This window comes from Arthrobacter sp. (assembly GCF_031179385.1).
In the GTDB taxonomy this organism is placed as follows: Bacteria; Actinomycetota; Actinomycetes; order Actinomycetales; family Micrococcaceae; genus Arthrobacter_D.
Window position 1 is genome coordinate 1 of record NZ_JAPSHV010000003.1, and the last position, 54,794, is coordinate 54,794.

The window sequence follows — 54,794 nt, forward strand, 5'->3', positions numbered from 1 at the left end:
AATGGGCCAGTTCCTCCTGATTGAGGGAGACTCCCATGGATCACAAGCTTCGTATTCTGGTTCGACTGGACATCGACCGCAATTCGGCAGTTCTTGCCGTCACCGGTTGCCTCACCACGGAAAGCTATCGGGCCTTGCTTCCCGTCATCCGACGTGCCAACGCACTGGTGGACGGCGTGGCCGTGATCGTGGATCTGCGCAATGCCATCCACGTTGACGCAGCAGCGGCAGAAGCACTCAACGACAGCATTCGGCTGGAACATCACCACCACGAACTTGGTGCTGTCACGTTGCAGCTTCCCGATATGTACCCAGCATGCGGGCTACTGGCGAGCCTGCCCCCCGTACCGCGTCTGATTGCTGCGTCATGACCCGCGCACAAGGCACCGGCGCCTTGGGCTTGACGGCCGATGACCTCCCACCAGCCAAGGCGGGGATAGCAGCTTTGAGCACGAGACAGCTCAAACGCATGTGCGACGAGTACTTCAGCTTGCTCGACCAGGTGAATCCTCCGGAATGCCTCCTGGCCGACTATGGAGACGCCTGTGATGAGCTGGCACAGCGGCTCACCCTGAAACGAAATGCCCGCACTACCCTCTAGATTCGCCGCCCCGCTGATCTTGACCCCTGTGGGTTATCCGTCTCGGCCCTGGAGCCATCACAATCGTCGCACCTGGAGACAACATGTTCATTGAGAATCGTCAATCAACGCACACGGGCCTGAGCCTTCCACACTACGACCAGGAGGGGTACGTCGCACGAGGCTGGCGCACACAACAGCTTGCCGGAATTTCAGAAGGCCTACTGGGGCTCAATATAGCCACCGGCCCAGCCGAGGAGCTCGACAGGGAAACAGAGGATGATCGTTGCCTAACCACCGATATCAGTCCCACCGACTAGCACGTGCCGTCGGAACCGACTGGTCCTTCTGGACAGCTTTCGGTGCAGGGCTCGGTCTGGGTACCTGCACATCAACGCGGATCGGAGCGATGACTTCGGTTCCAGGCACAAACGGAACGGGTTCGCTTCTGCCGCTCGAATGACACACAGTTCCGCCCGAGCACACGGGCGACGTGGCGTGATTCAAACTCAAACACGGCCCTACGCGGAAACGAAGAAACCCCGCAGTCCTAGTAAACACTGGGAACTGCGGGGTTCTAGCTGGTGGCTCCGACCGGCGTCGATCCGGTGACCTTTCGATTTTCAGTCGAACGCTCTACCAACTGAGCTACAGAGCCTTGCAACCACCTGACGATGATCACCGTCGACGTCCGGATTTCTCCGACCATCTCAGCGACCCTGACGGGACTTGAACCCGCGACCTCCGCCGTGACAGGGCGGCGCGCTAACCAACTGCGCTACAGGGCCTTGCGATTTTGCAAGAGTTTCATCCTACCAGCACCGTGACGGTGCTTAGGACCACTCCCTTGCGTACCCCCAACGGGATTCGAACCCGTGCCGCCGCCGTGAAAGGGCGGTGTCCTAGGCCGCTAGACGATGGGGGCCAGGACCACACAAGTGCTTTACTCCTCGTTGTGGACCTCTAAAACTATAGGGCCTCGATCTCGATTACACAAAACCGGCTCTCACGCGCCGGAAAGTAACGTCCGGGCTACGGCAGTAGAGTTTCCTGCGTGCCCATTGACATGAGCCTCGAGGACTTCGAATCAGCCGTCGACGACGCCATCGACCAGATCCCCGACAGGTTGGCGCGGGCCATGAATAACGTCGCGATCTTCGTCAAGGAGGAGTTTGAGCCGGGGCCCGGTGAAGAACCTGACCCTGACCTGCTCGGACTTTACGAGGGAACTCCATTGACCGAGCGGGACTCGTGGTGGGACGCCGGGTCCCTGCCGGACCGGATCAGCATCTTTCGTCAACCGCTCCTGCGCATGTGCGAAAGCCGGGAGGAGCTGGTGGAAGAAATCCTCGTTACGGTGATCCATGAGGTGGCGCACCACTTCGGAATCGACGACGAACGCCTTCACGAGCTCGGCTGGGGGTAACCTGACCCTGCGCCAGATGGGGCTTCATACTTGTCATATGGGCGCACATACTCACGGGCACGCCGTCACAGCGACCGGCAAGCACCGCAAATCGCTGGTCCTGGTTGTTGCGATCACGCTCGCCGTCGTCGTTATCCAGGTGATCGGTGCGGCACTGTCTGGCTCGCTGGCCCTCCTTGCCGATGCGGGCCACATGCTTTCCGACGCCGCCGGCGTCTTCATCGCGCTGCTGGCTTCGTGGATCGCGGCGCGTCCCGCCACTGCTCGAAGCACTTACGGATACCAGCGGGCGGAGGTCCTGGCCGCCCTGGCGAACGCCATCATCCTGGTGGTAATCGCCGTCGTTATCACCATTGAGGCGATTCGCAGGCTGGGTGACGTGACAGAGGTTCGGACGGACATCATGCTCGTCGCCGCGGTCCTGGGCGGGGCAGCGAACCTGGTATGCCTGCTGATACTCCATGGCGGCCACAAGGAAAGCCTCAACATTCGAGGTGCCTACCTGGAGGTGCTGGGCGACCTGCTCGGCTCCATCGCCGTGGTGGTCGCCGCCGTCGTGATTGCGATGACGGGATTTCAGCAGGCGGATGCCATCGCTTCGATCCTCATCGCGCTCATGATCCTGCCGCGGGCGTGGAGCTTGTTAAGCGACGTGATCAACGTCCTTCTGGAATCAGCACCGAAGGGCGTCGACCCGGCAACGATCCGCGAACACATCTTGAAGGTAGAGGGCGTGGTTGATGCCCATGACATCCACGCCTGGACCATCACTTCCGGCGTGCCGGTGTTTTCGGCGCATGTCGTCGTGGATTCGGAGAGCCTGAATGCGGAAGGGGTGGACCGAATGCTGGACCGCCTCGCGCATTGCCTGAGCAATCACTTCGACACTGAGCACTGCACGTTTCAGGTCGAACCGCTTGAGCATGCGGTCCATGAGAGTCATCAGCACGCCTGAATCCTCCCGATCCACCGGCGCGACACGCCATGCCAAGTTCTCGATAATGGTGCTGTTGTTACTTAAGCTACTCGTGTGCCTAATGTTGCCAATGTGACGATTGGGCCATACCCTCGGATGTGTTTGGATGTCGTCCGAGGATCGAGTCATGCTGCCAACCTTCCCTGCACGCAGGTTCCCCGTGCTCGCTGCCGTGCTTTCCGGAGCTCTACTCACCGTCGGGCTGACGCCGTCACCCGCGGTGGGCGCGCCGGACCTGCCCAGTGCCAGCGAGATCTCTGCGGCGAAGGACAACACTGCCCGGACCTCCCAGCTGGTCGACGAGATCGAGGCAATCCTTGAGACCGCTGCGACAGAACTGCAGGACGCGCAGGTTGAGGCGATGAAATCCCAGGGCGCGTACATCGACGCACTGGCCGAACTGGATGAACGCCGCGCCGCCGCAGAGCGACTCTCCGCGCAGACGCAGCAGGCAGAAGACGCGTACCGCGCGGCAACCACGGAGCTCGGGGAACTGGCGGCGGACATCTATCGCGCCGGGGGCATCATGCCGGACAGCAGCCTCCTCGCCTTCGCCCAGGATCCCCGAAACATCATGTACCAGGCATCAACGGTGGAAGGCATGGCGGCTTCGCAATCCCGAACTGTCAACCAGGCCGAAACCGCCGCGAGTTCGCTCGAGTCCCTGCGCGCCGACGCGAGAGAAGCCCAAACAGCCGCCGCCGACGCGGCCGAAGAGGCCACCCGCGCAGGTGCGGCTACCGAATCCGCCATGGCGGCAGCCGCCAGCCTGGTCGAACAAAAGCAGGCAGAGCGGGAAACCCTCGTTGCCCAGTTGGCACAGTTGCGCGACACCACTGCAGCCCTGGAGGAGCAGCGGATCGCGGGCCTCGAACAGGAACGCCGCGAAGCTGAACTTGCGCGTGTCCTCGCCGCATCCGCCGAGGTCACCCGGGCAGCTTCCACCGGGCAGTCAGCAACGCCTGCACAGTCTGCACAGACTACTCCGGAGACTCCCGCCGCACCGGCGCCGGCTCCCTCGCCACTTCCCGCACCGGCGCCAGAGCCCGTGCAGCCGCCCACCGCACAGCGCCCTGTTCCGGCCCCGCGCCCGACAACACCTGTACCCCCACCGGCACCTGCTCCGGTGGCGCCCGCACCTGCTCCGGTGGCTCCTCAGCCGACTCCGCCGCCCTCACCGGTTCCGGCACCTCCAGCGACCAATCCGGGCGGCGTGGCCGCAGCCGTCAATTACGCCCGTGCGCGAGTCGGTGCACCCTACTTCTATCAGTGGGGCGGGAACGGCCCCCGGGGCTACGACTGCTCCGGTCTGGTTCAGCAGGCCTTCGCCGCAGGCGGTATCTCGCTACCGCGGACAGCTTCTGCTCAGTTCTACGCTGCCCGCACCCACGTTCCGCTCTCCCAGGTGCAGTTCGGGGACCTGGTCTTCTGGGGGGAAGGTGCCGGAATCTGGCACGTTGCGATCTACGTCGGCAACAACACGGTCGTGAACGCCCTCAATCCCTCTCAGGGCATCCTCGAAGTGAACCTGGCGAACATGAGCGGAATGGGCGCGCTCAATCCGATGGCTGCCCGATTCTAGGCGCCACCCGGTCCTAGGCGGCCATTGGTCCGAACCTGGCGCGGTCCGCCAGCCGTGGGTCCTCGCGGTCAGGAACCACAAGCACCGGGCCCTTCGCATGATGCAGCACGCCCTGGCTGGTGGAGCCCAGCAACATGCCGGCGAATCCACCGCGCCCCCGGGTTCCCAGCACAACCAGCTCGGCCGTGCGTGACGCTTCGATCAGTATCTCAACGGGCGGACCGTCCAGCAGTTCGATCGAAATCTCCAACCGGGGAAAGTGGCTCTGCAGCCATGCCTTTCCGGCGTTCAGCTGAACCATGATCTCGCTATGGAGCGCGTCCCGGTCGACCGGAGTCGGCATCCATGCGAGCGAGCCGGTGAACGGCGGCAGCGAACACACCACTCGCAACGGCAGTCCGCGGGACTCCGCCTGCTCAGCCGCGAGCAGCGACGCCATCCGTGCCTGTTCCGAGCCGTCGACGCCCACCACGACGACCTTTTCGACGTCCTCCGCCTTGGGGCAGGGCTCTCCCTTCGTCCTCGGCGCCGACACCCCGGCCTCGTTCAAACGGGGAGCGCAAAAGAGCGGCACGACGACGGTCGGACACTTCGCGTGCGCGGGAAGCGCTGAGCTGACTGATCCAAGCAGCCGGCCCACGAAGCCTCCCCGTCCACGTGACCCGACCACCATCAGTTCGGCCTCCTCGGAGAGCTCAAGAAGCACCCCTGCGGCGTCCCCGCTCTCCACGCGCGGCACTATCTCAATGTCGTGGCGACTGGCGAGCCTGCCGATGGACTGGTCCAGAACCGACTGAGCACCCTCCCGGATAACCGTGTCGTCCACGGTTGCGTACCCTGCATCCATACTCGACGCCGCGAACACCGGTACCGTGTATGCCGTCACTACGTGCAGCGGCGACCGGCGGCGTTTGGCCTCGTGTGCTGCCCATACAAGGGCACACATGCTCTGGTCAGAACCGTCCACACCAACAACTATTCCGCGCCCCTGTGAATGCCTTGGCGCGCCCGGCTCGTGAGTCTCAAACATGTCCCGCCTCCTTGCGGTTGAACCGTTACTGACACCTTTGCTCAGCCGTCGAGTTATTTCTAGCCTACTCACCAGTAGGGGGTCTATTCAGCGCCCAAAAAGTTATATAGGCTTCGAGAATCGTTATCGGGCGGATGGTCTCCCTTGGGGTTCCCGCCCGCTTTAAGTGCGCTTGGTTGACCCGTTCGCAGCCAAGTGTCCGCACAGCCCGGAAGAGGCGCCGGGCTGTGCGGAGTTCTCCTTCCCCTCAGGAGGTTTTCATCGATGGTGCCGGAACCCGCCACCCGCGCGGCCGCAGAGTCTTCCGCGCCTGCCGCGGCAGAGATGACAACCACAGTGGTGATCGGTTCCGGACTGTCGGGTCTTGCCGTCGCCAGCGAGCTGAGTCGCCGCGGAGTCAAGTCCATCGTCGTTGAAAGCATGGAGTGCCTGAATTCGGGTGCCAATCGGACCGTCATGACGGACTCGGTGTCGCTCTCAGAGCGCACTGAGCTATTGCGCCTGCTGCGCTGTTATGCGTCCAGCCACTCGCTGGACATCCGGCAGGAGACGGTGGCGGAGGGCCTGTGCATGGTGGGCTATTCGCAACTGCTCCCGGCGCCCGTGCTCGGCTCCAAGAAGTGGGCTGTCCAGACCCGGAACGGCGTACTCCTCGCAGACCACGTGGTTCTGACGAAGTATCCCCAGAACCAGCTGCGGCGGTTCGTCCAGTCCCTCGGCCTGGCCGTGGGGATAGACATCAAGGCCGCCCTCCGCGCCATCGGGCTGTACCTTATCGGCGTAGGCGAGGTGCTAACGCCTACAACACGGGAGATAGTCCGGCAGGCCAAGGTCATCAGCGACTCGATCGTCTCGAAGGGCGCACTGGCCGCCCAGCTGGTCCAGCCCGTGAAGGCCTCTGTCCTGGCGGCCGGCCTTCCGCGCCCCGGACAGCCACCGGCCCTTAGCGCCTAAGCCCGTTATCCCGCGTCGTTATTGCCCTGCTTGAGGCGGCGCCGGGCTCCCAGCGCCAGAACTGTGGCGAGAGCAATCAACACCGCGATCATCAGGATGACGGCCCAGGACACGCCTGAGTCCGCTGCGGGCTCCTGATCGAGTGCGCCCGGCTCGGCGGTTTCGATGGGACCGGACGTACCTGCCGATGCCCCCGGCGTTACCGAAGTAGCAGGGGAATCAGCACTGCCGCCGCCTGCGGCCGTGAACTCGAACGTCCCCTCGATGGGGTGCGAGTCGGAAGAAACCACACGCCAGTTCACCGTGTACGTACCGGCCGGGGCTCCATCCCGCAGTGCCTGGGTGGCCACCGTGTCCGTAATGGACACCTCGCCCTCGGCCCAGTCCTCGCCTGCCTCGTCAAGCACCTGCACTTCTGAACCGATCGTCGCCGGCACGTTACTGAACGTGAGCTCGATCATCTCGGGAGCGGCATCGAGCGTCGCGCCCGCCTCCGGGTTCGATGAGCTCAACTCGTCATGGGCGGTTGCCCCGTTCGCGGTGCCAAGGACCAGTGCCAGCGCCATCATCAACGCGCTCACCAGCAGAACGGCTATGCGCTGGACGGAATGTGCCCCCGGGAGCGCCGACGGGCTTGCTGCAACTACTGAGGAATGCTGCTTCATACCCCCAGCGTACGGGAGGCGGCTGGCAGGATCCTGAGCCGCTCATTGGATAGACTTTCGAGCGAACTCCCCCACCAGCAGAGGAATACCCGTGCCTGCACTGCGTACCGCGATGGACAGCTACTTTCAGGTAACCGCCCGCGGATCAACCTATTCACGAGAGATCAGGGGCGGGCTCGCCACGTTCTTCGCCATGAGCTACATCGTGGTGCTCAATCCGCTGATCCTTGCCGGAGCTGATGCCAGCGGCGAGAGCCTTGGCATCGAGCGCGTCGCCGCAGTAACCGCTCTCATAGCGGGTGTGCTGACGATTCTCATGGGCGCCTGGGCAAAGTATCCCTTCGCGCTGGCCACAGGACTGGGCGTCAACGCATTTGTGGCAATTACTGTCGCGACCAACCCGGAGCTGACGTGGCCGGAGGTGATGGGACTGGTGATGCTCGCCGGCCTCACCATGCTGGTTCTGGTGCTCACCGGCTTCCGTACTGCGGTTTTCAACGCGGTTCCCGAAAGCCTCAAGACGGCCATCGTCGTCGGGATCGGGCTCTTCATCGCCCTCATCGGTCTGGTGAATGCCGGCTTCGTCCGACGAATTCCTGACGTTGCACAGACCACCGTCCCGGTCGGGCTGGGTTTCGATGGGGTACTCCTCGGTTGGCCTACGCTCGTCTTTGTTTTCGGCCTGATTCTCACCATCGCACTGGTAGTCCGGAAGGTCCGCGGCGGCATTTTGATCGGCGTCATCGCGTCCACCATCCTTGCCGTCATCATCGAGGCTGTGGCCAACGTTGGGCCAAGCGTAGGGCCGGAGGGCGCCAATCCGCAGGGCTGGTCGCTGGTGGTGCCTGAACTGCCCTCCGGATCCTGGGTAGGCATCCCCGACCTCAGCCTCGTGGGTAGCGTCAGCGTCTTCGGTGCGTTCGGCACCCTGGGAGCAACAGCTGCCCTGCTGCTGACGTTCACCATCCTGCTGAGCATCTTCTTCGACGCCATGGGCACGATGGTGGGTCTGGCCAACGAAGCGAAGCTCGTTGACAGGCAGGGCAACATTCCAGGCGTTGACCGCGTTCTAATCGTGGACGCACTTGGAGCCGTGGCCGGCGGCGCGGGCTCTGTGTCGTCGAATCAGATCTATGTTGAATCGGGCGCCGGCATCGGTGAAGGAGCACGTACCGGTATCGCCAACATCGTGACTGGGCTGCTGTTCCTGGTGGCGATGTTCTTCACACCGCTGATCTCGCTGGTCCCGTTCGAGGCCGTTGCTCCTGCCCTCGTCATCGTCGGTTTCATGATGGTGTCCCAGGTGGGCAGGATCGACTGGCAAGACTGGGGTATCGCCATCCCGGCGTTCCTCACCTTCACGTTGATGCCATTCACATACTCCATCGCCAACGGGCTCGGTGCAGGCTTCGTCGCTTATGTGCTGGTGCGCACATTCCAGGGCAGGGCGAAGGAAATCCACCCGCTCATGTGGGCCGTCGCTGGCGCGTTCGTCATCTTCTTCGGGATCGGACCCATCGAGCAACTGCTCGGCGTCGGCTAGCCAACACCGAATTGGCAGGACACGCCCCGAGTGCGGGAGCAAACGGGGTGTGTCCTGCCAACTCACGGCGAAGACCGGTCAGCGTGCCGACCACCCGCCGTCCATCGTGTAGGAGGCACCGGTCACCATCCCGGCGTGATCGGAGGCCAGCCAGGCCACAAGCGAGGCCACCTCAGTGGGCTCCACCAGACGTTTGACTGCGCTTTCGGTGAGCATGATCTGCTCGAGCACCTCGTCCTCGCTGATGCCGTGCAGGCGCGCCTGGTCCGCGATCTGGTTCTCGACCAACGGAGTCCGCACGTACCCGGGGTTGATGCAGTTGCTGGTGACTCCGTGCGGTCCGCCTTCCAAGGCCGCCACTTTCGACAGGCCTTCCAGCCCGTGCTTGGCAGACACATAGGCAGACTTGAAGGCTGATGCCCTCAACCCGTGCACTGAAGACACGTTGATGATTCGGCCGAACTTCTTGGCGTACATCGACGGCAGGGCGGCCCGCATCAGCAGGAACGGCACCTCGAGCATGAGCGTATGAATTCGCCGGAAGTCGGCAGGATCGAACTCCTCGATGGGTCGCACCACCTGGATGCCGGCGTTGTTGATCAGAATGTCGGCCTCGAGCGAGAGGGTCTCCAGCGCCTCGGTGTCGAGCAGATCAACCGCCCACGCCTCGCCTTTCACCTCCTTGGCGATGACGCCGGCTCCCTCCGCATCGCGATCGGCGACGACGACGGATGCCCCCTGCGTCGCCAGTTCACGGGCGCAGGCCGCTCCGATTCCGCTCGCGCCGCCGGTGACGACAGCGCGACGGCCGGCGAGCGCGAGGGGAAAAGGCGTGAGGGACGACGGCGGCTGTGCGGTGGGGCGCAAGCCGCCGTCGTCGTTCCGCGGTTCGGCAGGCATGGTTAGCGGTCCCTGCCGGCGACCGGGATTCCATGGCGCTCCGCGTCCGCCGCATCAATGTCCCGAAGCGAGGTTCCGCGTGTCTCGCGCAGGGTGATGACGGCGATGGCCGTCACCACGCTGGCGCCGAGGACGTAGAGCGCCACTCCCACCCAGGAGCCGGTTTCCTGCAGGATCGCCGTGGCGATGATCGGTGCGAGGGATCCCGCGAGGATGGAGGTCACCTGGTAGCCGAGCGAGACGCCGGAATAGCGCATGCGGGTGGGGAACATCTCGGCCATGATCGCCGGCTGGCCCGCATACATGAGTGCGTGGAAGCAGAGGCCGATGGTCACGGCGAGGATGATGATCACCGGGTTCAGGGTGTCGAACATCGGGAAGGCGAAGAATGCCCAGCTCGCGCCGAGGATGGCGCCGGCGAGGTACACGGGCTTGCGTCCGAAGCGGTCGGACAGCCGGCCGACCTGCGGGATCACCAGGAAGTGCACAACGTGTGCGATCAGCAGCGCAAGGAGCAGCGAGCTGGTGTTGTACTGGTGGACCTGCGAGAGGTACACGATCGAGAAGCTCACGATGATGTAGTACAGGATGTTCTCCGCGAACCGCAGACCCATGGCTCCGAGGATGCCGCGGGGGTACTTCTTCACAACCTCGAAGACGCCGTAGCTGATGGCCTTCTCGCGCTCCACCTGCTCACGGGCTTCGAGGAAGATCGGCGATTCACTGACGTGGGTGCGGATGTAGTAACCGATCACCACGATGATCGCGGACAGCCAGAACGCTACGCGCCAGCCCCAGCTGAGGAACTCGTCCTCGGGCAGGATGGAGGACATCGTCAGCAGCACAACGGTGGCGAGCAGGTTGCCGACCGGTACCGCAGACTGCGGCCAGCTCGACCAGAAGCCGCGCGACTTGTTGGGGCTATGCTCTGCAACCAGCAGGACCGCACCACCCCATTCGCCGCCCACTGCAAAGCCCTGGACGAAGCGGAGGATGACCAGTAGAGCCGGCGCCCAGTAGCCGATGGAATCGAATCCGGGCAGGCAGCCCATCAGGAACGTGGCCACGCCGACGAGGATGATGGTGACCTGCAGCGTGTGCTTACGGCCCAGTTTGTCGCCGATCTGGCCGAAGAAGATTCCGCCAAGGGGACGGGCAACAAAGCCGACGGCGTAGGTCAGGAACGCTGCGATGATTGCGTCCAGCGGGGTATCCGCGTTGGGGAAGAACACAATACCGAAGACCAGGGACGCCGCCGTGGCGTAGAGGAAGAACTCGTACCACTCGACGACGGTGCCCACCATCGAGGCTGCGACGATCTTCTTGAGGCCGTGGGGGGCTGCATCGGCCTCTCCTGCCGGACCCCTTCCCGGTTGGGCTGGGCGCGAACTGACGCTCATGGACTGCTCCTTCTGTGTCGGCTCTGACACTCTTTGCTCGGTGGGTGAATCCAGGGGTTTTTGATTCGGGTGGTGCGCGCTTGTGACGCCTGTCACCCAGGTGGGCCTCATTGAGTATGTGTGCACATGCCGGGGCACTTCAATGGCCAGTTACGCAGGAGCAATCTGCGAAAATGCAGATGTGCCCCTTCAGCCGGACGACCTGCTCATCCTCCTCGCCGTGTCCAACTCCGGCCGCTTCACCTCCGCCGCTGAGAGCCTCGGCCTGAACCACACCACGGTCTCGCGTCGGATTGCGGCACTGGAGCGAGCGCTCGGCGGGCACGTCCTGGTACGGGCGAGCGGTGGTTGGGAACTGACGGACCTCGGCCTGCGCGCGGTGGCCGCTGCCGAGGAGGTCCAGCGGGCACTTTCGGAGCTGGAAACCGACGACGACGGCGCGAGCCGCCTTTCCGGCGTCGTGCGCATGAGCGCCACGGACGGTTTCAGCGCGTACATCGCCGCTCCGGCGTTCGCAAGGCTGCGGCGCGAGCATCCACGGCTGAGCGTCGAGATTGTGGCAGCAACGCGGCGGGCGTCGCAGACGAGGAGCGGCCTCGACCTTGAGGTGGTCGTTGGCAGGCCGCAGGTGCATCGGGCGGAAGCCATCCGGTTGGGTGAATACGTGTTGGGGCTCTACGCCTCGCGGGAGTACCTGGCCGAGTTCGGCACCCCGTCCAGCATCAATGAAGTACTGAAGCACCCACTGGTGTACTTCATTGACTCGATGCTGCAGGTGGACAGCCTTGACGCGCCTCGGCGCTTGCTGCCAAGCATGAAGGACTCTTTGAGCTCGACGAATGTCTTCGTTCATGTGGAAGCCACCCGGGCGGGAGCGGGCATTGGCCTGCTCCCCTGCTTCATGGCGAACCTGCACAGCGACCTCGTGCGGCTGCTGCCTGAGGAGGTCGCGGAGCGGTTGGGTTATTGGCTCGTGGCACGCCCGGATTCGCTGCGGCAACCGGCTGTTGCCGCCGTCGTCGGCGCTCTGCGGAGGGCCACCGACGAGTATGAGGACCGGCTGCTCGGCAAGACCTGACCGCTTGAGTTGGCTCAGTCTGTGAGGACTCAGTCTGTGAGGACTCAGTCTGTGAGGATTCAGTCGGTGAGAACCGGGGCGCCGCTGATGAATCGGGTGAGCTGGTCGCCTTGCCACAGGTGCGCGGGCACACCGCCGCCCAGCAGTTCCCGGGCCAGGCCCGGATCCTCCCCGAGCGGTGCATCACTCGCGGCGATGATGACGTTTCCATAGCGCCGCCCCTTCAACATGGCCGGGTCCGCGATGATCACCGTGTGCGTGAAGGCCGAGGAGATGGTGGCCGCCTCCCGCCGCGCCATGGCGAGGTCCGGGGAGTCACCGCAGTTGACGATGTAAACACCGGCGGGATCCAGGACGCGTTTCGCGTGTTCCACGAATTCGAGGGTCGTCAGTGCGCTCGGAGTGCGGCTGCCGGCGAAGACGTCACGGATGATGACGTCGCGGCTGCTGGCGGAGAGAGACTCGGTGACTTCCCGCGCCTCTCCGACGCGGATCCGCAGCAGCGGCGCACGCGGTAGGTCGAACCACTCGCGCACCAGCACAGCGAGCGCACCGTCGAGTTCGACGACGACCTGCCGCGCGTCGGGGAAGGTTGCTGCGAAGCTTCGCGCCAGTGAACATGCGCCGCCGCCCAGGTGAAGTGCGCGGAGGCGGAACGTTGAGGGCCACTGCGAGGTCACCAGTGAATTGATCCATCGCATGTACTCGAAGTCGAGCCGCGCCGGGTCCGCGAGATCGATGTGCGAACTCGGGACCCCGTTGATGTGCAGCACCCAGCCGTTGGGGTTGAAGCGGTCGGGCACGAGCTCACAATTACCGGTGTCGATGGTGTGAATTCCGGGGGCCGGACCACCCTCGGCGGCAGCCGTTTCCTTGTTTTCCCGCTTCCGTCCCACGAATCCTTACTCTCTCGCCCGATGCCGGTCAGTAAGGACGGACAGCGCCCTGATGATGCAGATACCCGTTGACCTGCCGAACGCGGCCGGGGATGGTGAAGAGGTCGATGATCATGAGAATCCACAGCGGTATCAGGAAGAGGAAACCGAGCAGGAACCAGGCCGTGGCGTAACCGACCAGCCCGAGTGCCAGGTACAGAAAACCCATCCCGTTCTGGCGCAGATAGAACTTGTGTGCGCCGAAGTTTCCGAGGAGGAACCAGAGCAGGTACGCGAGCCAGCTTTCTTTCGCGGCATAGACCACCACGTGCTGTTGGGGCTGGTTCCCATAGTAGTTGGACATGTCATTTCCCTGTCTGTTGTAAGACTGATGCGGACCCGCCGGTCGCGGGCGGACGCGGTGTCTGCGCCGAACGTACCAACCGGATCTCGTAGAGCCCGTTCCACCGCTCGGAGAGCTGTTCCCTTTCGCCGTCCGGCGTGAATCCCAGTTTGCGGTAGAAAGCGATGGCGCGCTCGTTCCCCTCAAGAACCCAGACGCACGCCGCGGCATCACCGATGGCTGCATCGGCGAGCGCACGACCCAGGCCGGTGCCGTAGTACTGCTTCAGTACGTACAGCATGAAAAGTTCGACGGCGGCGGGCGGACTCTCGCCCCGGGCGTCACCGCCCGCCGCGATCCCGACAATCTTCCCCAGTTCATCCACTGCAACGAAGGGAACGCTGTCCTGGGTGTCGAACCCCATCCGCCAGGCTTCGGCCTGCGCCTCCACCGTGTCGTCCAGCCCTGCCAGGACCCCGGATTCGAGCCGACCTTCGTAGGCCTGGCGCCAACCCTCGTTCTTCATCCGCAGCGCAGCCTCAAGCTCGTCGATACGCAGCGGACGGATGGTGACCATGCCGTTCATGCTATCGTCCGGCAGCGACAACCCTGGGTCCTGCGCCCTGGAGAATGACGGCGGCTAGGTTCGGTGCATGCGGAACATGGGCCTGGAATGCCAGACCGGTCCGCAGAGGGCGGTCGTTCCATCGGGGACGAACCCGTTGCGAACGTAGAAACGCTCCGCCCTCGGGTTGTCATTGAGGATCCAGAGATAGGCCGAAGAATCACCGATTGATGCATCAAGCAGCTGCTGGCCCAGACCGCACCCGTGCGTCGAGGCCAGCGTATAGATGTGGTGCAACTCGAAATCGGGGCGATCGTCGTCCCTGCCCGGCCCCGAGGAAGCAATCCCTACCGCCCGACCCCGGCCGTCTAAGGCAATCCAGCCGGTGACGCCGTCGTCACGCGAAAGTGCGGCCCGACGTCGGCTGATGATGTTCGGCAGGTCCGCATCGTAGTGGTCGTGGAACTCGCGCGGCATGATGTTCGCGTAGGTTTCATGCAGCGCGGCGACATGCGTGCGCGCGTAGGCTTCCGCGTCGTCGACGGTGGCCGTACGGATCGAGAATTGAGTTCTAGTTGACGACGGCGACCGCAAACCCGTCCCAGTCCTTGGTTCCTACGGTTTGAAGCGCGGTTGCCTCCAGGCGAGGATGGCCGCCGAGAATCTCAAGGGCCGTCCGGGTGCCGCGCGTGTGCTCGTCGCCGTCCGCATCCAGGACCGTGCCGCCGCGCACCACATTGTCCAGCACAATCACCGCGCCCGGGCGGGACAACTTCACCGCCCATTCAAGGTAATGGGGATTATTGACCTTGTCTGCGTCGATGAAGAACAGGTCGTAGGGTCCGGCAAGAGTGGGGAGCGTCTCAAGAGCAGCGCCCACATGCACGGTGACTTTGTGCCCGACGCCGGCCGAATCCAGGTTGCGGCGCGCCACCTCCGCGTGTGCCGGCTCATACTCGCACGTGTCCACGGTGCCGTCCTCGGGAAGGCCCCGGGCCAGCCAGATGGTGCTGAAACCGCCCAGCGTGCCGATCTCCAACACACGACGCGCTCCGTGGATCCGGGCCAGCAGCATCAGGAATTTCCCCTGCCCAGCGGTCACCTCGATGGCGGGCATTCCGGCGCTGCGCGTGTTCTCCACAGCGGCGAGGAGTGCGTCATCGGGCCGGACGACCGTGCTGTTGAGGTACGCGTCCACCTCGGCCCAAGTGCTCATGAATGCCCCTGGTACTCGTCCATCTCGTCAATGGCGCGTTCCAGGCGTTCCACTTTCCCGGTCAGCTCACCGGTGCGTCCGGGACGGATGTCTGCCTTGAGTACGAGGGAGACGCGGCTGCCGTACTTCGCTACCGCCTCGGTGGCGCGTTTGACGACGTCCATTACCTCGTCCCACTCACCCTCGATCTCGGTGAACATGGAGCTGGTGGAGTTCGGAAGTCCTGAATCACGCACGATCTTCACGGCCTCAGCCACGGCGGCGTGAACAGACCCCTCAGCATTGCCGGAGGTGTCCTCGTGTGCGCCGCTGGGCCGGCCGGAAGGTGCAACTGAGAAGGCTACGAGCATGGGGACAGTCTGTCAGGTTTGGTCCCGCTGGTCACCCGTTTGTGCAGATGCCTCCGTGTCGAATGGATAGCCCGGAAGGTAAGGCAGCCAACACTGACGGACAGTGACTAAGCATCTGTGATCGTGCAGGATGAAGTAATGACCACCCGCGGAATTTACGTCAGCGCAATGGCTCCCGGCTCGGGAAAGTCCCTCATTTCACTGGGTCTTGCCAGCATGCTGCAGGGGCACGCTGACCGCATCGGATTCCTCCGGCCGATCTCCGAAGCGGAGGACGGCGCGGACGATCCGATGGTCCTCCTGATGCGCCGTGCGTTCGGGCTGGATGCGCGAACGGCCCGGAGCGGCATGACGCGCGCAGAAGCACGGGCGCTGCTCGTCGCAGGTGAGCGCGAGGAGATCGATGCCCGCTGCGTCGCGGTCTACAGCGAGATGGCGCAGTCCTGCGACGTCATCATCGTGGAGGGCACCGACCTGAGCGGGCAGGACGCCGCGGTTGAATTCGACCTCAACGCACGGTTGGCGAACAACCTGGGCGCCATGGTTCTCGCCGTCGTGAGCGCGAAGGACATGAGCGCGGCCGAGGCTGCCGACGCCGTCGACGTCGCCCGGCGGGAGCTGGACGCTGCGCAAGTGTCCCTGCTGGCCATGATGGTGAACCGCGCGGCGGAAGACGCCGTCGGCACCATCCGGGAACAGGTACGCCCCGGAAAGTCGGGCCGTCCGGTCTACGTCATCCCCGAGCTGAGCGAAATCTCGCAGCCCACCATGGCTGAGGTCGCGAGCGCCCTTGACGCCCGGCATATCGCCGGTGGGGCCACGCTTGAACGGGACGTCTCCTCCATCCGCGTCGCTGCCATGAATGTAGGGCACTTCCTCGAACTGCTCCGGGACGGCGCGCTCGTAATTGTGCCCGGTGACCGGGCGGACGTGCTGGTGGCCACGGTGGCGTCGTCGTTCTCGCCTGAGTTCCCCGTACCTTCCGGCATGATCCTCACCGGGGGCCTCACGCCCGATCCCAATATTCTTGCCCTGCTTGCCCACGCAACCTTCCCCGTGTTCGCGGTCGACGACGACACCTACACCGCCGCCAAACGCGTCAGTGAGGTGCGCGGCGAGATCGCGACCGGCCTGCGCCGGAAGGCAGCAGCGGCGCTGGGCGTATGGTCCAGGCAGGTGGACGCGGTGGAGCTGCTCGAACGGCTGGAGTTGCCGCGGCCGGTGAAGATGACCCCGCTGCGGTTTCTGCACGAGCTCATCGAGAAGGCGCGCAGCGACCGCAAGCACATTGTCCTTCCCGAGGGCACGGACGAGCGGATCCTGCGCGCAGCGGAGATCCTGCGCCGCAGGGATGTCTGCGACCTGACAATCCTCGGCTCGGAGTCACAGGTCCGGGAGATCGCGGCGAGTCAGGGCATCGACCTCGCAGGCCTGACCCTGCTCGATCCTGCCACCTCCGAGCTGCGTGAGGAGTTCGCTGCGGAATACGCGCGGCTGCGCTCACACAAGAACGTATCCCTCGAGGATGCCCGGGAACGCATGCTCGACGGCTCCTACTTCGGGACCATGATGGTACAGCTCGGCCATGTGGACGGCATGGTCTCGGGCGCCGCGCACACGACGGCCAACACCATCCGCCCGGCGCTGGAGTTCGTGAAGACCAAGGAGGGCGTGAAGATTGTGTCCTCAGTGTTCCTCATGCTCCTTCGGGATCGGGTTCTGGTGTACGGCGACTGCGCGGTCAATCCTGATCCCACCGAGGAACAGCTTGCTGACATCGCCGTTGCGTCGGCGGAGACCGCTGCCCAGTTCGGAGTTGAACCGCGCGTGGCCATGCTGTCCTACTCCACGGGAGAATCCGGATACGGCGGGGCCGTGGACGAGGTCCGGCGTGCAACTGAGTTGGTGCGGTCCATCCGGCCGGACCTTCCCGTTGAAGGACCCATCCAGTACGACGCCGCGGTGGACGCGTCGATTGCGCAGTCCAAGCTGCCCGGGTCCACGGTCGCCGGGCAGGCAACCGTCTTCATATTTCCCGATTTGAATACGGGCAACAACACGTACAAGGCGGTGCAGCAGTCGGCCGGTGCCGTCGCCGTCGGGCCGGTTCTGCAGGGCCTGCGCAAGCCGGTGAACGACCTCTCGCGGGGCTGCACCATCGAAGACATCGTGAACACCGTAGCCATAACGGCCGTCCAGGCACAGGGCACCACATCCCAGGAGGCGTAATGATCATCCTTGTCATCAACTCAGGCTCGTCCTCACTCAAGTACCAGGTGCGGGACTCCGCTACCGGGGAGCGTCTGGCCAACGGACTGATCGAGCGCATCGGGGATTCTGCCCATGGCGGGCCCAGAGACCACGCAGAAGCACTCGATCGGGTCACACAGGAACTTGAATCAACGCTGCAGGGCCGATCGATCGACGCCGTCGGTCACCGTGTGGTCCACGGCGGGGAGCGCTTCAGCGAGCCGGTGCTGGTCACCAACGAGATCATCCGCGCCATCGAACGGCTCAACCCGCTGGCCCCGCTACACAATCCCGCGAATGTCCAGGGCATCCGCGCCATCGCCGACCGGTGGCCGAGCATGAAGCAGGTCGCCGTCTTCGACACCGCCTTCCACCGCACCCTGCCCGAACACGCCTGGCGGTATGCCGTGCCCGACGACCTGTACAAGAAGTTCGGCATCCGTCGGTACGGCTTCCATGGCACGTCCTTCGAGTACGTGACACGGCACGCGGCCGGGCTGCTCGGCCTGCCGGCGCAGGAATTCACCGGGATCATCGCGCACCTGGGAAACGGTGCGTCCATCACGGCCGTCCAGGGTGGACGCAGCATCGATACCTCGATGGGTTTCACACCTCTGGAGGGCCTGGTCATGGGCACCCGATCCGGTGACATCGACCCGTCCATCCTGCTGTTCCTCAGTCGCGAAGGCTATACGGAGAAGGATCTCGATCGACTCCTGAACCGCGAGTCAGGGCTCGTGGGCCTCACTGGCCACAATGACATGCGGTCGGTCGAGGAATCAGGCGACGCCGGGACGGTCGCCCTCGACATTGCTTCCTACCGGCTCGCCAAGTACATCGGCGGCTACCACGTTGCCGTCGGCGGCGCGCAGGCGCTCGTCTTCACCGCCGGAATCGGAGAGAACTCGTGGCGGTTCAGGGAGCGCGTGGTGAATCGACTCAGTGCGCTGGGCATCTTCATTGACGACGCCGAGAACCAGAAGCCGGGCGGGTCCCCACGCGAGATCAGCACCGAAGAATCGGCGTTCCCGGTGTTGGTGGTGCCCACAGACGAAGAGGCGGCGATCGCAGAGGCGACTGCCGCCGTCGTCGACTCCGCTTAGGTTCTGCTGTTCAATCGCTCGTCAGGCGGCACCGAGGAAGCGCGCCAGCGCGGCCGCAGCGGCGCCGGCCAGCACAACGACGAGGAACGGTGCCCGCAGCCACAGTGCCACCGCGGCGGCCAGGAGCGCGGCGAGGCGCGCATCAACCACCAGAGCCTGACCGCTCGAGAAGGTGTTGACGGCCGTCAGCGAGGCGAGCAGGCCGATGGTCAGAGTGCCTGCCACGCGGGTCATCCGCGGGTTCTCCATCAGCCGCGCGGGCACAAGGTATCCGGCGAGCTTCGTGAGGTAGCTGAGCAAGCAGGCAACAAGGATCCAGATCCAGAGGTTCACGGCCGCCCTTCCGAGGGATACGGCTCGACATCGGGTTCGAGCCCTTCACGTGAGGGACCGAAACTGAACCAGCCGAGCAGGCCGGCGACGAGTGCGGCCACGAGAATGGGGACGCCCGGCGGCACGAAAGGAACTGCCAGCAGGGTGACGAGGGCGCAGACCACGGCGATGGCCGCGGGTTCCCGCGCCTTCAGCCGGGGCCACAGCAACCCGAGGAAGGCGGCCACCGCAGCGCCGTCGAGACCCCATTGCGCCGGATCACCGAGGGCGTTTCCGAGCAAGGCGCCCACCAGGGTGAACACGTTCCACAGCACGTAGATGCCGATTCCGGCCACCCAGAAGCCCCGGCTTTGCTCCAGTGGATCGCTCTGCCCGGTGGCGGTTGCGGTTGATTCGTCGATGGTGACCTGTGCCGCGGCGAAGCGGCGCCAGCGGCGCGGGCGGAGCATCGCGTTCATCTGCATGCCATAGACGGCGTTGCGGATGCCCAGCAACCCCGACGCCGACATGGCCGCCGCACCGCTTCCGCCGCCACCCACCACTCCAATGAACGCGAACTGTGAGCCGCCGCTGAACAACAGGAGACTCAGCGCCATCGTCTGCAGGAGGTCAAGCCCGGACGCCACCGAGAGGGCGCCAAAGGACACCCCGTAGAGCCCCGTCGCTACGGCAATAGACAGACCAACCCGCGCAGCCGGGGATTTCGAAAACTCCACCGGCCAAGCCTATGCGGAACCCCGGCCTCGCTTCACTTCGGGTCCGATGGCGGCAATACTGAGAAAGGTCAGCATACTTACGAATCTGTGGAGGAGTATCGATGAAGGCACTTACCTGGCAGGGTAAACGATCGGTCAGCGTCGAGGAAGTTCCCGACCCGCGAATCGAAGATCCCTCGGACGCGATAGTCCGGATTACCTCGACGGCCATCTGCGGCTCCGATCTCCATCTGTACGAAGTTCTGGGCCCGTACATGAAAAAAGGCGACGTGCTGGGCCACGAACCGATGGGCATTGTCGAAGCCGTGGGGAGCAGCGTCACCAACCTGAAGCCCGGCGACCGCGTCGTCATCCCGTTCAACATTGCCTGCGGCCACTGCTGGATGTGCAACAACGGGCTGCAATCCCAGTGTGAAACCACGCAGAACCACGATCAGGGTACGGGAGCGCGCATCTTCGGCTACTCGGAGCTGTACGGTTCCGTTCCCGGCGGCCAGGCCGAATACCTCCGGGTTCCCCATGCCGACTACGGCCCCGTCAAGGTCGGCAATGACCTCCCCGATGAGCGTTACCTGTACCTCTCGGACATCCTTCCCACCGCCTGGCAGGCGGTGCAGTACGCGGACGTGCCCGACGGCGGCACCCTCGCCGTTTTCGGACTTGGTCCCGTCGGTCAATTCGTTGCCCGCAGCGCACGGCATCTGGGTTACCGCGTGATCGCCGTGGAGCCGGTCGCTGAGCGGCGTGCAATGGCCGAGCGGCACGGCATCGAGACAGTGGACTTCACCAAGGAGGTCGGCGATGTGCTCCGCGAGATGACCAATGGCCGCGGACCTGACTCCGTGGTGGACGCCGTCGGCATGGAAGCCCACAACTCACCGCTGGGGGCCTTCGCACAGAACGCAGTGGGGCTGCTCCCGGACCCCATCGCCAGAAAGGCCATAGAAACCGCCGGCGTAGATCGGCTGACGGTCCTCCATGCATCAATCGACGCCGTCCGACGCGGCGGAACGGTCTCCCTCAGCGGCGTCTACGGCGGCACCGCCAGCCCCATGCCACTGCTGACCATGTTCGACAAGCAGATCCAGACCCGGATGGGCCAGTGCAACGTACGCCGATGGACCGATGAGCTGCTGCCGCTCGTCGAAGACCCCTCGGACCCGCTGGGCGTGATGGACCTCAAGACACACGAGGTGTCGCTGGAGGAAGCACCGAACGCCTACAAGATCTTCCAGAAGAAGCAGGACGGCTGCATCAAGGTGATTCTCAAACCATGACGGTCTGAACGGCGTGGATCGCGTCCGCGGCCCGCACCAGCGCAAGATGCGAGAACGCCTGGGGGAAGTTTCCAGCCATCCGGGCGTTCTCGGCGTCGTACTCCTCAGACAGCAGGCCGAGTTCGTTCGCGTAGCCCACCAGCTGATCCATGAGGCGCTTGGCATCCTCGAGACGGCCCGTGTGCGCGTACTGCTCAACGAGCCAGAACGAGCAGGCGAGGAAGGGGTGCTCCCCAGGGGCAAGACCGTCGATGGCCGATTCAGTGCGGTACCGCAGCAGCAGCCCATGACGATCCAGGAGCTGCTCCTCAAGCCGCGCCACCGTGCCCAACATCATCGGATCGTCGTAGTCGATGAAACCGACCTGCGGCAGCTGCAGTAGTGACGCATCGACAAGCGTGGTGCCGTAGTACTGGGTGAAGGAATTCACCTGGCTGTCGTAACCCTGTGCCAGGATCTCCTGCCGGAGGGTGTCGCGCAGCTCCTCCCAGCGATCGGCCTCGCCCTTTAGCCCGTACTCCCGTACAGCGCGGGCACCGCGGTCAAACGCAGCCCACATCATCACGCGGGAGTGCGTGAAGTAGGCCGGTTCGCCGCGCATTTCCCAGATGCCGTGATCCTTCGAATCGAAGTGCTTCTCGAGGAAACCGAGCAGGGCGTGCTGGAGGGGCCACGAGAATTCATCCTCGTTCACACCCCGCTCACGCAGCTTCTCCAGGGCGACCATCACTTCACCGACGACGTCGGCCTGATATTGATTCACAGCCCCGTTGCCGATTCGTACGGGAGCGGAATCCGCGTAGCCCGGCAGGTGGCCGAGCACCTTCTCCGGAAGCTGCCGCTCACCGGAGACGCTGTACATGATCTGCAGGTCCTCCGGGTCCCCGGCGACGGCCCGCAGCAGCCAATTCCGCCACCCGGACGCCTCATCCTCATAGCCGTGCGTCATCATCGCCTCGAGGGTCAGCGCTGCGTCGCGTAGCCAGCAGAACCGATAGTCCCAGTTCCGTTCGCCGCCGAAGGCTTCCGGCAGCGAAGTGGTGGGTGCTGCCACAATGCCGCCGGTATCTTCATGAGTCAGCGCCCGAAGAACCAGAAGGGAGCGCTTGACGATGTCGTCGTATTCGCCCTGCTTCTCGCAGCTTTCCGCCCAGTTCTGCCAGTAGTCGATGGTTGACTGGAGCGTCACGTCGAAGTCGAGGGGCGTCGGCTGCTCCCGGTGCGAGGGGTACCAGACCAGCTCGAGGTCGACCTTCTCCCCGGCTTCGACCGTGAACTCGCCCGCGTGACGGTGGTCAGCAGCGTGGGGAAGATGGGTGCCGCGCAACAGCAGTGCATCCGGACCGGCCATCGCCAGGATCCCGGGACCACCTTCTTCATGGGTTCGCCGCACCCACGGCAGGACGTCACCGTAACCGAACCGGACCACCAGCTCCTGACGCATCGGCACGGAGCCCGCGATGCCCTCGATACGGCGCGCCAATGACGCCCGTCGGTCGTGCATGGGCATGAAATCGGTTACGAGCACTTCTCCGGCCTCAGTCCGCCACCGGGACTGGAGAACAAAAGTGGACTCGACGTACTTCCACTCAACAAGCTCCGCCACCCCGGCGTCATGGGCAGGAGCAATAAGCCATCTCCCGTGGTTCTCGTTGCCCAGCAGAGCCGCAAAGACCGACGCCGAGTCGAACCTCGGGTAGCAGAGCCAGTCGACGCTCCCACCCCTGGACACCAGGGCCCCGGTGTGGAGGTCGGAGATCAGTGCATAGTCCTCAATCGGCATAGCCATGCGTTAACTCAATCACAAACGCCCGGTGGTGGGCTCCCCCTTCAACCTGCGAAGGACATGAGCGGGCCGGTTCGTGGTGATCTCCTGGACGCCGAGCTCGCGAAGGAAGTCGACGTCGTCGTCCGTGTCCACCGTCCACACCCTCACGCGCAGGCCCGCGGCGAGCCACCGCTTTACCCGCTCGGGGTGCGCCCGCACATACTCGATACCGGGCCCGGCGATCCCGACTGCACCGCTCGCGATGATCCGCTCTCCCTCATGGAGGGCACGGCGCAGGAGATTCATGACGGCGGCGGCTGTAAGCGGCCCCAGGGTCTCCCTCACATCCTCGGGGTGGACATCGGCAACCAGCTGGCAGACGACGTCGGACGGGACCCGTTCCAGAAGATGCCTCACCGAGTCCGGGTTGAAGCTCATGAAGGAGATGTGCAGGTTAGCCAGCCGGGAGGTCTCCGGGTCGTATCCCTCCCGCATCAGGAAGGCGATCAGCCTTTCCTCGAGCTTGAGCCCGAAGGGGCTTGGGTGCTTCAGTTCGATGGCTAGTTCCAGCTCCCGGCCATCCCCGCGGAGAAGTTCGATCAGCTCCTCGAGGGTAAGCAACTGATCCGCCACGCCACCGTACTGCGGCGGGATGTTGGCGCCCTTCCAGGACGCGAAATCCAGTTCGCGCAACTGCCGCAGCGTGTGGTCACCGACATCACCCGTGCCGCTGGACGTCCGGTCAAGCGTGGGGTCGTGAATACAAACGAGTTCGAGGTCTTCTGTGAGATGGACATCGCATTCAACGCCGTCGGTCCCCTCGGCGAGCGCCTGGAGGAACGCGGCGCGTGTATGTTCGGCGTATTGCTTGCTGGCGCCCCGGTGGGCGAAAACCAGATGCTTCACTCCTTGTTGTTCTGCCACAGGCCTTACGCTAGCGAATGCGGCAGGAACTGACCTAAGAGCGGCTGATGAGATGGGGAATTCAGCACCGATGCGGAGGACCAAGTGAGCATTGCGTTGACCGATACGGAGCGCGCAGCAGGACTGAGGCGGATGAAGACCGTCGCAACGGGCCTGCTTGGCGTCATGGCGGTGATCTTCCTGGTCGCGTTCGCGCTGCAGGAGCAGTACCCGTGGCTGCAGTATGTCCGGGCGGCGGCCGAGGGTGGCATGGTGGGCGCGCTGGCCGACTGGTTTGCAGTGACAGCCCTGTTCAAGTACCCCATGGGGTTGAAGATTCCGCACACGGCGATCATCCCCCGCAAGAAGGACCAGATCGGAACCTCCCTCGGGCAGTTTGTGGAGGAAAACTTCCTCGCCGAGGACGTTGTCCAACAGAAGTTGACCTCCCTCGGCGTTGCGCAGCGCGCCGGCACGTGGCTCGCCCGCCCGGAGGGTGCGGACCGGGTAGCAGTGGAAGGCGCGGCACTGATCCGTGGTGCGTTCACGGTGCTGGATGACGACGCCGTCCAGCAGGTCATCGAGTCAATGGTGCGCAAGCACGTGGTGGACCCGCCGTGGGGCCCGCCGGTTGGGCGGATGGCAGCCCGGATCTTCGAGGAAGGTCACCACCACCGGCTGGTGGACCTTCTGGTGGACCGCGCAGCCGAGTGGGTCGACGCGAATTACGACGTCGTCTCGCGCGTGGTGTCGCAACGATCCCCCACCTGGGTTCCGCATTTCGTGGACGGGCTGGTGGGCGACAAGGTCTATACCGAGTTTCTCAAGTTCGTGCGCGCCGTCCAGGCCGATCCGCAGCACGATGTCCGGCTCTCGATCGACAAGTACCTCACGGACCTGGCACAGGACCTGCAGTATGACCCGGCGGTCATTGCGAAAGCCGAGGAGATCAAGGCCGGCATCCTGGATGACCCACGTGTTCACGATGTCGCTGCGCGGGCATGGAAGACCGTCAAGACGGCGCTGCTCGAGGCGGTGAACGACCCCGACAGCGAACTGACCCGGAACTTCAAGTCAGCTGTCCGGGATTTCGGACGCCGGCTGACCACCGACGAGGAGCTCGCGGGCAAGATCAACCGCTGGATCTCCGACGGCGCCGGCTACCTCGTACGGACTTACCGCAGCGACATTGCCGGAATCATTTCGGAGACCGTGGAACGCTGGGATGCAGAGGAGACCTCACGGAAGATCGAACTCCAGGTAGGTAAGGATCTTCAGTTCATCCGAATCAACGGCACCGTGGTGGGTTCACTCGCAGGCCTGGCGATCTTCACGATCGCTCACGCGCTGTTCGGCTGACCTCCGCCGGACTCAGGGGTGGCCGTAATCCTTTGTCGCCGCAGGCAGCTTCTCGAGTTCGGTGAGCAGTTCACCGGGAATCACGGTGGGCGGAGGGCCGAACGCTTCGCGCGTGGCATTGATGACCGTACGGCCCATCATGTGGTTGCCGGCTCCGCCCACGGCAGCGCCCACCCCGAATGGCAGTGCACGTCCCAGCAGTGCCCCGCCCTGGCGGGCCAGCATGCGCCGGATGAACCGCTTGCGGATACTCGCGCCGATTCCGCGTACCGCTGATGAAGACATCGATCCACCGACCACGTTGCCCCAGTGACGCGTTACACCGCCCGCTGAGGAACCCATTGTGGCCTGTATCAGCGCTGACCCCTCTTCGCCCATCAGGATGCCCATAACGAGCGTTCGTGCGCGTTCCGGATCATCGGTGGAGATCCCGTGAAGCTCCGCGACTGATTGGGCGTAGAGGGCTGTTGCCTCCAGGAAGCCGACCGTGGCTGCGGCTGAAAGCCCCAGGGAAACGACTGTGCCGATCGCCGGCACGACGGCGGTACCTCCGACGGCCGCTCCCGCCGTCGTGATCGCGACAAGGTAGTCCCGCTCCAGTTTTGCGTTCAACTCGGCGGCAGTAGCTGTTGGGTCTTTCTTGCGTAGCCGCCGCAGGTTTGCAAGCACCAATGGCCGCTGAACGTCGATAGCCCGTTCCACTGCACGCTGGATACCCGGCTTCGGTCGGCCGTGGCGATCGAAAACCGCCCCACTCGCGAATTTGCCCGCTGGGTTGAAGGGTGCCATTGCTGATCCTTCCGTCGAGTTGTTCAAGTCTGGCTTACTTGGCTTCGCAAAGCCATGCAAAACGCCCCGTCGGATGGGGCCGACGGGGCGTTTTAGTAGATGTCGCCCAGATTATGCGTGCGAGCGATTCTTGGTGATGGCACCGTACACGAGGAGAACGATGATCGCTCCACCGATGGCCAGCAGCCATGAAGAAAGCGAGAAGAATTCGTTCACGCCGACGTTGAAGAGGAGGTTGCCAAGGAAACCTCCGAGCAGGGCGCCGATCACGCCGAGAATAAGCGTCATTACCCAGCCGCCACCCTGCCGTCCAGGGAGAATCAGTTTGGCGATGGCGCCTGCAATAAGACCGAGAAGAAGAAATGCTAGGAAATTCATGAAGTACTCCTTAATCGAACTTCTATCCACGCAACTTGTTTGTCGATTTCGACCGTGCACCGAAGTGCAACTGCACACCACCCTACTTCATCAGTGAGCTTAGTAATAGCTTATGGTCCTGCTGGTGCAACCATTAAACTCCTGCCTGCCCGCATTGCAACCCCCCGTAATCAAAACTTCACCGGGGGCAGGATTGATCCGCAGAAAAAGGGCTCGCTCAATTTCTGCGCGATGCTCGGAGCCACACCAACCGGAAGACAGTATGCTGATTACATAGCGTGTTATTCGCCACCCGCTTCTGCTGCTGCAACAAGCAGCGAACAAACAGAAAAATTGCCAAGCGGGTCAAATCAAGGAGTAGTTGGTATGAGAATCGGTTCCTCCATCGTCCTGATTGCACTCGGGGCAATCCTGGCCTTCGCCGTTGCAGACAATCTGGTGAACTTCATCGACCTCACCCTCGTGGGCTACATCCTCATGGGAGTCGGTGTTCTGGGACTCATCATCTCGCTCCTGATGAATGCGCCGCGCAACCAGAAGCGAGTGAGCGAATCGCGCACTGTGCAGGATCCGAACACCGGTGAGCGGATCACCCGCAATGAAACCCGCGACGGCGGGATCTAACCCTTAGACGAATCCACCTGGGCCGACGGCCCCGATCAGCGAAGAAGCCACCTGCCTCTCGGCGCGGGTGGCTTCTTCATTTAAGCCGTCACCTCCCGTCCGGGAACAGGACTACGTGTACGACCGCCAGGTCTCCCAATCTGCCTTTTCTTCCGTTTTCCATTGACATCCAAACATAAACACAGATAGAGTCACTGAAACAGAAATACCTGTGACTCTGGTCACCAGTCGAGGAGGCGCTGTGTTCGCCGAGGAACGCTATAACAGGATCGCCGCCTTGGTGGCGTCCGAAGGCCGCGTTACCGTGGCGCAACTCGCCGCCCGCTTCAACATCACCAAGGAGACTGTCCGGCGGGACCTCGCGCTTCTGGAAAAGGACGGAATTCTCCGCCGCGTACACGGAGGTGCCGTCCCGGCTACCAACGCCAGCACCAGCGAGCTCAGCCTGTCCAGCCGCGAAGGTCGGAATCAGGCGGAGAAAGCCCGCATAGCCAAGGCTGCGCTGGCCATGGTGCCAGCTGAGGGATCGATTGTGCTGGACGGCGGAACCACCACCGGAAGCCTCGCAGCCCTCCTCGTTCAGGAAGCGGCGGATCAGCTCCTGATCATCACCCACTCCGTCCCTGTCGCCCACACTCTCATCGGCTCGTCCCTCCAGCTCGAGTTCATCGGAGGGCGAGTCCGCAGCCTCACCAGTGCCTGCGTGGGAAGCGGCACCGTAGCGCGTTACAACGGCTTTCGACCGGATGTCGTTTTCATCGGCACAAACGGTGTGCACCCGGAATTCGGGCTCAGCACTCCAGACCCAGAGGAGGCCTCCGTGAAGGCGGCAATTGTTCGATCGGCGCGCCGCGTCGTCGTGCTGGCAGATGCATCGAAACTGAACGCGGAGACCCTTGTGGGCTTCGCCGGTCTCAACGAGATCGACGCACTCATCACCGACGTCCAGCCGGACGCTGCGCTCTGCGAAGCACTGGCTGACGCGGATGTCGAGCTGGTGGTCGCATGATCATCACGCTCACGGCCAATCCCAGCCTTGACCGCACCATCGAGTTGGCCGCTCCCCTCGCCCGCGGTGCGGTGCAAAGGGCAGTGGCCAACCGGCAGGAATCGGGAGGCAAGGGCGTTAACGTCTGCCGTGCACTATCAGCAGGTGGAACCGAAGCCCTCGCGATCCTTCCGGGTCAGGACGGTGATCCGGTACTTGCCGGCCTGCTCGCCGCAGGTGTCGCCTACCGCAACCTGCCGATTCGGGCGGCCCTGCGCTCCAACGTCACCATCACGGAACCGGACGGCACCACCACCAAGATCAACGAGCCCGGTCCAGCGTTGAGCGAGCAGGAAGCCGCCACGCTCATCGACCTGGTGGTGGACTTGTCCGACGGCGCGCGCTGGCTGGTTCTTGCAGGGTCACTTCCGCCGGGCCTGCAGCAGGACTTCTATGCAGCAACCGTGCGGGCAGTCCGTACCCGGCACGGGAACCGCGCACCACTGATCGCCCTTGACGCATCCGAAGCGGCGCTCATCGCCGCGATAGAAGGAAATGCCGCTCCGGACCTGCTCAAGCCCAACGCCGAGGAACTGTCGCAGCTCACCGGAATCGGTCATGGTGACGAACTGGAGGACCAGCAGGACCTCGCCGTGGAGGCAGCAACCCGCCTGCTTGCCCGCGGCGTCCGCGCAGTACTGGCAACGCTCGGATCCAAGGGTGCGCTGCTGGTAACCCCCGACGGCGCCTGGCACGCACAGCACCCCCCAATCACAGCAATTTCCACTGTCGGCGCGGGTGACTCCGCCCTTGCCGGCTATCTCCTGGCGCATACCCGCGGCGCCAGCGCTCCCGACTGCCTACGCCAGGCAGTCGCGCACGGTTCAGCGGCGGCCTCGCTGCCCGGGTCGACCGTGCCCGCCCTGCACCAGACCACGCCCGACGCCGTCACGGTCCGGGCTCTGACTCCGGCTACTTCCCCCAACCACCCATAACCTCCGAAGGAAATCCCATGTCCGCAATGATTACGCCTGAACTTGTCGTCCTCGACAAGTCCCTGGGCAACGACCGCGCCGACGTTATTCGTCGGCTCGCTGAACTTGTGGTGGCGCAGGGCCGCGCCGATCAGGTGGAAGGGCTGTTCGCTGATGCACTGGCCCGCGAGGAAAAGACGGCAACCGGAATCCCCGGTGGAATTGCCATTCCGCACTGCCGATCCACCTCCGTCCTTGAGCCGACTCTGGCCATGGCCCGTCTCGAACCGAAGGTCGACTTCGGCGCCAAGGACGGACCGGCAGACCTCGTGTTCTTCATCGCCGCTCCCGAGGGCGCCGACCAGCAGCACCTCAAGCTGCTGTCGAAGCTGGCCCGTTCCCTGATCAAGAAGGACTTCACCGCGTCGCTGCGCTCTGCTGCTTCTGAGCAGGAAATCGTGGCGCTGGTCGAGGAAGCAATCGAAACGGCACCTGCCAAGAAGGAGGGCGGCGCCACCTCGGTCACCCCGTCCGCAGCCGACCCCGGCACCCCCACCCCTCCGGAAGCAGCCCGCACCAAACGGCTGGTGGCTGTAACGGCTTGCCCCACCGGTATCGCTCACACTTACATGGCGGCCGACTCGCTGGTGGCGGCGGCGAAGGAAAAGGGCGTTGACCTCCAGGTTGAGACCCAGGGATCCTCTGCATCGACTCCCCTGGATCCTTCCGTGATTGCAGCGGCAGATGCGGTGATCTTCGCGGTCGACGTCGATGTCCGGGACAAGCACCGGTTCGCCGGCAAGCCGGTTATCAACGCTCCCGTCAAGCGCGGGATCGATGAGCCCGGCGTCATGGTGGATGAGGCGCTCGCGGCGGCGGATAACCCGAACGCCCGCCGAGTCGCCGACTCATCCATGCCGGGAGCCGACGACGACGGGCCGCGTGAGGGTGTCGGCGGACAGTTGAAGCGCGCGCTACTTACCGGCGTGAGCTACATGATCCCGTTCGTCGCCGGCGGCGGTCTGCTGATCGCCCTCGGATTCTTCCTCGGCGGATATGACATCACCGGTTTCGCCGACGACATGGTTGTCAACAACAGCCTGTGGAACCTCCCAGCCGAGTTCCCGGAAACAGCAAAGGGAGCGCTGGGTGCCTATCTGGGTGCGGTGCTCTTCAAGATCGGTGCCCTGTCCATGGGCTTCCTGGTTCCCGCTCTTGCCGGGTACATCGCATACGCTCTGGCCGATCGTCCCGGTATCGCACCGGGCTTCGTCGCCGGCGCAGTTGCCGGATTCATGGGCGCCGGCTTCCTCGGCGCGATTGTTGGCGGTCTCCTCGCGGGTTACGTTGCCATGAGGATCGGAAAACTGTCCGTGCCGCGCTGGCTCCGTGGCCTGATGCCGGTAGTCATCATCCCGTTGGTCGCCTCGATTGTGGCCTCCGGACTCATGATCCTGATTCTCGGCGGGCCCATCGCCGGACTCACCGTTGCGCTCAATGATTGGCTGTCCGGTCTCACCGGCACGGGGGCTGTTCTCCTCGGCGTCATCCTTGGACTCATGATGGCGGTGGACCTCGGCGGGCCTATCAACAAGGTCGCCTACGCCTTCGCGGTTGCCGGACTTGGCGCCGGAGCGGTGGATAACCAGGCACCGTGGCAGATCATGGCGGCAGTCATGGCCGCAGGCATGGTCCCGCCGCTGGCTCTGGCTCTGGCGACGGTGATCGACCGCCGTCGTTTCTCCCTGGCCGAGCGCGAGAACGGCAAGGCGGCCTGGCTCCTTGGATCGGCATTTATCTCCGAAGGAGCGATTCCTTTCGCGGCCGCCGATCCGCTGCGCGTCATCCCGGCGGGGATGGTGGGATCCGCCATCACGGGTGCAATGATCATGGGCACCGGTGTGACCTCCCAGGCACCCCATGGCGGCATCTTCGTATTCTTCGCGATCGGCAACGTGGCTATGTTTGTCCTATCGATCCTCGTAGGCATGGTCGTCTCGGCCCTCGCGGTGGTGGCCCTGAAGCGGTTCGCTGTTCGTAAGCCGCAACCGGCTGAGACCCCCGAGCCGGTCGCCGCCTAGTCTCTCATCGAGGAGTTGGACCATTGAGCGTTTTCGCGGCCGTGGTCCAACCCCACGGTGGATGAGGAAACAGCCCTGCTGAAGGCCGCCGCGAAAGGCCTCGTTGCCGATTCTGCAAACTCTGGGCCTGTAGGCTCACAACCAAACGCAACCGGAAGGAAAATCATGATCGAACGCAAAGCAACCGTAGCCAGCCGGGTGGGGCTCCATGCTCGTCCTGCCGCCATCTTCGCCGAGGCGGCGGGTGAACTCCCGGTTGAGGTAACCATCGCGATGGAAAGCAGTCCGGCAGACGAGGCCATGGACGCGTCGAGCATCCTTTCCCTGATGAGCCTCGGAGCCGAACACGGCGATGTGGTGGTGCTCCGGTCGGAGGACGACGGCGCTGAAGAGGCCCTGGACTCATTGGTGCGGATCCTCGAGACGGATCACGACGCCTAGCAGGCGGGAGACTTCGGGCGCCGAAATAAGTGCCTAAAGCAAAATAGGTGCGTCCACCCGTTCTAATGGACGCACCTATTGCTGTGTAACCCGAGGACCCCCCACGGTCACCGGGAGTTACATAATCATAATTTTGACACAGCTTGATGAAAACGTGAATAGTGTTTCTTCTATAAGACGAAAAATCATCCAAAAGGACTAATGGGTCCCCTAGAGCTTCCGGTCCTCGCTCGCCAGGAAGTTGGATGCTCTGCCGCTTGTAGCGCGTCTGCCTGACAGCCAGATCATGGCGAGACCCATGGTCACCAGGACGATTGCGCCGAACGGCAGGACAAGGTCAGCCGCGCCGGTGGGCAGGCTGGTGAGCTGGAGAGTAGCGTGCGCGAGCACCATAGCGAAGCCGACGGCCATCAATCCCGCGGCACTCCGATGGAGGCGCAGTGCGGAAGTGTCACGTGCCCGCGCAACCGCAGAACCTATGAGGCAGGCGCCGATGTAGGCCGGGTATAGCCGTCCCAGGTGGGCGTACCACTGCACTGACGTCTGGCCGGCATAGGCCCTCAGGCCTGTCGAGGACTCGGGCAGGTCGCTGAGTGCGAAGAGAAGTACCGTGCCCACCACCGTGACGGTAAGCGCCGTCACGCCGAGAGGGCCCCGGATCAGCCGAAGGGCGCGCGCAGACCCGAAAGCGGCTGCACCGCGCATGCCGAGCAGCAGCATGACGGCATAGAGGCTGAGCCTGATGATCAGGTTGGCGATATTGACTCCGCCAAGCAGACTGTCAACAGCGAGATAGATGTGCGGCAGGCTCAGCGCCACTGCGACGCACAGCAGGACCAGCACAGCAAAGACACTGCGGCCCCGTCCCCGTAGGGCATCCGGCAGCCTCATGGCAGCGAACAGCAGACACAGTCCGAGGGCCAGCCACTGGATAACCACTCCCACGCTCATCCCAGGTTCTCCCATAACGCCTTGTCGCGTGTGCTGTCCTGCTCCTGCTTGCGCAACCTTTTGCCCAGACCGTCCAATCTATCCCGCGCGATCAGGATGAGTTCGGAATCGGGCAGGGAGCTCAGGACCTGCTCACGGCCATCCTCGGCCCACCCCCCTTCTTCGGGAGTGAGGAGCCCGGTTACCACCAAACCATTGGCAAGGGAAACCCCGGAGACACGGGCAACTTCCACGCATAGCTGCGTGCTCAATCTGCCGGCGCTGAGCTGGGCAGAAAGGTTTTGGGGTGCAATCCCTGTTCGCGCCGTCAGCGCCTGACGCAGTTCGCCACGGTCGACGGCGTCGAACCAGGTCCTGACCGAGTACCGGTGCGGGAGCGGCGCAAGTTGGAAGCTCACTGGTCGGCCCACACAGTCCGCATCTTCGCTCCGGCCGAGAATCAGCCTCAGCAGATCCATCGGTGAAACCTGGCTGAGGTATTCCGCCGGTGTAGGCGGCAGTATCCCATCTGCGAGATCAAAATAGCCGTCGAACTGACTGAGCGCTTGCACCGGAGGAACGCCATAAGCGCGGGCGATGTTGACGACGGTTTCCACCGAGACCTTCCCGCGCACCAGCTGCTGGGCAAGGGTAGACCGCTTGATGTCCGCCTTGCGGCAGAGATCCGACACCGTTGCATCAGGGGCAATCTGGTTGCGCCACAGCTGAAAGGCTTTAGCTGTGACCGTCATTGTTGCCCTTCACGTTGAGATTGACGGGATTGAAGTCAACTGGACTTTCCACCCCTACTGTGAAGTATAGTTGGAGAGCTGGCTCCCCATTCTGCGATTCCCCCATACGCAGAACGCGGAGCCAGTCTCACGTTAAAGGCACATACGCCTGCGCTCCCCTACCGGATTACCAGCGCACCTTCTTCTCGGGCTTTCCCTGCTTGCCGCTGGCGTGAAGGGATTTGTTCCTCCGACCGGTGCTATGGGCACTGTCAAGCTCCCCGAAGGCTGGATTCTTTTTGGCAAGCGCCTCGCGGGCGCGCGGGTCGTCCACGAGCTTCTTGGCCGCGGCTTCAGTAACGCGCACGTTAAGGGGCTGTTGGTTGTCTTGCTGGGTCATGACTCTCCTCTTTGTGACTGAGACCGCAGGCTGCCAGGCCTACAGGAGACGGCAGGGCAACAGCGTTTTCGTCAGCTGTTGGCTACCGGTTCCGCGAGGTCGCCTCTACGACACATGGCTTGATCGGTACCTTGATCAACGCGTAGGGGGAGCGGGAACAACCTGGAGGCGAAAGCCTCAACACGGTCTATTTCGAATGTGTTGATGTGATGCGATGAGCGCTCAGCGCACTCAACCGGCACGATTTACTCGAAAATTAGTGTTCCCATGCGCTTCAACGTACACGAGGCTTCCGGCCTTGGCCAGAGGGTTAAGCAGTATTCGCCGGCCTAGTCGGCGCATACTTATATTCCACTGCTGCAGAACCGGTAGATTCTTCGGATAGCCAAGGGAGGCAGAATGGGCGAGAGTACGCCGAACATCGACAGCCGTTACAGCCCCATTTATCAGCGCGGCGGCACCGCCGGCACCGGCGGCGCCGGTGCGCCGGCCGCGCATGGCAGCCGCTGGGCGTCCCCGGGTGAACCACCGCAGCAGCGGCCGGACGCCCCAGCGGAACCTGACCTTCCCCCGGCGCCCGACGCTGGAGCGAACGTCGTGGAAGTGGTCCCTGAAGGTGTTCCGCACAACGACGCAGCCGTGTCGGCCGGCCGGCGGTTCAACCCGTTCCTGCTCGCGCTCTGGTTGCTCGGTGCGGCGCTCCTGGCGTTGGGCCTCTGGGCTGTTTTCGCGCCCCTGCAGGTGGATGAAACCGCGGTCAACGGCCCGTTCCCCCAGTGGATCTTCATCATCAGCCAATCAGCCGGAGGGATCGTTGTCAGCGGCAGCATCCTGCTCGCTGCGGCCGGCGCGCTCAGCGCAGTTCGCTGGGACCGGCAGCGGGGCAGTGCTCAGCAGAGGTAGAAGCGTTGCGCCGCTGCGGCTAGTGCTTTCTGACGTCGACGTCCGCGTACACCAGTCGATGGTCACTCGTCGGAAACGGGAAGACACCCGTCAGCTCCGAACCCGGAGTGCCGGCACGCGGCCAGAACATTCCTGCTCCGCGCACCTTCAGCGTCTTCGAGGGCAGAACGTAATCGGAGCGGAGGTTGCCTGCCGCGGCGTCCTCGAAATCTGCGGTGTCGAGGGCCGGGTCTCCCCGGTGTTCCAGGTTCACCCGTCCCTGCAGGACCGATGCTTCAGCAGCACCGTCTGCGGCTGGCTTCGGATCCTGCACTTCCTTCAACGCAAGCAACTGGCCGATCGAGCCCGGCCGGGAATCGCCGTCTACAGGATCACTGTTGAGATCGCCCAACACCACGAAGTTGGCGCGCCGATCAAGTCCGCCTTTGCCGCCGTCGTCGTCATAGATGTAGCGGGCGTGCAGGCCGCCGCGGACGTAGTCCGCCCAGAACCGGATCTCATCGCTGTTTCGACGGCCGTTGCGGTCTTCATCGGTGTCGAAGACCGGAGGAGTCGGATGGCTTGCAAGCACGTGTACCGTCGAGTCCCCAACGAGGACCGGAACGTCCCAGTGGGATTTGCTGGAGAGCCTGACGATCGCCAGTTCATCGTCGGTGAACCAGTCGTTGGACCTGGTTGTGGCCGGGTCATCGGGCAGGAGTGCACCGGGCATGTCTTTCCAAAGAAAGTTTTGGAAGGTTCGAACGTTCTTCGTATCGATGGGGTACTTCGAGTAGAGCACCATCCCGTACTGCCCCTCGAACTGGCCGAATCCGAGCGCATCGTCCGGGCCGCCCACAATGCCGTCGTTGTTGAGGTCCATCCCGCTGGGGACGCCGGTGTTGGAGGGCGCGGTGTACATGTAGGGGTAGCGCACCGGCGCCTTGCCGTTCTGACTGACCTCAAGGTAGTTGGTCCGGAAGAGGTTCGCAGCCAGATGATCAGCGTCGTAGTCGAACTCATTGATCAGCACCACATCGGGGTTATTGATTTGAATGACCTCGGCGATTTTTTGCGCCTGCCCATTGTCCCGGGTGCGAAGGTCCGTGACGAGGGCACCCTCCGCGGACCGGTTGAGACTCGCGTTGTAGGTTGCGAAGCGAACGTTCTGCTGGGCCTGCCGCTGTTGCTGTTCGGCATCGCGGGGCTTGTCCGAACCGGCAACCGCCGACGGCACTGAGATACCCAGGGCGGCGACGGCGAGCGCTCCCGCGAGGAGGACGGTGGACGCCGTGCGGCGTGGTGAACGTGCGGAAACCACGGGACTCCCCCTTCAATCCGGACTGTCCGATACAGCCTAACCGTCCCGTCCGCGAGGGGTCGAATGGGCACCGGCGGCCCGCTCGGCAGCGAAGAAAGCCGCCTCCAGCTCGGCGACGGCGGACTCATAAGCCGGTGCGGCGGTGTCGTCTGTGTCTATCTTCTCGCGCAATAACGCGGCTTTTCGCATGGTGCGCACCAGGTGCGCCGTCTCGGGCTGCCGCAAATCGGTCATACCCGGAAAGTCGATGGCGACGGCAGGGTCCAATTCGTAACTCACCCACCGCTGCACAACAGATTCATGCCGTGCCCGCAACGCTGTCCGTGCCTCTTCCGCGCTTCGACGACGACGCCGTGCCGCCCGCTCCTGCTCCCCGCGCCACAACCAGCCCGCAGCCAACCCGAACCCCAGCACGCCGGTCAGCCCGGTCATCGCTGCGGTCTCCGGGATGAGGACCATGGCGCCGGTGATTGCCCCGAGACTGGCGAAACCACCGGTGAAGCCGTACCAAAAAACCCCGTCGCGGTCTTCATCCGCTGCCAGGCCGCGCGACACTGCCAGCGCTGTCATCGCCGTCAGCGCACAAATCACGACGACGGCGAGCACCGTCTGGGCGGGAATCGCCATGAGGGCGGGCATCGGGCTTCCTCTCGGCACCACCGTGCCGTTGTACTGGAAAGGTGCTGCACTTCCAGTACAGGCTTCCACAGCGCGGGAGTCAATGGTTGTGGAGGAAAGGAGCCGACTGAGGATCACGGGCACACTTAACCGGCTCATCCCCGCCGCTAGGCGACGGGGATGAGCTGCGATATTCAGGGTGGGCCCTGTGGGACTCGAACCCACGACCCACGGATTAAAAGTCCGATGCTCTACCAACTGAGCTAAAGGCCCACACCGCCCGGTCAGCCCAGACGACGTGTCTACTTTATCGCACCCGATCGGGCCTTGATGCAACCGTGTTCCGGGCTGCCTGGGCCGACGATCACAGCGTGCCTAGCCCCTCAATAGGCGCAGGAGTATTCTCGACCCATGGACGGCGAATATATAAACAACAGCCCTCGGCATCACAAACCCAAGCCGTTCGCGCCTGCAGACTTCGAGATCTTTGCTGGAGGAGCTGACCCCTCCAGGGTTTCCGAGGCGGCCCACCTTGCAGCGCACGCCCTGGTCCATCATGGTCGGGAGGCCGATGACCCGCAGGTGACGCAGCGTCTGGTGCAACTGGCCGATCAACAGGGCCTGGAGGCGATCGCCGAGCTGTGGGCGGAGAGCCCCGCGCGCTCGCTACCCGGAGCTCTTTGGCGGCTCTATGCACTTCGTGCAGCCACGCAACAGAATCCCGAGCGGATCGCCTCCTACTTTAAGGCCGGCAAGGAAGTTGCCCAGGTCTCCAAGGTTGTCGCCGGAGTTGCGGAGCCCCCGGGCGCCGATGAGGTCCAACAGATGGCGGACACCATTCTTTCCGGCGCTTTTGACGGCGAGTTTGATGTGGCACTCGAGCGTTTTGCCGCATTCTGCCGGGTAGTTGCTCTTGGCCAGACCAATCATGCGGACGACGCGGAGCCCTCCAACGGCGCTCACGCCAGTAAGCTGACCCGCAGCTCACACCAGCTGGTCAAGACCGCCGAAGACCTTGAGCACGCCGCCGCGTCCTGGCGTCGCGGCGAACTCGACTGACAATCCCGGACGCCGCGTTGACATGGGGGCGGGTCAGTAGCAGACTGAAACTGGTGTCGGACCGTGGAACCCCCGGGCTTCAACATTAAGCCGCTTCGAGCGGCCTTCCGCCGAGAGGCGCTCCCGGTTCGGCGCCACTTTTATGTCCGCGTGGCAGGCTGTACGCGCCGATAAACCCATGCCGGGGCACAGGTATTCTTAGGTGGCAACCGTCCGTGCAACCCCTAGGTGACTTTAGTGAAGCTCCGCCTCTTCCCTCAGGAGAATGCAGGACTGGAACTACTTTCCAGCATGGCTCAGCAACTGGTAATCGGCGTTCGCACCATGTCCCGCATCCTTGGTGCCCCGCCTGAGGATTACGACGCCCTGGCAGAGGAGCTGCACCAGGCCGAGGGCACCTCCACCGAGATGCACTTCGCGCTCCTGACATCCATGCGCACCAGCTTCATCAATCCGCTGCCGCGCGAAGACCTGTACGCCATCTCGCGTCTGCTGGGTGAAGCAATGGAGAAGCTCGACGGCGCTGCTGAGCTGATCGCTCTGTATAGGCTCAGCAAGCTCAGCCGCAGGGCGTCGGAGCAACTCGAAGTAATCACCCGCCAGGCTGAGCTCACTGCGGAAGCGATGCGGCAGCTCACGGACCTGGATGAGCTCGAAGATTACTGGATCGAGATCGTCCGCCTCTCCAAGCGCGCCGAGCGCACCCACCGGATCTGGTGCTCGGAACTGATGCACGACCATAAACCGCTGGTCTACGCCCGGCACCGGGACGTCGCGGAACAACTCATCGATGCCACCAAGGACATCCGCAAGGTCGCCACCCACGTCGGCGCGATCATCGTGAAGGAATCGTAGGTGGAGTTGTTCCTCCTTGGTACAGCCGTGGTGCTCGCCGGAGGTTTTGCCTTCATCAACGGGTTTCACGACGTATCCAATTCCGTTGCAACCTCCGTCCGTACCCGCGCACTGACGCCGACGGTGGCCGTGCTCCTTGCCGCCCTGTTCAACCTCGTCGGTGCCTTGATGAGCGTCAGCCTTGCCGACCTGTTCACCGGTGACCGGATCGCCCTTCCCAGCGGTCAGACCGGGCTCGGCATCATCATCGCCGGGCTCCTCGCCGCATCCTCCTGGGGCCTATTCACCTGGTACCGGGGAAAGCCGTCGTCGTCGACGCACGCGCTCCTCGGCGGCCTGGTGGGTGCCGGCCTCGCCTCGGCCTTCCTGAGCGATCAGTCGATCGCGTGGTCCGGAAGAGTGTTCCTCCTGGAAATCGGCCTGCCGCTGCTCCTCTCCCCGGTCATAGCCTTCCTGCTGGCCTACCTGGCGGTTTTTCCCGCTACCTGGTTCCTGCGGAACAACTCCCCGCGCAAGGTCAACGAGGGCAACCGCATGGCGCAGGCGGTCCTGACGGGGGCCTTTGCTCTGGGGCACGGGCTGCAGGACGGTCAAAGGACCATGGTCGTGATCGTGCTGGCGATGGTGGGAGCCGGAGTCTACACGGGCAGCACGGTACCGATCTGGGTACAGGTGTTCGCCGCCGTCGTGCTGGCTGCAGGGTCCCTGCTGGGCGGCTGGCGGATCACCCACACCCTTTCGCACAGACTTGTGCGCATCGACCCGCTTCACGGCATGGCAGCTCAGGGCGTCAGCGCGGTGATGCTTTTCGTCGGAGCTATCGGCTTCCATATGCCGCTTTCAAGCACCCATACGATGACCTCTGCCATCGTGGGCGCCGGCACCAATCACCGCTACAGCACGGTGCATCGTCGCGTGGTCAGGACCGTGCTGCTTGTCTGGATTACGACGGCGCCGGTCGCCGCGCTGCTCGGCGCCACCCTGTATCTGGCAATCAGCCCGTTGCTTTAGCTGGGCGTCCGCTCGCCCGCCTCGAAGGTTGAGGGTTGGAAAGCACTGCGGGCGCCCACCACACGATGTGTTGAGCGCCCGCAGTCTTCGACCTGATTCGTTCTATCCGAACCGCCCGGAGACGTAGTCCTCGGTTGCCTTCTGGGAGGGCATATTGAAGATGTTGGTGGTGTCCCCGTATTCGATGAGCTTGCCGGGCTTGCCGGTGCCCGCGATGTTGAAGAAAGCGGTCTTGTCGGAGACCCGCGCCGCCTGCTGCATGTTGTGGGTCACGATGACCACCGTGTACTCGCTCTTGAGCTCGTTGATGAGGTCCTCGATCGCAAGGGTGGAGATAGGATCCAGCGCCGAGCAGGGCTCATCCATCAGAATGACCTCGGGCGAGACCGCGATGGCGCGAGCGATGCACAGGCGCTGCTGCTGGCCGCCGGACAGACCGGAACCCGGACGGCCGAGGCGGTCCTTGACCTCATTCCAGAGGTTGGCCCCGCGGAGGGACTTCTCGACCAGCGCGTCGGCATCCGCCTTGGAGATCCGCTTGTTGTTCAGCTTCACACCGGCCAGCACGTTGTCGCGGATTGACATGGTGGGGAACGGGTTGGGCCGCTGGAAGACCATGCCCACCTGGCTGCGCACCGTTACCGGGTCAACTGCAGAGTCATACAGGTTGTCGCCGTCGAGCAGAACTTCACCCTCGACACGAGCACCGGGAATGACCTCGTGCATGCGGTTCAGCGTCCGCAGGAACGTCGACTTGCCACAACCGGACGGGCCGATGAACGCAGTGACGGAGCGTGCCTCGATGCTGATGTTCACATCTTCCACCGCAAGGAACTTGCTGTAGTAGACGTTCAGGTCCTTGACGTCGATTCGCTTGGACAATGGTGATCCTTCTGGTTGTGCCGGCGGGTCAGCGGCTGGTCTTGGGAGCGAAGAGGCGGGCGATCAGGCGCGCCACGAGGTTCAGGAGCATGACCATGATGATCAGCACCAGCGCGGCCGCCCACGCACGCTGCGTGCTGGGGTCGGTGGCCGTTGGGGAGGTCGGGGTGAGGATCTGGTAGTAGATGAACGTGGGCAGGGTGCTCATCCAGTCACCGAACACGTTCCAGTTGATCGCGCTGGCGAATCCGGCAGTCACCAGAATCGGAGCGGTCTCTCCGATCACGCGGGCGATCGCGAGCGTGACACCGGACGCGATGCCGGAGATCGCCGTCGGAATGACCACCCGGGTGATGGTTCGCCATTTGCGCACGCCCAACGCATAAGAGGCTTCCCGAAGCTCATTCGGGACGATCTTCAGCATTTCCTCAGTGGAGCGCACCACTACCGGGATCATCAGGACGGACAGCGCCACCGCGGCAACGAACCCCGTACGGGTTCCAGGGCCGAACAACTGGCCGAACAGTGCCGCCGCGAAGAGGCCGGCGACGATGGAAGGGATACCGGTCATCACGTCGACAAAGAAGGTGATGGCCCTTGCGAGCCTGCCGCCCGTTGAGTACTCGATCAGATACACGGCCGCGAGCAGGCCGATCGGTACGGAGATGAGCGTCGCCCACAGGGTGATCTGGAGCGTACCGATGATGGCGTGGTAGGCACCGCCAAGAACCGGCGTGCCCTCTTCGACAGTCTGGTTGTCGATCGCTCCGGTAACGCCGTTCATCGAAGTGAACAGGAAGTTGTAGGTCAGCCCGGGCAACCCCCGCTCCAGCACGGTCCAGATCACCGACAACAGGGGAAGCAGCGCCACCAGGAATGCACCGTAAACCAGGAACATCGCCAGACGGTTGCGCGCTTTGCGCGCCCCTTCGATAACGCCGGTGGCAGCAGTTCCTGCAACGATGAAGATCAGCGCGCTGAACAGGGCCCAGGGCACCAGGCTGAAGCCGACCAGGGCGGCCAGCGCAGCACCCAGCACGAGTGATCCTGCCAGCACCACCCAGAGGGTGTAGGAGGGCATCTTGCCCTTGGTCAGTTGGGAGCGACGCGGAGTCAGAGTGGCGTTGGCCATTAGTTAGCCCCTGAGAATTCTTTGTGCCGGCTGATAATCCACCGTGCGATGACATTGACGGCAAGCGTGATGACGAAGAGCACCAGGCCGGCTGCGATGAGTTCGGCCAGCCGCAGGCCATATGCCTCCGGGAAGTTGAGCGCAATTTCCGCAGCGATTGTCTGATTTCCGGACGTGATCAGGCTCGCGGTCAACCCACCTCCCGAGAGAACCAGGGCCACAGCCATCGTCTCGCCGAGCGCGCGGCCCAGACCCAGCATTGCGGCGCTGATGATGCCCGGACGGGCGAACGGCAGAACCGCCATGCTGATCATTTCCCACCGTGTGGCTCCCATGGCGAGGGCTGCTTCTTCGTGAAGCTTCGGCGTCTGAAGGAAGATTTCACGGCTCAGCGAGGTGATGATCGGCAGGACCATAACTGCGAGGACGATGCCGGCGGTAAGAATGGTGCGTCCGGTCTGGCTTGCGGGGCCTTCGAACAGTGGAACCCACCCGGCATTCTCTGCCAGCCATGCGTAAGCAAGGGCCAACTGCGGAGCCAGGACGGCGTAACCCCAGGCACCGTAAACCACCGACGGGATGGCGGCGAGAAGATCGATCACATATCCAAGGCCCTGGGCGAACCTGCGGGGCGCATAGTGTGAGATGAACAGCGCAACGCCGATGCCAAGCGGTGTCGCGATGAGGAGAGCAATCGCTGCCGCAATGATAGTGCCGATGACGATCGGGAAGATGTAGGAGAAGAAGCCCTGACCACCGGTGATCTCCGCTGGGTCTTCACCGAGGACCGGAAGGGCTTCGATGATGAGGAACACGGCGACGCTGAAGAGGGCTGCCAGGATCAAACAGCCGGCTAGCAGGCTGGCGCCGGAGAAGATCTTGTCTCCGGATTGACCTGCACCACCCGTTCGTTTCACTGCATTGGTGGACACGTGTGGACCTTTCGGCGCTGCGCGGAATCAAATGGGACAGCGCTCACGCTACTGTCTCGCTCTTACAAGGTACCCGCAACCCGCTTGGGTTGCAGACAGCCAATTGCCCCGCCGGGCCGGGATCGGCCAGGCGGGGCATTGTCGGCTGATTAGGAAGCAACCGTGATGGAATCGATGGCTTCCATTGCCTGCTCGCGCAGGGTCTCGGAGATCGGGGCGTTGCCCGCCGAACCCTCTGCGTCTGCCTGGCCATCTTCGCTGACTGCGTAGGTGGCGAAGGCCTTGACGAGGTCCACGGTCTCCTGGTCCTCATACGTGGTGCAGTACACGTGGTAGGAGATCAGAACGATCGGGTAGGCACCGGATTCAGTGGTATCACGCTCAAGGTCGAGGGACATGTCGAGGTCTCCACGGCCCTCAACAGGAGTAGCTACCTCAACTGCACGCGAAGCAGCCTCGGCGCTCAGCTCTACATACTCTTCGCCAACCTGCACGTGCACCTGTCCAAGGTCGCCCACAGCTGAAGCATCAGCGTAGGTGATAGCGCCCTCGGTTGCCGAGGTCGTGGAAACGACGCCGTTGGTTCCCTGGGCATTCTCAGCGACGATGTCCGAAGGCCAGTCACCGGACACCTCGTAGGTCCACTGCTCAGGTGCAGCGGCAGCAAGGTACTCGACGAAGTTTTCAGTGGTGCCCGACTCGTCGGCGCGGTGAACTACGGTGATCGCGAGGTCGGGCAGATCGACGTCCTCGTTCTGGGCGACGATTGCCTCGTCGTTCCAGTTGGTGATTTCGCCCTTGAAGATGGACGCAATGGTCTCTGCATCGAGGTTGACTGCCTCAACGCCCGGCAGGTTGAAGGCTACGGCGATCGGCGACACGTAGGCAGGGATGCTGATCGCGCCATCAGGTCCGCAGATCTCCTTGGAGGCTTCATACTCCTCATCCTTCAGGTATGCGTCGGAACCGGCGAACTGCACGGCCTGGGCGAGGAATGCTTCACGTCCCGCGCCGGAGCCGTCCGGAGAGTACTGGACTGTTGCATCAGTGTTCAGTTCCTCGAAGCCGGCCTTCCATGCGGTCATTGCTGCCTGCTGCGATGAGGCGCCGGCGCCGGTCAGGGTTCCGGAAACGGTGCTTTCGGGGGCTGCGCTTGACTCGCCCTCCGACGCCGGAGTGACGGCGTTGTCCGAGCCACACGCCGTGAGAGCCAGAGCGGCCACAGAGATTACTGCCGCAGCGCGGCCAAAGCGAAGAGCCTTCACTTGAATATTGCCCCTTCCAGGGTTTTTGAACAGTCGGTGCTCACAAAAGGCACGGATCCTGTCTTCGACAGTTGTCTGTACGAGATTCGGTACGCATGACACGCTAGGCACCGCAGGTAACGAGACTGACCGGTGAAAGTGAACGGAAAGTGAACGCTGGGAGGATATTTACCCCAACTTCGTCCGCGGCCCTTGTGCTTTGGATTGAATGGGTTATTTAGGTCTCATCCTTTTCCCCAGGAGACGGACTAGCGTTAAACGCATGACCACCGAAAACCGGCCGGAGGATCCGGAGACGGATGAAAGGTCCTCGGTCGGAGGGCATGACCACCCGCTGCGCTGGCGCCGCCTGTTGTTCCCGCTCGGGGTGGTTCACGTCCTGGTTGTGACACTCAGTCTCATTTCTCCCTTTCTCACCGGCGAGGAGCGAGGAGCAACTCCCTTCAGCGCTTACTTCGATGTGAACGGCGAAGGCAACTTCCCCACCTGGTGGTCGGTTGCGCAGCTTGCCGCAGCAAGCACCAGCCTTGTGTTCGTCGCGGTCCTGGCCCAACACCAAAAAATCAGGGGCGCCGCTGCCTGGTGGATTCTTGGCGGAATAGTCTTCCTCTTTTCCCTGGATGAAGGCACCCAGCTCCATGAACGCCTCGACGCCCTCGTCCTGCAATTTGCAGAGGTACCGGATTTCACCTTCGTCTGGTTGATCCTCGGCGTTCCGCTGGCGGCGGTCGTCCTGATCATGGCAATCATCAGCACCCGCCGCCTGCCCGAAAAATCGACCCGGCTGATAGTGCTTGGCATAGCGACACTGCTCTTCGCCGCCGTCGGGCTGGAGTTCGTCGCCGGTGAGTTAATTCGCCTCGGGGCGCCGGTGATCGCCCTGGAGCTGCTCTCCCATCTCGAGGAGTTCATGGAGCTGATTGCCGGTTCACTCCTGCTGGTAGCTCCGCTCGCCGCCGTCCGGACGCGGACCAGCGGCAGGGCAACCAGCTTCACCCTCATGGACCGCGACCGGCGGTAGGGTCAGGCGTATGACCCGGCGATCCAGAGTGGACCGTGCACGTTCCTTCGTGCGCAACCGATCCCGCGTCGGTCTGCGCCGCAGCCGATCCTCCCTGCTCCCGGCCGTCCAGATCACCGTCGGCGCCGTGGGCGCATACGCATTCGCCGAGCAGGTACTGGGCCATGAGGGTCCCCTCTTCGCCGCCACCTCATCCCTCATCGCCCTGGGCTTCTCCCGCGATCCGCGGTTGCGCCGCGTGCTCGAGGTCGGTTTCGGCTGCACACTGGGAATCGCCGTGGGCGATGTTCTGCTTGCCGTGCTGGGCACGGGACTGTGGCAGGCCGCCGTCGTGCTTTTTATCTCTGTACTCCTGGCCCGCTTTCTGGACAGCGGCACCATCTTCACCACCCAACTTGCCCTGCAGTCCCTCCTGGTTGTGCTGCTGCCCGCTCCGGACGGCGGGCCGTTCACGCGCAGTGTGGATGCCATCGTCGGTGGCGTCTTCGCCCTGCTGATCACCATGGTGATGCCGCGCGACCCGCGCCGCGAACCGAAGGGTGATGTGCGCAAACTGCTCGGCGAGCTCTCGGGCGTGCTCCGCGAGAACTCGCGGGCGCTCTCCGCGAGCGACTCGACTCAGGCCTGGCACGCGCTGGTGAGGGCACGGAACTGTCAGCCGCTCATGGACGGCCTGTCCGGTTCGATGCGCGCGGCTGCCGAGGTCGCCCGGATATCACCGGCATACCGGAGGCATCGGGGTGAGCTCGGTGAGCTTCGGGGGTCGATTGGTTTCATTGACCTTGCCATCCGCAACAGCCGGGTGTTCTCCCGACGCCTGACGTCCGTGATCAACCACGCCGCCCTCTCGGACGAGGCGGTGCAGTCACTCGCGCAGGTGATCGAGGAGACCGCCGACGCCGTGGATGTCCTCGCGCTGGCACTTCACTCGTCCTCCGCCTCCGAAAGGGATCAGCACCTGCGAAGGGCCCGTGAGGATCTGGCGGCCGTCGCCACGGTCCTGCATCCTGCCCGGCTCAACGTGACGCGCCTCGAGGGTGAGGGCCTCGTCATCCTGTACCGGCCCCTCGTCGTCGACCTGCTCGAAGCCACCGGCCTTTCGCACGAGGATGCCGCCGGCTACCTGCCGAAGCTGTGAGCTTCGACAGGACTGTCAGAAGCACCCGGTACGTTTGAGTCATGGCAACAAAGACCGCGCGCTCGCGCGCCCAATCCCCCGCCTATCGCTGTGGAGAGTGCGGCTGGACCACCGCCAAATGGGTCGGCAGGTGTGGCGAGTGCCAGGCCTGGGGAACAGTGGAGGAAACCGCCGCAGCAGGCGTTGCCCGTACGACGGCGGCTACTACCGTTGCGCGGCCGGCCCTCCGCATCGCCGATGTGGACGCCACCACCGCTTCCTACCAGCCCACTGAAGTAGGTGAACTGGACAGGGTCCTCGGCGGTGGGCTGGTGCCGGGAGCAGTCATCCTTGTCGCCGGTGAACCCGGCGTCGGCAAGTCCACCCTGCTCCTGGATGTCGCGGCACGGGTGGCACGGCTGGGACGTACGGTCCTCTACGTCACCGGTGAGGAGTCCTCGGCGCAGGTGAAACTCCGGGCGGAGCGCATCGGTGCCCTCGCGGACACGCTCTATCTGACCGCGGAGTCAGACCTCAGCCAGGCGCTCGGCCAGGTCGAGAAGGTGGATCCCGCATTGCTCATTGTGGACTCGGTGCAGACCCTCAGCAGCCCGGCGGTGGACGGTAGCGCCGGCGGGGTTACCCAGGTACGGGAAGTGGCTGCGTCCCTGATTAATGCTGCCAAGACCCGGGGCATGACCACGCTGCTGGTTGGGCATGTCACCAAGGACGGCTCCATCGCGGGACCCCGGCTGCTGGAACACCTGGTGGATGTCGTCTGCCAGTTTGAGGGCGAACGGCATTCACGCCTCCGTCTCATGCGCGCAGTCAAGAACCGTTACGGTCCCACGGATGAGGTGGGGTGCTTCGACCTGACGGACACAGGCATCGAGGGTCTTGCTGATCCCAGCGGGCTGTTCGTCTCCCGCACCAAGGAACCCGTCGCGGGAACCTGCATCACCGTCACGCTGGAGGGCAGGCGGCCGTTGCTGGCGGAGGTTCAGGCCCTCCTTGCCGAGTCAGCGAACGCACAGCCGCGCCGCGCCACCAGCGGCCTGGATGGCTCCCGGGTATCCATGCTCCTAGCCGTCCTGCAGCGGCGTGCGTCGCTGCAACTTCACAAGGACGACAGCTACGTCGCGACGGTAGGCGGCGTGAAGCTGAGCGAACCGGCAACGGACCTCTCGGTGGCGCTGGCAATTGCGTCCGCCAAAACCAACCAGGCACTCCCCTCCCGCATGATTGCGTTCGGCGAGGTGGGCCTTGCCGGGGAAGTACGTCCCGTTCCGGGCATCTCCCGGCGCATCCAGGAGGCTGAGCGCCTGGGCTTCACCCACGCCGTCGTACCGGAGTCGCCGAACGGGCCCGGCCGCATACCGGCCGGATTCACCGTGAAGCAGATCAGCACCCTCACGGAGGCTTTGGAACTGCTCTTCTGACGCTGCCGTTGGTCGTTTCGGGGCGTAACAGATCCGAACGTTATGGATTTGAGCAGAAACGGGGCCAACAGCCGATTGCGCGCTCCCATAGGATTAGGAACTGCCGGATCGTGCATTCGCCCGTCCGGCAGGAAGAGGGAGTGAGATGGCACGCAGTCCGGAGGACGCGCTGAAGGCAACCCTTGCGCGGGTAGCGCCGGGTACGCAGCTGCGCGACGGCCTTGAGCGAATCCTGCGCGGCCGCACCGGCGCCCTGATTGTTCTGGGGTTCGACCGCACGGTGGATTCAATTTGTTCGGGCGGCTTTGACATCGGAATCGACTTCTCGCCGACGCGCCTGCGGGAGCTCGCCAAGATGGACGGTGCAATAGTCTGTGACCGGGACGCGAGCAACATCCTCCGCGCCGGCGTGCAGCTGGTGCCGGACCACCGCATCGAAACGCAGGAATCAGGCACCCGGCACCGAACCGCCGAACGCGTGGCAATCCAGACCGGTTTCCCCGTTATTTCTGTCAGCCAGTCCATGCAGATCATTGCGCTTTACGTTGACGGCCTGCGGCACGTCCTCGAGGGTTCCGAGCCGGTGCTGGCGCGCGCCAATCAGGCGCTGGCCACCCTTGAGCGGTACCGTGCGCGGTTGGACCAGGTCACGGGGTCGCTCTCGGCTCTTGAGATTGAAGCGATGGTCACTGTTCGGGACGTAGCAGTCACCCTGCAGCGCCAGGAAATGGTGCGTCGCATCTCCGAGGAGATTTCCCAGTACGTACTCGAGCTGGGCATCGACGGCCGTCTCCTGTCGCTACAGGTGGAAGAGCTCACCACGGGCCTAGGCCCGGGCAGCGAGATGGTGCTGCGTGACTACTCCGGGCTGGATGGAAACGCGGCGCCTGTCGAGGAACAGCTGGCACGCCTCCAGGGGTTCAGCTCGACGGACCTGATCGACCTCGGAACCATTGCCAGCGTCCTTGGTTTCAACCCGTCGTCGGATTCGCTGGATGCCGTAGTGCAACCCAAGGGCTACCGGTTGCTCTCCGGTATCAAGGCGGTTCCTCCCACGGTCGCCAACCGGCTGGTCGATCATTTTGACGGGCTGCAGAACCTCATGGCCGCCAATATCGATGACCTGATGGCCGTGGACGGCATCGGTGATCAGCGCGCCCGCACCGTCCGTGAAGGTCTCTCAAGAATCGCGGAAACCAGCCTGCTCGACCGCTTCATGTAGCCGCGCCTGAGACCAACCCTCACTCAAGGCTGAACGAGACCTCGTCGCTGACGCGCTCGCCCAGGCGGGTCTGGAACACGTACTGGCCGGCTCCGGGCACTGCGTCGACTGCGGCGCACTCGGGCGTGCTGCGGATCCTCCCCCACGTGAACCGCGCCGTCTCCGAATCTCCCGGTTCGATGGTCACCTCCAGGTCCTCCGCGCCCTCCTGGCAGTCCCTGGACGAGAAGATGCGGTCATCGCCGCTGGTGATGAGGAATTCCATCTGGGAAGTGCCGACGTTGATCGGGCAAGGAACATCACCGGTGTTGCTGACAGTCAGGGACAGGACCGGCGATTGGTCCTCTGCGTAGCTCTCCGAGTCGGTGCTGCCGGTGACTTTGACAGCGGCCGGGTTGCAGCTCTCACTGGCGGTTGCGGACGGTGTCGGAGACGGTGAAGCGGTAGCCGGGGCGGACGCGGTAGCTTCGGGAACAGCACCTGCGGAGTTTGCCGCGACGGGAGTAGGCTCCGGATCACCACGGAACAGGCCCGCGATGGCGATGGCCGCCCACACCAGAGCGCCTAGAAGCAAGAGCGCCAAAACCGCGGCCACCTGGCGTCGACGCCGGTACACCTGTGGGCTCGGTTTCCGCCGGGGGATTCTCACCCGGCTGCTGCCTGTACCTCCTGCCGAGCTCATGATTCAAGGCTAAGAGACACGGGGGCAGCAGCAGTGCGCACCACGCCGCAAAGCCTCCACTTCCGACCGAGCTTCGATAAGGTGGATCCTGCCCTTTTACCGAACACCTGGAGCTCACCGTGGACACTGCAGTGCTGCATGCCCGCCTGAGCGACTGGTTCGATAATGCTGCCCGCGACCTACCGTGGCGTTTACCCTCCCGGACGCCGTGGGGCGTATTGGTCAGCGAGATCATGCTTCAACAGACACCGGTCTCCCGGGTGCTGCCCGTGTGGGAGGAGTGGGTGACCCGCTGGCCGACGCCGGCCGACCTGGCCGCCGTTCCGTCAGGCGAGGCAGTTCGGCACTGGGGTCGACTGGGCTACCCGCGAAGGGCGCTCCGCCTGCACGCTGCGGCGACCGCCGTCGTCGTCCGTCATCACGGTGAGGTGCCCAGCTCGTATGATGCCCTGTTGGCGTTGCCAGGTGTCGGCACCTACACCGCTGCCGCCGTCGCCGCCTTCGCTTTCGGGCGCAGGGAGACCGTTGTGGATACCAATATCCGGCGGGTGCAGGCCCGCCTGGTGGGCGGCGCGGCACTGCCCTCGCCCTCGTTGACCGCGGCTGAGATGAAGCGGGCCGCGAACCTCATGCCCGACGACGACGACGCTTCCGTGCGATGGAACGTCGCCGTGATGGAGTTGGGTGCGCTCATCTGCACCGCCCGGACACCTGCCTGCGAACGTTGTCCTGTCCTCGACCGTTGTGCCTGGGTCGCGGCGGGGAGACCTGCCCCCACCTACGTGCCGAAGGGCCAGTCCTGGGCGGGCACGGACCGGCAGGTGCGCGGCGCCATCATGCACGTCCTGCGCCACGCGGAGACCCCCGTTCCGCGGTCGTTGATTCATGAGCGCCCTGTCGAGCTGACACACGGCACCCCCGCGACCCTGGAGAAACTGTACGGGCTGAACGCACCACTCGAGCAGCTGGAGCGCGCGCTCGACGGCCTCCTGTCTGACGGGCTTGCTGAAGAGACATTGCACGGACTGCAGTTACCCGCTCGCTGAATGGCGCGGCGGGATTGGTACCGGATCGTATCCGCCGGCTCTCCCGCTGAGGCCTATCCTGCTTCCATGGGATTCATCCGGGCAGCCCCGGCACTCACCGCCGCTGTGCTCTGCACCGCGTGTGCCGGCGGCGGAGCGAGCCCGCTTGCGTGCACGGAGATCGGCGCCGAGCCCGGCGTATCAGTCACTGTCGGGGAGGACATGGCGGACGCGATCGAGAACCCTGTGCTCGAGGTCTGCATTGACGGCTGCCGGACCTATCAGCTGGAGCTTCACCCCGGAAGTGAGACGGTCGATCTCGGCTGCGACTCTGACGAGCCGGACGGCAGCTGCGCAGGGAGTGCGCGGCCGAACGGCACCCTGGTGGGCTTCGTCAGCGTTGATGGGCTGACCGCCGAAGAGATTGGCGTGACGGTGATATCCGGCGGACAGTATTACCGCACTGCTGCCACTCCGGAAGTGGTCTATCCCAACGGTCGCGGTTGCCCTGGCGAGGCGCTCCAGCTTTCCCTCACCCTGGACCGTGGCGCTTTGTCCGCCTGACGCGGGACCGGTCTGACCCGGGATTCCGGACTAGAGTTCGCCGAACCCTGCCTTGACCGCACCCGCGATGTACTCGATGGCTTCCTGCGCCTGCGGGCCGGTTGCTTCGGCGCGAAGCTCCTGCCCCTCGCCGAGCGCGAGCGACATCAGCAGCATCACCGATTTTCCGTCGACGCCGTTGATGGTCACCTCGGCGTCCAGATCGGTGAGCGCCCTGGCGAGCACGGCAGCAGGCCGCGCATGCAATCCCATTTTGTTCGGCAGCGTCCAGGCGCCGGTCACCGGGATTCCGGCGGGTTCGTCCAGCGGTAACGAGTGGCCAGGAGCGGCCGCCCCGTGGGACACAAACGGCTCAAGTGACTCGGGGTCAATTGAAACGACGGCACCCTCGGCTGCCGTTGCAACCTCGTCGACCGTACTGCCGGACTCCGCCTGCACCGCCGCCGCTACCGAGCCTTCCACCAGGGCAGCCCGGGGCAGCCGGATCCTCGAGCGGGCGTCGGGAGCGAGAAATTCCAGTGTCATCTCCGCAGTCATGACCGCGGAGCCGAGGTCAGTGAGCACAACCACCCCGTCACCCTGATCTGCCTCTTCGAGCGCCGACTGCACCTTCTCAAGGCTCGTACCGATTCGCGGCGGGGAGTCACTGGTGCCGCCGGCGGCGACCATCTGAACGTTCGGCGCCATCTGTGCAGCGAGCTCAATCACGCCCTCGGCGATTTTGCTGCTGTGGGAAACGATGACCAGCCCGACGGTCACTGCTCCCGCCCCGCGGTGTCTGCTGCTGCCTGAAGAATCAGGGCCGTGGACTGCGCACCCGGATCGCGGTGGCCCGCGCTGCGCTCACCCAGGTAACTTGCCCTGCCTTTCCGTGCGATGAGCGGTTCAGTTGCCAGAGCGCCGGCCTGCGCGGCGTTGGCGGCGGCCTCGAGCACCTCCGTACTCGAGGCACCCGCCGACTTCGCCGTTTCGGCGGCCTCCACCGCGGGAGTCCAGGCGTCGATCATGGTCTTGTCCCCCGGCTCCGCCTTGCCGCGTGCCACCACGCCGTCGCGTGCTGCCGTCAGAAAAGCGACGACGGCGGCAGGATCGATCTCCGCTGCGTCACCAAGCGCGGTGGCCGCGCGAAGAAACGCCGTGCCGTACAAGGGTCCGGCCGCTCCGCCGACGGTGGACATCAGGGTCATGGCCGTGAGCTTGAAGACCGCCGCCGGTGTGTCCTGTCCGCCGCCGTCGAGCTTTGCCGTTACGGCCGCGAAACCGCGCTGCATGTTCTCGCCGTGGTCTGCATCGCCGATGACGCGGTCAAGTTCGATCAATTCAGCGCGATGCTCTGTGAGGACCTTGGAGGACTCACGGATCCAGGCTTCGGCCCAGTGTGCAGTCAAACCCATTTACACTCCCCATCGCAGGGCCGGCGTCCACACCGGCGTGTCCCAAAGTTCCACCATTTCATCGTCCAGCTTCAGCACTGAAATCGACGCGCCTTCCATCTCCAATGCCGTGATGTAGTTGCCCACGAGGGACCGCTCGACGGAGACGCCGCGTTCAGCAAGAACCTGACGAGCCCGGCGGTACACGATGTAGAGCTCGCTGGCAGGGGTTCCGCCCATACCGTTGACGAACAACAGAACACGGTCGCCTTCCGCCGACTTCAGGTCACTGAGGATCGGCTCCAGAAGGCGGTCCGTTATACCGTCAGCCTTCTCCATCGAGATGCGATGCCGGCCCGGTTCTCCATGAATGCCGATGCCAATTTCAATTTCTTCCTCGGTCAGCTCGAAGCTGGGTACACCGGCATGCGGCACGGTGCAGGCGGACAACGCCACGCCCATCGAGCGGACGTTGTCGTTGACGCGCTGGGCAATCTCCGCGACGGCGTCGAGGGAATCACCACGCTCCGCTGCCGCGCCGGCGATACGTTCCACAAGCACCGTCCCGCCAACGCCACGACGGCCGGCGGTGTACAGCGAGTCCTCCACCGCGACGTCGTCATTGATCAGGACGGAGCGGACCTCAACCCCCTCCGCCTGCGCCATCTCTGCGGCCGTTTCGAAATTCAGCACATCGCCGGTGTAGTTCTTCACGATGTGAAGAACGCCGGCGCCGCCGTCCACAGCGAGGGTGGCAGGGATGATCTGGTCCGGGGTGGGCGAGGTGAAGACAGCACCGGGCACCGCAGCATCAAGCATTCCCCGGCCCACAAATCCGGCGTGAAGGGGTTCATGGCCGCTTCCGCCGCCGGATACCAAACCCACCTTGCCCTGAACCGGCGCGCCCTTTCGGGTGATGAACAGTGGATCGGAATGAACCTCGACCAGGTCAGCGTGCGCGGCACCGAATCCCTCGACGGATTCGGTGACTACTGCCTGCGGGTCGTTGATCAGCTTCTTCATGCGAGTCTCCTTGACGGTGATCGACGGGTGAAAACCGGTTCGCCACTGATCGACCCGCTGTGTGTCCGCTACAGCAAGAAGCCTCACCCGGCGGGTCGCGAGGGTATTTGAACAGTACTCTGCGGCAGTGACGGTTGCCCAGACCCTATCCGTCCGACCCTGAGCCGCCAGCCCCCGGAAACAACTGTGGGAAGGACCAATTGGTCCTTCCCACAGGTGACGGGCTGGTGCCGCCGTAGTCAGTGCCGCCTATTTCTTGAACGCGTCCTTGATGTTCTCGCCGGCGTTCTTGAGGTTGGCCTTGCTCTGGTCTTTCTGACCTTCGGCTTCCATGTCCCTGTTGCCGGTAGCCTTGCCCAGGCCTTCCTGGATTTTTCCACCCAGCTTCTCGGCGTTGTTCTGCGCTTTCTCGTCTGCACCCATGGCGTTCCGCCTTTCGTCGACGTGTCCGTCCTCCAGTCGGGAGGACTCACCCGATATCCGAACTTTCGTCTCAAATACCAAGCACCCTTATTATATCGGCGGGAAGAGCCTCTGGCTAGGCAGAGGTCACAACTCCCGGATCATCCTTGTGTTGCCGAGCGTATTCGGCTTCACCCGCGCCAGGTCCAGAAACTCCGCCACACCCTCGTCGTGCGAGCGCAGCAGCTCCGAGTACACGACGGGATCAACCGCCGACTGATCCTCCATTACCCGGAACCCATGCCGGCGGAAGAACGCCTCCTCGAAGGTCAGGCAGAAAACCCGCCGCACTCCGATTGCGCGCGCTTCCTCCAGCAGAGAATTGACGACGGCGCTGCCTACTCCCCTGCCTCGTGCTCCCTCTGCGGTGGCAAGGGTACGGATTTCCGCGAGGTCCTCCCACATCACATGCAGTGCGCCACACCCCAGCACACCGCCGTCGTCGTCTTCGGCGATCTTGAACTCCTGGAGACCCTCGTAGTAGGCGACCGTTTCCTTCGCAATCAGGATGCGCTCTTCCGCGAGCGGGGCCACGAGCTGCTTGATGATCGGCACATCAGCGGTAGTTGCGCGACGGATTCGAAAGGAGTGGCTCATCTGATCCAGTCTAGGGACCTGCGCGCCCGCTAGATTCCCAGCTCGGCGGGCAGGTCGACCTTCTCACCGAGTACGTGCCGCGCGAGGAAGTGCTCGACGACGGAGTACCAGATCTTCGCGTGCTGCGGTTTGAGGATCCAGTGATTTTCGTCAGGGAAGTAAAGAAATCGGTGCTCGGTCTCCCCGTTGGGGCCTGCCGGCAGCGCAGACTTGGACAGCAATTCGTACCAGAGTCGCAGTCCCTCGCCGATCGGCACCCGATAGTCCTTGTCTCCATGGATGACGAGCATCGGGGTGCTGATCTTCCCCACGTGGGCGTGCGGGGAGTTAGCCAGCGCCATCTCCGGCGTCATTTCCTTCTCCCAGTAGAAGGAGGCGTCGGTGGTTGGGCCGAACTGATCCAACGCCCAGAGGCTCGCGTGGGTGACGATTGCGTTGAAACGGTCAGTGTGGCCGGCTACCCAGTTGGCCATGTAGCCGCCGAAGGAGCCGCCCATCGCGGCAGTCCGGTTCTCATCGATGTCCGAGCGGGCTACCACGGCGTCCGTCGCCGCCATCAGGTCCGTGTACGGCGCGTCTCCCCAGGCACCCCAGCCACGCTCGATCATCTTTTGGCCGTACCCGGTCGAAAGAGCGGGATCCGGCAGAAGCACGGCGTACCCCTTTGCTGCCAGCAGCCAGGGCGACCACCGCCACGTCCAGGCGTTCCACGATCCAAGCGGTCCGCCGTGAATCCAGAGCAGGAGGGGCGCCGGCTTTGATCCGTCCGCTCCTTCCGGCAGGA

Annotated in this window: 59 protein-coding genes and 4 tRNA genes (1 of these 63 running past the window's edge); 27 read left to right on the forward strand and 36 right to left on the reverse strand. The window is 63.9% G+C overall.

Translation table 11 applies throughout. The features are described 5' to 3' along the window. The first annotated feature begins 35 nt into the window (after nt 1-35). Both RIF85_RS01015 and RIF85_RS01020 read left to right on the forward strand, forming a co-directional pair. Complete coding sequence (locus tag RIF85_RS01015; protein WP_309070045.1) at nt 36-371, forward strand: hypothetical protein; 336 nt, start codon at nt 36-38, stop codon at nt 369-371. Next, nucleotides 368-601 carry a hypothetical protein gene (locus RIF85_RS01020; protein WP_309070046.1) on the forward strand — a complete coding sequence of 78 codons (234 nt, stop codon included), beginning with the start codon at nt 368-370 and terminating at the stop codon, nt 599-601. The genes RIF85_RS01015 and RIF85_RS01020 overlap by 4 nt, the downstream gene beginning before the upstream one ends. A gap of 561 nt (nt 602-1,162) precedes the next feature. Here the strand turns inward: RIF85_RS01020 and RIF85_RS01025 are convergent. The 3 genes from RIF85_RS01025 to RIF85_RS01035 form a co-directional block, all read right to left on the reverse strand. Continuing rightward, nucleotides 1,163-1,238, reverse strand: a tRNA-Phe gene (locus RIF85_RS01025). A 56-nt stretch (nt 1,239-1,294) separates the two neighbouring features. Next, nucleotides 1,295-1,368, reverse strand: a tRNA-Asp gene (locus RIF85_RS01030). 64 nt (nt 1,369-1,432) lie between these two features. Next, nucleotides 1,433-1,505 (reverse strand) — tRNA-Glu (locus tag RIF85_RS01035). Between the two features lie 141 nt (nt 1,506-1,646). On the opposite strand from RIF85_RS01035, the gene RIF85_RS01040 reads away from it, so the two are divergent. The 3 genes from RIF85_RS01040 (at nt 1,647) to RIF85_RS01050 (ending at nt 4,564) form a co-directional block, all read left to right on the forward strand. After that, complete coding sequence (locus tag RIF85_RS01040; protein WP_309070130.1) at nt 1,647-2,006, forward strand: metallopeptidase family protein; 360 nt, start codon at nt 1,647-1,649, stop codon at nt 2,004-2,006. Nucleotides 2,007-2,043: 37 nt separating this feature from the next. Continuing rightward, nucleotides 2,044-2,961, forward strand: a complete 918-nt coding sequence (locus RIF85_RS01045; protein ID WP_309070047.1) for a cation diffusion facilitator family transporter — start codon at nt 2,044-2,046, stop codon at nt 2,959-2,961. A gap of 148 nt (nt 2,962-3,109) precedes the next feature. Further along, nucleotides 3,110-4,564, forward strand: coding sequence for an NlpC/P60 family protein (locus RIF85_RS01050; RefSeq protein WP_309070048.1), 1,455 nt, complete (start codon nt 3,110-3,112; stop codon nt 4,562-4,564). A 13-nt stretch (nt 4,565-4,577) separates the two neighbouring features. Here the strand turns inward: RIF85_RS01050 and RIF85_RS01055 are convergent, their stop codons facing one another. Next, nucleotides 4,578-5,594, reverse strand: a complete 1,017-nt coding sequence (locus tag RIF85_RS01055) for a universal stress protein (protein WP_309070049.1) — start codon at nt 5,592-5,594, stop codon at nt 4,578-4,580. A gap of 264 nt (nt 5,595-5,858) precedes the next feature. On the opposite strand from RIF85_RS01055, the gene RIF85_RS01060 reads away from it, so the two are divergent. Continuing rightward, a complete protein-coding gene (locus RIF85_RS01060) occupies nt 5,859-6,548 on the forward strand; it encodes an FAD-dependent monooxygenase (protein ID WP_309070050.1) in 690 nt (229 codons plus the stop codon). Nucleotides 6,549-6,553: 5 nt separating this feature from the next. Here the strand turns inward: RIF85_RS01060 and RIF85_RS01065 are convergent, their stop codons facing one another. Next, entirely contained in the window at nt 6,554-7,213 is a 660-nt protein-coding gene (locus tag RIF85_RS01065; protein ID WP_309070051.1) for a copper resistance protein CopC, read from the reverse strand. Between the two features lie 112 nt (nt 7,214-7,325). Between RIF85_RS01065 and RIF85_RS01070 the strand changes: the two genes are divergently transcribed. Beyond that, complete coding sequence (locus tag RIF85_RS01070; RefSeq protein WP_309070131.1) at nt 7,326-8,756, forward strand: NCS2 family permease; 1,431 nt, start codon at nt 7,326-7,328, stop codon at nt 8,754-8,756. Nucleotides 8,757-8,834: 78 nt separating this feature from the next. Here RIF85_RS01070 and RIF85_RS01075 read toward each other — a convergent pair whose 3' ends face one another. Both RIF85_RS01075 and RIF85_RS01080 read right to left on the reverse strand, forming a co-directional pair. Beyond that, nucleotides 8,835-9,656, reverse strand: a complete 822-nt coding sequence (locus tag RIF85_RS01075; RefSeq protein WP_309070052.1) for a 3-hydroxybutyrate dehydrogenase — start codon at nt 9,654-9,656, stop codon at nt 8,835-8,837. Between the two features lie 2 nt (nt 9,657-9,658). Continuing rightward, nucleotides 9,659-11,056, reverse strand: a complete 1,398-nt coding sequence (locus tag RIF85_RS01080; protein ID WP_309070053.1) for an MFS transporter — start codon at nt 11,054-11,056, stop codon at nt 9,659-9,661. A gap of 142 nt (nt 11,057-11,198) precedes the next feature. Between RIF85_RS01080 and RIF85_RS01085 the strand changes: the two genes are divergently transcribed. Beyond that, a complete protein-coding gene (locus tag RIF85_RS01085; protein WP_375164439.1) occupies nt 11,199-12,134 on the forward strand; it encodes a LysR family transcriptional regulator in 936 nt (311 codons plus the stop codon). Nucleotides 12,135-12,193: 59 nt separating this feature from the next. Here RIF85_RS01085 and RIF85_RS01090 read toward each other — a convergent pair whose 3' ends face one another. The 6 genes from RIF85_RS01090 to RIF85_RS01115 form a co-directional block, all read right to left on the reverse strand. Then, a complete protein-coding gene (locus RIF85_RS01090) occupies nt 12,194-13,030 on the reverse strand; it encodes a fused MFS/spermidine synthase (protein WP_309070055.1) in 837 nt (278 codons plus the stop codon). Between the two features lie 28 nt (nt 13,031-13,058). Further along, nucleotides 13,059-13,373, reverse strand: a complete 315-nt coding sequence (locus RIF85_RS01095; RefSeq protein WP_309070056.1) for a TM2 domain-containing protein — start codon at nt 13,371-13,373, stop codon at nt 13,059-13,061. Between the two features lies 1 nt (nt 13,374). Continuing rightward, complete coding sequence (locus RIF85_RS01100) at nt 13,375-13,929, reverse strand: GNAT family N-acetyltransferase (RefSeq protein WP_309070057.1); 555 nt, start codon at nt 13,927-13,929, stop codon at nt 13,375-13,377. 63 nt (nt 13,930-13,992) lie between these two features. Continuing rightward, complete coding sequence (locus RIF85_RS01105; RefSeq protein WP_309070058.1) at nt 13,993-14,511, reverse strand: GNAT family N-acetyltransferase; 519 nt, start codon at nt 14,509-14,511, stop codon at nt 13,993-13,995. Further along, a complete protein-coding gene (locus tag RIF85_RS01110; protein ID WP_309070059.1) occupies nt 14,489-15,133 on the reverse strand; it encodes an O-methyltransferase in 645 nt (214 codons plus the stop codon). The genes RIF85_RS01105 and RIF85_RS01110 overlap by 23 nt, the downstream gene beginning before the upstream one ends. Next, nucleotides 15,130-15,483, reverse strand: a complete 354-nt coding sequence (locus RIF85_RS01115) for a thiamine-binding protein (protein ID WP_309070060.1) — start codon at nt 15,481-15,483, stop codon at nt 15,130-15,132. Before RIF85_RS01115 ends, RIF85_RS01110 begins: the two co-directional genes overlap by 4 nt. Before the next feature lie 138 nt (nt 15,484-15,621). On the opposite strand from RIF85_RS01115, the gene pta reads away from it, so the two are divergent. Together pta and RIF85_RS01125 are read left to right on the forward strand one after the other, a co-directional pair. Next, entirely contained in the window at nt 15,622-17,712 is a 2,091-nt protein-coding gene (pta, locus tag RIF85_RS01120; RefSeq protein ID WP_309070061.1) for a phosphate acetyltransferase, read from the forward strand. After that, a complete protein-coding gene (locus RIF85_RS01125; RefSeq protein WP_309070062.1) occupies nt 17,712-18,836 on the forward strand; it encodes an acetate kinase in 1,125 nt (374 codons plus the stop codon). The genes pta and RIF85_RS01125 overlap by 1 nt, the downstream gene beginning before the upstream one ends. Before the next feature lie 21 nt (nt 18,837-18,857). Here the strand turns inward: RIF85_RS01125 and RIF85_RS01130 are convergent, their stop codons facing one another. Then, on the reverse strand, nt 18,858-19,169 hold the full coding sequence (locus tag RIF85_RS01130; RefSeq protein WP_309070063.1) for an AzlD domain-containing protein: 312 nt from the start codon (nt 19,167-19,169) through the stop codon (nt 18,858-18,860). Continuing rightward, the gene (locus RIF85_RS01135) at nt 19,166-19,885 is read right to left on the reverse strand and encodes an AzlC family ABC transporter permease (protein ID WP_309070064.1); all 720 of its coding nucleotides are present in this window, start codon (nt 19,883-19,885) and stop codon (nt 19,166-19,168) included. The genes RIF85_RS01130 and RIF85_RS01135 overlap by 4 nt, the downstream gene beginning before the upstream one ends. A 101-nt stretch (nt 19,886-19,986) precedes the next feature. Between RIF85_RS01135 and RIF85_RS01140 the strand changes: the two genes are divergently transcribed. Continuing rightward, entirely contained in the window at nt 19,987-21,162 is a 1,176-nt protein-coding gene (locus tag RIF85_RS01140) for a zinc-dependent alcohol dehydrogenase (protein ID WP_309070065.1), read from the forward strand. Here the strand turns inward: RIF85_RS01140 and RIF85_RS01145 are convergent. Both RIF85_RS01145 and RIF85_RS01150 read right to left on the reverse strand, forming a co-directional pair. Then, entirely contained in the window at nt 21,152-22,951 is a 1,800-nt protein-coding gene (locus RIF85_RS01145; protein WP_309070066.1) for a glycoside hydrolase family 15 protein, read from the reverse strand. The two genes, RIF85_RS01140 and RIF85_RS01145, sit on opposite strands and share 11 nt — an antisense overlap. 12 nt (nt 22,952-22,963) lie before the next feature. Next, nucleotides 22,964-23,854, reverse strand: coding sequence for a glycerophosphodiester phosphodiesterase family protein (locus RIF85_RS01150; protein ID WP_309070067.1), 891 nt, complete (start codon nt 23,852-23,854; stop codon nt 22,964-22,966). A gap of 132 nt (nt 23,855-23,986) precedes the next feature. Between RIF85_RS01150 and RIF85_RS01155 the strand changes: the two genes are divergently transcribed. Then, a complete protein-coding gene (locus RIF85_RS01155; protein WP_309070132.1) occupies nt 23,987-25,192 on the forward strand; it encodes a DUF445 domain-containing protein in 1,206 nt (401 codons plus the stop codon). Nucleotides 25,193-25,204: 12 nt separating this feature from the next. Here RIF85_RS01155 and RIF85_RS01160 read toward each other — a convergent pair whose 3' ends face one another. Both RIF85_RS01160 and RIF85_RS01165 read right to left on the reverse strand, forming a co-directional pair. Next, nucleotides 25,205-25,981, reverse strand: a complete 777-nt coding sequence (locus RIF85_RS01160; protein ID WP_309070068.1) for a hypothetical protein — start codon at nt 25,979-25,981, stop codon at nt 25,205-25,207. 111 nt (nt 25,982-26,092) lie between these two features. Next, entirely contained in the window at nt 26,093-26,359 is a 267-nt protein-coding gene (locus RIF85_RS01165; protein WP_309070069.1) for a GlsB/YeaQ/YmgE family stress response membrane protein, read from the reverse strand. Nucleotides 26,360-26,725: 366 nt separating this feature from the next. On the opposite strand from RIF85_RS01165, the gene RIF85_RS01170 reads away from it, so the two are divergent. From RIF85_RS01170 to RIF85_RS01190, 5 genes are all read left to right on the forward strand, one after another. Then, a complete protein-coding gene (locus tag RIF85_RS01170) occupies nt 26,726-26,983 on the forward strand; it encodes a DUF6458 family protein (RefSeq protein WP_204533555.1) in 258 nt (85 codons plus the stop codon). A gap of 241 nt (nt 26,984-27,224) precedes the next feature. Then, on the forward strand, nt 27,225-27,992 hold the full coding sequence (locus tag RIF85_RS01175) for a DeoR/GlpR family DNA-binding transcription regulator (RefSeq protein WP_309070070.1): 768 nt from the start codon (nt 27,225-27,227) through the stop codon (nt 27,990-27,992). Next, nucleotides 27,989-28,966, forward strand: a complete 978-nt coding sequence (locus RIF85_RS01180; RefSeq protein WP_309070071.1) for a 1-phosphofructokinase family hexose kinase — start codon at nt 27,989-27,991, stop codon at nt 28,964-28,966. Before RIF85_RS01175 ends, RIF85_RS01180 begins: the two co-directional genes overlap by 4 nt. A gap of 17 nt (nt 28,967-28,983) precedes the next feature. Then, on the forward strand, nt 28,984-31,026 hold the full coding sequence (locus RIF85_RS01185) for a fructose-specific PTS transporter subunit EIIC (protein WP_309070072.1): 2,043 nt from the start codon (nt 28,984-28,986) through the stop codon (nt 31,024-31,026). Between the two features lie 165 nt (nt 31,027-31,191). Further along, nucleotides 31,192-31,467, forward strand: a complete 276-nt coding sequence (locus tag RIF85_RS01190) for an HPr family phosphocarrier protein (protein WP_309070073.1) — start codon at nt 31,192-31,194, stop codon at nt 31,465-31,467. A gap of 210 nt (nt 31,468-31,677) precedes the next feature. Here the strand turns inward: RIF85_RS01190 and RIF85_RS01195 are convergent, their stop codons facing one another. From RIF85_RS01195 to RIF85_RS01205, 3 genes are all read right to left on the reverse strand, one after another. Further along, complete coding sequence (locus RIF85_RS01195) at nt 31,678-32,418, reverse strand: hypothetical protein (protein ID WP_309070074.1); 741 nt, start codon at nt 32,416-32,418, stop codon at nt 31,678-31,680. Next, nucleotides 32,415-33,149, reverse strand: coding sequence for a helix-turn-helix transcriptional regulator (locus RIF85_RS01200; protein ID WP_309070075.1), 735 nt, complete (start codon nt 33,147-33,149; stop codon nt 32,415-32,417). The genes RIF85_RS01195 and RIF85_RS01200 overlap by 4 nt, the downstream gene beginning before the upstream one ends. A 166-nt stretch (nt 33,150-33,315) precedes the next feature. Continuing rightward, nucleotides 33,316-33,528: a hypothetical protein gene (locus tag RIF85_RS01205; RefSeq protein ID WP_309070076.1), complete on the reverse strand. Its 213-nt coding sequence runs from the start codon at nt 33,526-33,528 to the stop codon at nt 33,316-33,318. 399 nt (nt 33,529-33,927) lie between these two features. Here RIF85_RS01205 and RIF85_RS01210 point away from each other — a divergent pair, with 399 nt between their 5' ends. Next, nucleotides 33,928-34,431 carry a hypothetical protein gene (locus RIF85_RS01210; RefSeq protein ID WP_309070077.1) on the forward strand — a complete coding sequence of 168 codons (504 nt, stop codon included), beginning with the start codon at nt 33,928-33,930 and terminating at the stop codon, nt 34,429-34,431. 19 nt (nt 34,432-34,450) lie between these two features. Here the strand turns inward: RIF85_RS01210 and RIF85_RS01215 are convergent, their stop codons facing one another. The 3 genes from RIF85_RS01215 to RIF85_RS01225 all read right to left on the reverse strand — a co-directional run bounded on the left by RIF85_RS01215 (nt 34,451) and on the right by RIF85_RS01225 (nt 36,622). Further along, entirely contained in the window at nt 34,451-35,731 is a 1,281-nt protein-coding gene (locus tag RIF85_RS01215; RefSeq protein ID WP_309070078.1) for an endonuclease/exonuclease/phosphatase family protein, read from the reverse strand. A gap of 36 nt (nt 35,732-35,767) precedes the next feature. Beyond that, nucleotides 35,768-36,370 (reverse strand): hypothetical protein, encoded by a 603-nt coding sequence (locus RIF85_RS01220; RefSeq protein WP_309070079.1) that lies wholly within the window; start codon nt 36,368-36,370, stop codon nt 35,768-35,770. Between the two features lie 179 nt (nt 36,371-36,549). Next, nucleotides 36,550-36,622, reverse strand: a tRNA-Lys gene (locus tag RIF85_RS01225). 138 nt (nt 36,623-36,760) lie between these two features. Here RIF85_RS01225 and RIF85_RS01230 point away from each other — a divergent pair. The 3 genes from RIF85_RS01230 to RIF85_RS01240 all read left to right on the forward strand — a co-directional run bounded on the left by RIF85_RS01230 (nt 36,761) and on the right by RIF85_RS01240 (nt 39,274). Then, on the forward strand, nt 36,761-37,408 hold the full coding sequence (locus RIF85_RS01230) for a hypothetical protein (protein WP_309070080.1): 648 nt from the start codon (nt 36,761-36,763) through the stop codon (nt 37,406-37,408). A 237-nt stretch (nt 37,409-37,645) separates the two neighbouring features. Further along, a complete protein-coding gene (locus tag RIF85_RS01235; protein WP_309070081.1) occupies nt 37,646-38,263 on the forward strand; it encodes a nuclease PIN in 618 nt (205 codons plus the stop codon). Continuing rightward, on the forward strand, nt 38,264-39,274 hold the full coding sequence (locus tag RIF85_RS01240) for an inorganic phosphate transporter (protein ID WP_309070082.1): 1,011 nt from the start codon (nt 38,264-38,266) through the stop codon (nt 39,272-39,274). 102 nt (nt 39,275-39,376) lie between these two features. On the opposite strand, the gene pstB is transcribed toward RIF85_RS01240, so the two are convergent. The 4 genes from pstB to pstS all read right to left on the reverse strand — a co-directional run bounded on the left by pstB (nt 39,377) and on the right by pstS (nt 43,485). Then, nucleotides 39,377-40,156, reverse strand: coding sequence for a phosphate ABC transporter ATP-binding protein PstB (gene pstB, locus RIF85_RS01245; RefSeq protein WP_309070083.1), 780 nt, complete (start codon nt 40,154-40,156; stop codon nt 39,377-39,379). 28 nt (nt 40,157-40,184) lie between these two features. Next, the gene (pstA, locus tag RIF85_RS01250) at nt 40,185-41,288 is read right to left on the reverse strand and encodes a phosphate ABC transporter permease PstA (protein WP_309070084.1); all 1,104 of its coding nucleotides are present in this window, start codon (nt 41,286-41,288) and stop codon (nt 40,185-40,187) included. Then, nucleotides 41,288-42,220 carry a phosphate ABC transporter permease subunit PstC gene (pstC, locus tag RIF85_RS01255; RefSeq protein ID WP_309070085.1) on the reverse strand — a complete coding sequence of 311 codons (933 nt, stop codon included), beginning with the start codon at nt 42,218-42,220 and terminating at the stop codon, nt 41,288-41,290. The genes pstA and pstC overlap by 1 nt, the downstream gene beginning before the upstream one ends. Nucleotides 42,221-42,369: 149 nt before the next feature. Then, the gene (gene pstS / locus RIF85_RS01260; RefSeq protein ID WP_309070086.1) at nt 42,370-43,485 is read right to left on the reverse strand and encodes a phosphate ABC transporter substrate-binding protein PstS; all 1,116 of its coding nucleotides are present in this window, start codon (nt 43,483-43,485) and stop codon (nt 42,370-42,372) included. A 262-nt stretch (nt 43,486-43,747) separates the two neighbouring features. Between pstS and RIF85_RS01265 the strand changes: the two genes are divergently transcribed. The 4 genes from RIF85_RS01265 (at nt 43,748) to disA (ending at nt 48,284) form a co-directional block, all read left to right on the forward strand. Then, complete coding sequence (locus tag RIF85_RS01265; protein WP_309070087.1) at nt 43,748-44,506, forward strand: hypothetical protein; 759 nt, start codon at nt 43,748-43,750, stop codon at nt 44,504-44,506. 10 nt (nt 44,507-44,516) lie between these two features. After that, nucleotides 44,517-45,644 (forward strand): FUSC family protein, encoded by a 1,128-nt coding sequence (locus tag RIF85_RS01270; RefSeq protein ID WP_309070088.1) that lies wholly within the window; start codon nt 44,517-44,519, stop codon nt 45,642-45,644. A 41-nt stretch (nt 45,645-45,685) separates the two neighbouring features. Next, on the forward strand, nt 45,686-47,062 hold the full coding sequence (gene radA, locus RIF85_RS01275; RefSeq protein WP_309070089.1) for a DNA repair protein RadA: 1,377 nt from the start codon (nt 45,686-45,688) through the stop codon (nt 47,060-47,062). A gap of 145 nt (nt 47,063-47,207) precedes the next feature. Continuing rightward, nucleotides 47,208-48,284, forward strand: a complete 1,077-nt coding sequence (gene disA / locus RIF85_RS01280; protein WP_309070090.1) for a DNA integrity scanning diadenylate cyclase DisA — start codon at nt 47,208-47,210, stop codon at nt 48,282-48,284. A gap of 19 nt (nt 48,285-48,303) precedes the next feature. Here the strand turns inward: disA and RIF85_RS01285 are convergent, their stop codons facing one another. Beyond that, complete coding sequence (locus RIF85_RS01285) at nt 48,304-48,966, reverse strand: DUF4232 domain-containing protein (RefSeq protein ID WP_309070091.1); 663 nt, start codon at nt 48,964-48,966, stop codon at nt 48,304-48,306. Nucleotides 48,967-49,085: 119 nt separating this feature from the next. Between RIF85_RS01285 and RIF85_RS01290 the strand changes: the two genes are divergently transcribed. Together RIF85_RS01290 and RIF85_RS01295 are read left to right on the forward strand one after the other, a co-directional pair. Then, the gene (locus RIF85_RS01290) at nt 49,086-50,012 is read left to right on the forward strand and encodes an A/G-specific adenine glycosylase (RefSeq protein WP_309070092.1); all 927 of its coding nucleotides are present in this window, start codon (nt 49,086-49,088) and stop codon (nt 50,010-50,012) included. A 66-nt stretch (nt 50,013-50,078) separates the two neighbouring features. Beyond that, nucleotides 50,079-50,555: a hypothetical protein gene (locus RIF85_RS01295; protein WP_309070093.1), complete on the forward strand. Its 477-nt coding sequence runs from the start codon at nt 50,079-50,081 to the stop codon at nt 50,553-50,555. A 30-nt stretch (nt 50,556-50,585) separates the two neighbouring features. Here RIF85_RS01295 and dhaM read toward each other — a convergent pair whose 3' ends face one another. The 6 genes from dhaM to RIF85_RS01325 all read right to left on the reverse strand — a co-directional run. Beyond that, nucleotides 50,586-51,314, reverse strand: a complete 729-nt coding sequence (dhaM, locus tag RIF85_RS01300; RefSeq protein ID WP_309070094.1) for a dihydroxyacetone kinase phosphoryl donor subunit DhaM — start codon at nt 51,312-51,314, stop codon at nt 50,586-50,588. Beyond that, the gene (dhaL, locus tag RIF85_RS01305) at nt 51,311-51,949 is read right to left on the reverse strand and encodes a dihydroxyacetone kinase subunit DhaL (RefSeq protein ID WP_309070095.1); all 639 of its coding nucleotides are present in this window, start codon (nt 51,947-51,949) and stop codon (nt 51,311-51,313) included. The genes dhaM and dhaL overlap by 4 nt, the downstream gene beginning before the upstream one ends. After that, entirely contained in the window at nt 51,950-52,951 is a 1,002-nt protein-coding gene (gene dhaK, locus RIF85_RS01310) for a dihydroxyacetone kinase subunit DhaK (protein WP_309070096.1), read from the reverse strand. 249 nt (nt 52,952-53,200) lie between these two features. Further along, a complete protein-coding gene (locus RIF85_RS01315) occupies nt 53,201-53,455 on the reverse strand; it encodes a CsbD family protein (RefSeq protein ID WP_375164375.1) in 255 nt (84 codons plus the stop codon). Nucleotides 53,456-53,500: 45 nt separating this feature from the next. Then, entirely contained in the window at nt 53,501-54,010 is a 510-nt protein-coding gene (locus RIF85_RS01320) for an amino-acid N-acetyltransferase (protein WP_309070097.1), read from the reverse strand. Nucleotides 54,011-54,039: 29 nt separating this feature from the next. Continuing rightward, on the reverse strand, nt 54,040-54,794 hold the 3' portion of the coding sequence (locus RIF85_RS01325) for a prolyl oligopeptidase family serine peptidase (protein WP_309070098.1). The gene runs 1,336 nt beyond the window's last position; the window shows 755 of its 2,091 coding nt (coding positions 1,337-2,091); its start codon lies off the right edge, out of view — the gene reads right to left on this strand; its stop codon occupies nt 54,040-54,042.

Excerpts from the sequence above, each read along its gene's own strand:
- RIF85_RS01015 (WP_309070045.1), top strand. The coding sequence starts at position 36 with ATGGATCACAAGCTTCGTATTCTGGTTCGACTGGACATCGACCGCAAT.
- RIF85_RS01020 (WP_309070046.1), top strand. The coding sequence starts at position 368 with ATGACCCGCGCACAAGGCACCGGCGCCTTGGGCTTGACGGCCGATGAC.
- RIF85_RS01040 (WP_309070130.1), top strand. The coding sequence starts at position 1,647 with ATGAGCCTCGAGGACTTCGAATCAGCCGTCGACGACGCCATCGACCAG.
- RIF85_RS01045 (WP_309070047.1), top strand. The coding sequence starts at position 2,044 with ATGGGCGCACATACTCACGGGCACGCCGTCACAGCGACCGGCAAGCAC.
- RIF85_RS01050 (WP_309070048.1), top strand. The coding sequence starts at position 3,110 with ATGCTGCCAACCTTCCCTGCACGCAGGTTCCCCGTGCTCGCTGCCGTG.
- RIF85_RS01055 (WP_309070049.1), bottom strand. The coding sequence starts at position 5,594 with ATGTTTGAGACTCACGAGCCGGGCGCGCCAAGGCATTCACAGGGGCGC.
- RIF85_RS01060 (WP_309070050.1), top strand. The coding sequence starts at position 5,859 with ATGGTGCCGGAACCCGCCACCCGCGCGGCCGCAGAGTCTTCCGCGCCT.
- RIF85_RS01065 (WP_309070051.1), bottom strand. The coding sequence starts at position 7,213 with ATGAAGCAGCATTCCTCAGTAGTTGCAGCAAGCCCGTCGGCGCTCCCG.
- RIF85_RS01070 (WP_309070131.1), top strand. The coding sequence starts at position 7,326 with ATGGACAGCTACTTTCAGGTAACCGCCCGCGGATCAACCTATTCACGA.
- RIF85_RS01075 (WP_309070052.1), bottom strand. The coding sequence starts at position 9,656 with ATGCCTGCCGAACCGCGGAACGACGACGGCGGCTTGCGCCCCACCGCA.
- RIF85_RS01080 (WP_309070053.1), bottom strand. The coding sequence starts at position 11,056 with ATGAGCGTCAGTTCGCGCCCAGCCCAACCGGGAAGGGGTCCGGCAGGA.
- RIF85_RS01085 (WP_375164439.1), top strand. The coding sequence starts at position 11,199 with ATGGCCAGTTACGCAGGAGCAATCTGCGAAAATGCAGATGTGCCCCTT.
- RIF85_RS01095 (WP_309070056.1), bottom strand. The coding sequence starts at position 13,373 with ATGTCCAACTACTATGGGAACCAGCCCCAACAGCACGTGGTGGTCTAT.
- RIF85_RS01100 (WP_309070057.1), bottom strand. The coding sequence starts at position 13,929 with ATGGTCACCATCCGTCCGCTGCGTATCGACGAGCTTGAGGCTGCGCTG.
- RIF85_RS01110 (WP_309070059.1), bottom strand. The coding sequence starts at position 15,133 with ATGAGCACTTGGGCCGAGGTGGACGCGTACCTCAACAGCACGGTCGTC.
- RIF85_RS01115 (WP_309070060.1), bottom strand. The coding sequence starts at position 15,483 with ATGCTCGTAGCCTTCTCAGTTGCACCTTCCGGCCGGCCCAGCGGCGCA.
- pta (WP_309070061.1), top strand. The coding sequence starts at position 15,622 with ATGACCACCCGCGGAATTTACGTCAGCGCAATGGCTCCCGGCTCGGGA.
- RIF85_RS01125 (WP_309070062.1), top strand. The coding sequence starts at position 17,712 with ATGATCATCCTTGTCATCAACTCAGGCTCGTCCTCACTCAAGTACCAG.
- RIF85_RS01140 (WP_309070065.1), top strand. The coding sequence starts at position 19,987 with ATGAAGGCACTTACCTGGCAGGGTAAACGATCGGTCAGCGTCGAGGAA.
- RIF85_RS01145 (WP_309070066.1), bottom strand. The coding sequence starts at position 22,951 with ATGGCTATGCCGATTGAGGACTATGCACTGATCTCCGACCTCCACACC.
- RIF85_RS01155 (WP_309070132.1), top strand. The coding sequence starts at position 23,987 with ATGAAGACCGTCGCAACGGGCCTGCTTGGCGTCATGGCGGTGATCTTC.
- RIF85_RS01160 (WP_309070068.1), bottom strand. The coding sequence starts at position 25,981 with ATGGCACCCTTCAACCCAGCGGGCAAATTCGCGAGTGGGGCGGTTTTC.
- RIF85_RS01165 (WP_309070069.1), bottom strand. The coding sequence starts at position 26,359 with ATGAATTTCCTAGCATTTCTTCTTCTCGGTCTTATTGCAGGCGCCATC.
- RIF85_RS01170 (WP_204533555.1), top strand. The coding sequence starts at position 26,726 with ATGAGAATCGGTTCCTCCATCGTCCTGATTGCACTCGGGGCAATCCTG.
- RIF85_RS01180 (WP_309070071.1), top strand. The coding sequence starts at position 27,989 with ATGATCATCACGCTCACGGCCAATCCCAGCCTTGACCGCACCATCGAG.
- RIF85_RS01185 (WP_309070072.1), top strand. The coding sequence starts at position 28,984 with ATGTCCGCAATGATTACGCCTGAACTTGTCGTCCTCGACAAGTCCCTG.
- RIF85_RS01190 (WP_309070073.1), top strand. The coding sequence starts at position 31,192 with ATGATCGAACGCAAAGCAACCGTAGCCAGCCGGGTGGGGCTCCATGCT.
- RIF85_RS01195 (WP_309070074.1), bottom strand. The coding sequence starts at position 32,418 with ATGAGCGTGGGAGTGGTTATCCAGTGGCTGGCCCTCGGACTGTGTCTG.
- RIF85_RS01200 (WP_309070075.1), bottom strand. The coding sequence starts at position 33,149 with ATGACGGTCACAGCTAAAGCCTTTCAGCTGTGGCGCAACCAGATTGCC.
- RIF85_RS01205 (WP_309070076.1), bottom strand. The coding sequence starts at position 33,528 with ATGACCCAGCAAGACAACCAACAGCCCCTTAACGTGCGCGTTACTGAA.
- RIF85_RS01210 (WP_309070077.1), top strand. The coding sequence starts at position 33,928 with ATGGGCGAGAGTACGCCGAACATCGACAGCCGTTACAGCCCCATTTAT.
- RIF85_RS01220 (WP_309070079.1), bottom strand. The coding sequence starts at position 36,370 with ATGCCCGCCCTCATGGCGATTCCCGCCCAGACGGTGCTCGCCGTCGTC.
- RIF85_RS01230 (WP_309070080.1), top strand. The coding sequence starts at position 36,761 with ATGGACGGCGAATATATAAACAACAGCCCTCGGCATCACAAACCCAAG.
- pstA (WP_309070084.1), bottom strand. The coding sequence starts at position 41,288 with ATGGCCAACGCCACTCTGACTCCGCGTCGCTCCCAACTGACCAAGGGC.
- RIF85_RS01265 (WP_309070087.1), top strand. The coding sequence starts at position 43,748 with ATGACCACCGAAAACCGGCCGGAGGATCCGGAGACGGATGAAAGGTCC.
- RIF85_RS01270 (WP_309070088.1), top strand. The coding sequence starts at position 44,517 with ATGACCCGGCGATCCAGAGTGGACCGTGCACGTTCCTTCGTGCGCAAC.
- radA (WP_309070089.1), top strand. The coding sequence starts at position 45,686 with ATGGCAACAAAGACCGCGCGCTCGCGCGCCCAATCCCCCGCCTATCGC.
- disA (WP_309070090.1), top strand. The coding sequence starts at position 47,208 with ATGGCACGCAGTCCGGAGGACGCGCTGAAGGCAACCCTTGCGCGGGTA.
- RIF85_RS01285 (WP_309070091.1), bottom strand. The coding sequence starts at position 48,966 with ATGAGCTCGGCAGGAGGTACAGGCAGCAGCCGGGTGAGAATCCCCCGG.
- RIF85_RS01295 (WP_309070093.1), top strand. The coding sequence starts at position 50,079 with ATGGGATTCATCCGGGCAGCCCCGGCACTCACCGCCGCTGTGCTCTGC.
- dhaL (WP_309070095.1), bottom strand. The coding sequence starts at position 51,949 with ATGGGTTTGACTGCACACTGGGCCGAAGCCTGGATCCGTGAGTCCTCC.
- dhaK (WP_309070096.1), bottom strand. The coding sequence starts at position 52,951 with ATGAAGAAGCTGATCAACGACCCGCAGGCAGTAGTCACCGAATCCGTC.
- RIF85_RS01320 (WP_309070097.1), bottom strand. The coding sequence starts at position 54,010 with ATGAGCCACTCCTTTCGAATCCGTCGCGCAACTACCGCTGATGTGCCG.